At 61.1% G+C, this 56,804-nt stretch carries 53 protein-coding genes, 3 tRNA genes, 1 other RNA gene and 1 riboswitch (1 of these 58 running past the window's edge); of the genes, 29 read left to right on the forward strand and 28 right to left on the reverse strand.

Annotated elements, in window-relative coordinates; all coding sequences use genetic code 11:
• On the reverse strand, positions 1-1,309 hold a 1,309-nt coding region (dnaX, locus tag GJ695_RS20430), incomplete at its 3' end, for a DNA polymerase III subunit gamma/tau (RefSeq protein ID WP_154367971.1).
• 116 nt (positions 1,310-1,425) lie between these two features.
• Here dnaX and GJ695_RS20435 point away from each other — a divergent pair.
• On the forward strand, positions 1,426-2,076 hold the full coding sequence (locus GJ695_RS20435) for a hypothetical protein (protein ID WP_154367973.1): 651 nt from the start codon (positions 1,426-1,428) through the stop codon (positions 2,074-2,076).
• A 64-nt stretch (positions 2,077-2,140) separates the two neighbouring features.
• Here the strand turns inward: GJ695_RS20435 and ffs are convergent.
• An RNA gene (ffs, locus tag GJ695_RS20440) (signal recognition particle sRNA small type) lies at positions 2,141-2,239 on the reverse strand.
• 15 nt (positions 2,240-2,254) lie between these two features.
• Entirely contained in the window at positions 2,255-3,739 is a 1,485-nt protein-coding gene (ubiD, locus tag GJ695_RS20445) for a 4-hydroxy-3-polyprenylbenzoate decarboxylase (protein ID WP_154367975.1), read from the reverse strand.
• A gap of 528 nt (positions 3,740-4,267) precedes the next feature.
• Here ubiD and GJ695_RS20450 point away from each other — a divergent pair.
• Positions 4,268-5,119 carry a transglycosylase SLT domain-containing protein gene (locus GJ695_RS20450; RefSeq protein ID WP_229260601.1) on the forward strand — a complete coding sequence of 284 codons (852 nt, stop codon included), beginning with the start codon at positions 4,268-4,270 and terminating at the stop codon, positions 5,117-5,119.
• Positions 5,120-5,196: 77 nt separating this feature from the next.
• Here the strand turns inward: GJ695_RS20450 and GJ695_RS20455 are convergent, their stop codons facing one another.
• From GJ695_RS20455 to ribBA, 4 genes are all read right to left on the reverse strand, one after another.
• Positions 5,197-5,754, reverse strand: coding sequence for a hypothetical protein (locus GJ695_RS20455; protein ID WP_154367978.1), 558 nt, complete (start codon positions 5,752-5,754; stop codon positions 5,197-5,199).
• A gap of 236 nt (positions 5,755-5,990) precedes the next feature.
• Positions 5,991-6,461 (reverse strand): transcription antitermination factor NusB, encoded by a 471-nt coding sequence (gene nusB, locus GJ695_RS20460; protein ID WP_154367980.1) that lies wholly within the window; start codon positions 6,459-6,461, stop codon positions 5,991-5,993.
• A 23-nt stretch (positions 6,462-6,484) separates the two neighbouring features.
• Positions 6,485-6,973, reverse strand: a complete 489-nt coding sequence (ribH, locus tag GJ695_RS20465; protein WP_154367982.1) for a 6,7-dimethyl-8-ribityllumazine synthase — start codon at positions 6,971-6,973, stop codon at positions 6,485-6,487.
• A gap of 27 nt (positions 6,974-7,000) precedes the next feature.
• Complete coding sequence (gene ribBA / locus GJ695_RS20470; protein ID WP_154367985.1) at positions 7,001-8,110, reverse strand: bifunctional 3,4-dihydroxy-2-butanone-4-phosphate synthase/GTP cyclohydrolase II; 1,110 nt, start codon at positions 8,108-8,110, stop codon at positions 7,001-7,003.
• A 242-nt stretch (positions 8,111-8,352) separates the two neighbouring features.
• On the opposite strand from ribBA, the gene GJ695_RS20475 reads away from it, so the two are divergent.
• The gene (locus GJ695_RS20475) at positions 8,353-8,736 is read left to right on the forward strand and encodes a c-type cytochrome (RefSeq protein WP_154367986.1); all 384 of its coding nucleotides are present in this window, start codon (positions 8,353-8,355) and stop codon (positions 8,734-8,736) included.
• Here the strand turns inward: GJ695_RS20475 and GJ695_RS20480 are convergent.
• Positions 8,711-9,865 (reverse strand): ROK family transcriptional regulator, encoded by a 1,155-nt coding sequence (locus GJ695_RS20480; RefSeq protein ID WP_154367988.1) that lies wholly within the window; start codon positions 9,863-9,865, stop codon positions 8,711-8,713. The two genes, GJ695_RS20475 and GJ695_RS20480, sit on opposite strands and share 26 nt — an antisense overlap.
• Before the next feature lie 92 nt (positions 9,866-9,957).
• Here GJ695_RS20480 and GJ695_RS20485 point away from each other — a divergent pair, with 92 nt between their 5' ends.
• Both GJ695_RS20485 and GJ695_RS20490 read left to right on the forward strand, forming a co-directional pair.
• The gene (locus GJ695_RS20485; protein ID WP_154360655.1) at positions 9,958-10,215 is read left to right on the forward strand and encodes a SemiSWEET transporter; all 258 of its coding nucleotides are present in this window, start codon (positions 9,958-9,960) and stop codon (positions 10,213-10,215) included.
• Positions 10,212-11,705 (forward strand): mannitol dehydrogenase family protein, encoded by a 1,494-nt coding sequence (locus GJ695_RS20490; protein ID WP_229260600.1) that lies wholly within the window; start codon positions 10,212-10,214, stop codon positions 11,703-11,705. The genes GJ695_RS20485 and GJ695_RS20490 overlap by 4 nt, the downstream gene beginning before the upstream one ends.
• On the opposite strand, the gene GJ695_RS20495 is transcribed toward GJ695_RS20490, so the two are convergent.
• From GJ695_RS20495 to glyA, 10 genes are all read right to left on the reverse strand, one after another.
• Positions 11,706-12,341: a riboflavin synthase gene (locus tag GJ695_RS20495; RefSeq protein WP_154367993.1), complete on the reverse strand. Its 636-nt coding sequence runs from the start codon at positions 12,339-12,341 to the stop codon at positions 11,706-11,708.
• An 8-nt stretch (positions 12,342-12,349) separates the two neighbouring features.
• Positions 12,350-13,444 (reverse strand): bifunctional diaminohydroxyphosphoribosylaminopyrimidine deaminase/5-amino-6-(5-phosphoribosylamino)uracil reductase RibD, encoded by a 1,095-nt coding sequence (ribD, locus tag GJ695_RS20500; RefSeq protein ID WP_166455294.1) that lies wholly within the window; start codon positions 13,442-13,444, stop codon positions 12,350-12,352.
• Between the two features lie 44 nt (positions 13,445-13,488).
• Positions 13,489-14,076: a GspH/FimT family pseudopilin gene (locus GJ695_RS20505; RefSeq protein ID WP_154367994.1), complete on the reverse strand. Its 588-nt coding sequence runs from the start codon at positions 14,074-14,076 to the stop codon at positions 13,489-13,491.
• A complete protein-coding gene (locus GJ695_RS20510; RefSeq protein ID WP_154367996.1) occupies positions 14,073-14,519 on the reverse strand; it encodes a type IV pilin protein in 447 nt (148 codons plus the stop codon). The genes GJ695_RS20505 and GJ695_RS20510 overlap by 4 nt, the downstream gene beginning before the upstream one ends.
• Positions 14,516-16,552, reverse strand: coding sequence for a pilus assembly protein (locus tag GJ695_RS20515; RefSeq protein ID WP_154367998.1), 2,037 nt, complete (start codon positions 16,550-16,552; stop codon positions 14,516-14,518). Before GJ695_RS20515 ends, GJ695_RS20510 begins: the two co-directional genes overlap by 4 nt.
• A complete protein-coding gene (locus GJ695_RS20520) occupies positions 16,549-17,133 on the reverse strand; it encodes a pilus assembly PilX family protein (RefSeq protein ID WP_154368000.1) in 585 nt (194 codons plus the stop codon). Before GJ695_RS20520 ends, GJ695_RS20515 begins: the two co-directional genes overlap by 4 nt.
• 3 nt (positions 17,134-17,136) lie before the next feature.
• The gene (locus GJ695_RS20525) at positions 17,137-18,042 is read right to left on the reverse strand and encodes a PilW family protein (protein ID WP_154368002.1); all 906 of its coding nucleotides are present in this window, start codon (positions 18,040-18,042) and stop codon (positions 17,137-17,139) included.
• Complete coding sequence (pilV, locus tag GJ695_RS20530; RefSeq protein ID WP_166455293.1) at positions 18,039-18,575, reverse strand: type IV pilus modification protein PilV; 537 nt, start codon at positions 18,573-18,575, stop codon at positions 18,039-18,041. Before pilV ends, GJ695_RS20525 begins: the two co-directional genes overlap by 4 nt.
• Positions 18,576-18,669: 94 nt before the next feature.
• The gene (nrdR, locus tag GJ695_RS20535) at positions 18,670-19,131 is read right to left on the reverse strand and encodes a transcriptional regulator NrdR (protein ID WP_154368006.1); all 462 of its coding nucleotides are present in this window, start codon (positions 19,129-19,131) and stop codon (positions 18,670-18,672) included.
• 53 nt (positions 19,132-19,184) lie between these two features.
• The gene (gene glyA, locus GJ695_RS20540) at positions 19,185-20,432 is read right to left on the reverse strand and encodes a serine hydroxymethyltransferase (protein WP_154368008.1); all 1,248 of its coding nucleotides are present in this window, start codon (positions 20,430-20,432) and stop codon (positions 19,185-19,187) included.
• Between the two features lie 94 nt (positions 20,433-20,526).
• A riboswitch (ZMP/ZTP riboswitch) is annotated at positions 20,527-20,663 on the reverse strand.
• Positions 20,664-20,794: 131 nt separating this feature from the next.
• On the opposite strand from glyA, the gene GJ695_RS20545 reads away from it, so the two are divergent.
• The 10 genes from GJ695_RS20545 (at position 20,795) to GJ695_RS20590 (ending at position 27,226) form a co-directional block, all read left to right on the forward strand.
• A complete protein-coding gene (locus GJ695_RS20545) occupies positions 20,795-21,538 on the forward strand; it encodes an SDR family NAD(P)-dependent oxidoreductase (RefSeq protein ID WP_154368010.1) in 744 nt (247 codons plus the stop codon).
• Between the two features lie 248 nt (positions 21,539-21,786).
• Positions 21,787-22,209: a tol-pal system-associated acyl-CoA thioesterase gene (ybgC, locus tag GJ695_RS20550; RefSeq protein ID WP_154368012.1), complete on the forward strand. Its 423-nt coding sequence runs from the start codon at positions 21,787-21,789 to the stop codon at positions 22,207-22,209.
• 6 nt (positions 22,210-22,215) lie between these two features.
• A complete protein-coding gene (gene tolQ / locus GJ695_RS20555) occupies positions 22,216-22,908 on the forward strand; it encodes a protein TolQ (protein ID WP_154368014.1) in 693 nt (230 codons plus the stop codon).
• Between the two features lie 5 nt (positions 22,909-22,913).
• Positions 22,914-23,351, forward strand: a complete 438-nt coding sequence (locus tag GJ695_RS20560; protein ID WP_154360641.1) for an ExbD/TolR family protein — start codon at positions 22,914-22,916, stop codon at positions 23,349-23,351.
• Positions 23,352-23,366: 15 nt separating this feature from the next.
• A complete protein-coding gene (gene tolA, locus GJ695_RS20565; RefSeq protein ID WP_154368016.1) occupies positions 23,367-24,296 on the forward strand; it encodes a cell envelope integrity protein TolA in 930 nt (309 codons plus the stop codon).
• A 1-nt stretch (position 24,297) separates the two neighbouring features.
• On the forward strand, positions 24,298-25,563 hold the full coding sequence (tolB, locus tag GJ695_RS20570; protein WP_154368018.1) for a Tol-Pal system beta propeller repeat protein TolB: 1,266 nt from the start codon (positions 24,298-24,300) through the stop codon (positions 25,561-25,563).
• Positions 25,564-25,590: 27 nt separating this feature from the next.
• A complete protein-coding gene (pal, locus tag GJ695_RS20575) occupies positions 25,591-26,121 on the forward strand; it encodes a peptidoglycan-associated lipoprotein Pal (protein ID WP_154360638.1) in 531 nt (176 codons plus the stop codon).
• 107 nt (positions 26,122-26,228) lie between these two features.
• A complete protein-coding gene (ybgF, locus tag GJ695_RS20580; protein ID WP_154368019.1) occupies positions 26,229-26,984 on the forward strand; it encodes a tol-pal system protein YbgF in 756 nt (251 codons plus the stop codon).
• A 59-nt stretch (positions 26,985-27,043) separates the two neighbouring features.
• Positions 27,044-27,119 (forward strand) — tRNA-Lys (locus tag GJ695_RS20585).
• 31 nt (positions 27,120-27,150) lie between these two features.
• Positions 27,151-27,226, forward strand: a tRNA-Lys gene (locus GJ695_RS20590).
• A gap of 115 nt (positions 27,227-27,341) precedes the next feature.
• Here GJ695_RS20590 and GJ695_RS20595 read toward each other — a convergent pair.
• Positions 27,342-31,211, reverse strand: a complete 3,870-nt coding sequence (locus GJ695_RS20595; protein WP_154368021.1) for an NACHT domain-containing protein — start codon at positions 31,209-31,211, stop codon at positions 27,342-27,344.
• A gap of 1,143 nt (positions 31,212-32,354) precedes the next feature.
• Between GJ695_RS20595 and GJ695_RS20600 the strand changes: the two genes are divergently transcribed.
• The gene (locus tag GJ695_RS20600) at positions 32,355-32,612 is read left to right on the forward strand and encodes a hypothetical protein (RefSeq protein ID WP_154368023.1); all 258 of its coding nucleotides are present in this window, start codon (positions 32,355-32,357) and stop codon (positions 32,610-32,612) included.
• Positions 32,613-32,618: 6 nt separating this feature from the next.
• On the opposite strand, the gene GJ695_RS20605 is transcribed toward GJ695_RS20600, so the two are convergent.
• On the reverse strand, positions 32,619-33,059 hold the full coding sequence (locus GJ695_RS20605) for an STY0301 family protein (protein WP_154368025.1): 441 nt from the start codon (positions 33,057-33,059) through the stop codon (positions 32,619-32,621).
• 9 nt (positions 33,060-33,068) lie between these two features.
• Positions 33,069-33,455, reverse strand: coding sequence for a BPSL0067 family protein (locus tag GJ695_RS20610; protein WP_154368027.1), 387 nt, complete (start codon positions 33,453-33,455; stop codon positions 33,069-33,071).
• Between the two features lie 125 nt (positions 33,456-33,580).
• On the opposite strand from GJ695_RS20610, the gene GJ695_RS20615 reads away from it, so the two are divergent.
• Positions 33,581-34,051 carry a hypothetical protein gene (locus GJ695_RS20615; protein WP_154368028.1) on the forward strand — a complete coding sequence of 157 codons (471 nt, stop codon included), beginning with the start codon at positions 33,581-33,583 and terminating at the stop codon, positions 34,049-34,051.
• Here GJ695_RS20615 and GJ695_RS20620 read toward each other — a convergent pair.
• Both GJ695_RS20620 and GJ695_RS20625 read right to left on the reverse strand, forming a co-directional pair.
• Positions 34,048-36,816 (reverse strand): TonB-dependent receptor, encoded by a 2,769-nt coding sequence (locus GJ695_RS20620; RefSeq protein ID WP_154368030.1) that lies wholly within the window; start codon positions 36,814-36,816, stop codon positions 34,048-34,050. The genes GJ695_RS20615 and GJ695_RS20620 overlap by 4 nt on opposite strands.
• A 137-nt stretch (positions 36,817-36,953) precedes the next feature.
• Entirely contained in the window at positions 36,954-38,123 is a 1,170-nt protein-coding gene (locus tag GJ695_RS20625) for an acyltransferase family protein (RefSeq protein WP_154368032.1), read from the reverse strand.
• A gap of 158 nt (positions 38,124-38,281) precedes the next feature.
• Between GJ695_RS20625 and GJ695_RS20630 the strand changes: the two genes are divergently transcribed.
• The 3 genes from GJ695_RS20630 (at position 38,282) to GJ695_RS20635 (ending at position 38,994) form a co-directional block, all read left to right on the forward strand.
• Entirely contained in the window at positions 38,282-38,722 is a 441-nt protein-coding gene (locus GJ695_RS20630) for a hypothetical protein (protein WP_154368034.1), read from the forward strand.
• Between the two features lie 30 nt (positions 38,723-38,752).
• Entirely contained in the window at positions 38,753-38,875 is a 123-nt protein-coding gene (locus GJ695_RS30400) for a hypothetical protein (protein WP_267874274.1), read from the forward strand.
• Positions 38,876-38,918: 43 nt separating this feature from the next.
• Positions 38,919-38,994, forward strand: a tRNA-Lys gene (locus GJ695_RS20635).
• A 147-nt stretch (positions 38,995-39,141) separates the two neighbouring features.
• Here the strand turns inward: GJ695_RS20635 and GJ695_RS20640 are convergent.
• The gene (locus GJ695_RS20640) at positions 39,142-41,112 is read right to left on the reverse strand and encodes a helicase-related protein (RefSeq protein ID WP_154368036.1); all 1,971 of its coding nucleotides are present in this window, start codon (positions 41,110-41,112) and stop codon (positions 39,142-39,144) included.
• Between the two features lie 139 nt (positions 41,113-41,251).
• Here GJ695_RS20640 and GJ695_RS20645 point away from each other — a divergent pair, with 139 nt between their 5' ends.
• Positions 41,252-41,860, forward strand: a complete 609-nt coding sequence (locus GJ695_RS20645) for an IMPACT family protein (RefSeq protein WP_154368136.1) — start codon at positions 41,252-41,254, stop codon at positions 41,858-41,860.
• 17 nt (positions 41,861-41,877) lie between these two features.
• Here the strand turns inward: GJ695_RS20645 and GJ695_RS20650 are convergent, their stop codons facing one another.
• Positions 41,878-43,035 carry a DUF418 domain-containing protein gene (locus tag GJ695_RS20650; protein ID WP_154368037.1) on the reverse strand — a complete coding sequence of 386 codons (1,158 nt, stop codon included), beginning with the start codon at positions 43,033-43,035 and terminating at the stop codon, positions 41,878-41,880.
• Between the two features lie 244 nt (positions 43,036-43,279).
• Here GJ695_RS20650 and GJ695_RS30520 point away from each other — a divergent pair, with 244 nt between their 5' ends.
• Positions 43,280-44,935, forward strand: coding sequence for a methyl-accepting chemotaxis protein (locus GJ695_RS30520; RefSeq protein ID WP_154368039.1), 1,656 nt, complete (start codon positions 43,280-43,282; stop codon positions 44,933-44,935).
• 63 nt (positions 44,936-44,998) lie between these two features.
• Here GJ695_RS30520 and GJ695_RS20660 read toward each other — a convergent pair whose 3' ends face one another.
• A complete protein-coding gene (locus GJ695_RS20660) occupies positions 44,999-46,540 on the reverse strand; it encodes a methyl-accepting chemotaxis protein (RefSeq protein WP_154368041.1) in 1,542 nt (513 codons plus the stop codon).
• A 12-nt stretch (positions 46,541-46,552) separates the two neighbouring features.
• Complete coding sequence (locus GJ695_RS20665; RefSeq protein WP_154368043.1) at positions 46,553-47,344, reverse strand: transporter; 792 nt, start codon at positions 47,342-47,344, stop codon at positions 46,553-46,555.
• A 236-nt stretch (positions 47,345-47,580) separates the two neighbouring features.
• Here GJ695_RS20665 and GJ695_RS20670 point away from each other — a divergent pair, with 236 nt between their 5' ends.
• From GJ695_RS20670 to GJ695_RS20695, 6 genes are read left to right on the forward strand one after another with little or no spacing between them, the layout of a single operon-like run.
• Entirely contained in the window at positions 47,581-48,828 is a 1,248-nt protein-coding gene (locus GJ695_RS20670) for an efflux RND transporter periplasmic adaptor subunit (RefSeq protein ID WP_154368045.1), read from the forward strand.
• Positions 48,829-48,840: 12 nt separating this feature from the next.
• A complete protein-coding gene (locus GJ695_RS20675; protein ID WP_154368047.1) occupies positions 48,841-49,503 on the forward strand; it encodes an ABC transporter ATP-binding protein in 663 nt (220 codons plus the stop codon).
• A gap of 9 nt (positions 49,504-49,512) precedes the next feature.
• Complete coding sequence (locus tag GJ695_RS20680) at positions 49,513-50,751, forward strand: ABC transporter permease (RefSeq protein ID WP_154368049.1); 1,239 nt, start codon at positions 49,513-49,515, stop codon at positions 50,749-50,751.
• Positions 50,751-51,947 carry an ABC transporter permease gene (locus tag GJ695_RS20685; RefSeq protein ID WP_154368052.1) on the forward strand — a complete coding sequence of 399 codons (1,197 nt, stop codon included), beginning with the start codon at positions 50,751-50,753 and terminating at the stop codon, positions 51,945-51,947. Before GJ695_RS20680 ends, GJ695_RS20685 begins: the two co-directional genes overlap by 1 nt.
• A 3-nt stretch (positions 51,948-51,950) precedes the next feature.
• Positions 51,951-53,351: a sigma-54-dependent transcriptional regulator gene (locus tag GJ695_RS20690; protein WP_154368054.1), complete on the forward strand. Its 1,401-nt coding sequence runs from the start codon at positions 51,951-51,953 to the stop codon at positions 53,349-53,351.
• Entirely contained in the window at positions 53,348-54,679 is a 1,332-nt protein-coding gene (locus GJ695_RS20695; RefSeq protein WP_154368055.1) for a sensor histidine kinase, read from the forward strand. Before GJ695_RS20690 ends, GJ695_RS20695 begins: the two co-directional genes overlap by 4 nt.
• Positions 54,680-54,685: 6 nt before the next feature.
• On the opposite strand, the gene GJ695_RS20700 is transcribed toward GJ695_RS20695, so the two are convergent.
• The gene (locus tag GJ695_RS20700; RefSeq protein WP_229260599.1) at positions 54,686-56,407 is read right to left on the reverse strand and encodes a methyl-accepting chemotaxis protein; all 1,722 of its coding nucleotides are present in this window, start codon (positions 56,405-56,407) and stop codon (positions 54,686-54,688) included.
• Between the two features lie 197 nt (positions 56,408-56,604).
• On the opposite strand from GJ695_RS20700, the gene GJ695_RS20705 reads away from it, so the two are divergent.
• Positions 56,605-56,804, forward strand: the 5' portion of a protein-coding gene (locus GJ695_RS20705; RefSeq protein WP_154368057.1) for an L-cystine transporter. It continues 1,201 nt past the right edge of the window; the window shows 200 of its 1,401 coding nt (coding positions 1-200); its start codon is at positions 56,605-56,607; its stop codon lies off the right edge, out of view.

Raw genomic sequence — 56,804 nt, forward strand, 5'->3', positions numbered from 1 at the left:
CCGGCGACGGCGCTGCGACAGGCGACGCATCGTTGCGCGCCATGGCGGCCGCGCCGGCGATGACTGATGGCGGCACCACGCTGGCGTGATTGGCCTGCACGTTGGCCGCTGCGCGCGCTGGCGGCGCACCGGCAGCGGCACGGGCCGAAGCCATCGCCGCCTGGCGCGACACCGCTGGCGCGGCGGCCGGTTGTCCCTCTGCCCCGCCTACGCCGGGGCGAAAGGCCAACATCCGTAGCAAGGTCATCGAGAAACCGGCATATTCATCCGGCGCCAGGCCCAGCTCATTGCGGCCGTGCACGGCGATCTGGTAGTACAGTTGCACCTCTTCCGCGTCAAACGCGGCAGCCAGGCGCACGATGTCCGCATACTCCGGCAAATCGTCCGGCAGCGCGGCCGGCACCGTCTGCGCCAGCGCGATCCGGTGCAGCAAGGTGCCCAGATCCTGCAACGCGCCGTTGTACGACAGGCTGCGCGTCGCCATCTCATCGGCCACGGCCAGCAGATCGGCGCCATCCTGCGCCGCCAGCGCATCGAGCACGCGGATCAGATACGACTGGTCCAGCGCACCCAGCATGCCCTGCACCGCATCCAGCGTCACCGCGCCGGCCGCGTAGGCAATCGCCTGATCAGTCAGCGACAACGCATCGCGCATCGAACCGTGGGCGCCGGTGGCCAGCAAACGCAGCGCCGGATGTTCAAAGGTGATGCCCTCCTGCCCCAGAATATTCTCCAGGTGGCCAATGATATGGCCCGGCGGCATCTGCTTCAGATTGAATTGCAGGCAGCGCGACAGCACCGTCACCGGAATCTTCTGCGGATCGGTGGTCGCCAGAATGAATTTGACGTGCTCCGGCGGTTCCTCCAGCGTCTTCAGCATCGAGTTGAAGGCGTGGTTGGTCAGCATGTGCACCTCATCGATCATATAGACCTTGAAGCGCGCATTGCTCGGCGCGTATACCGCCTGTTCCAGCAACTGTGCCATCTCGTCAACGCCGCGGTTGGACGCCGCATCCATCTCGATATAGTCGACAAAGCGGCCGGCATCGATGGCCGTACACGCCTCGCACACGCCGCACGGCGTGGCGGTGATGCCGCCATTGCCATCCGGGCCGATGCAGTTGAGCGACTTGGCCAGAATCCGCGACAAGGTGGTTTTACCCACGCCGCGCGTGCCGGTGAACAGGTAGGCGTGGTGCAGCCGGCCGCTATGCAACGCATGCGTCAGCGCGCGAACCACGTGCTCCTGGCCGACGAGCGTTTCGAAGTTCCGGGGGCGGTATTTACGGGCGAGGACTTGATAGGACATGCTGGGATTTTACCGTAGATAGCGGGTGCCAAAGCGGCAATTGTAACAAGTCGAGAGTGGATTAGGTAAGTCTGCCATTCCGCCTTACAATTTGTTTTTCTTTTAACATGCTAAAAATGAAAAAACTTGCCCTGCTCCCCGTCCTGTTGCTGTCCCTCACCGCCCACGCCGACGAACGCGAATGGGTGCCGTACAAAAAACTGGTGGAAGAACTGCGCTTCGACAAGTTCTACGCCATTCCGGCCGCCGAGCGCGACAAGATCAACCTCTTCGTCACCATCAAGCCAAATAACAAAAGCTACAAGCCGTCCGACGTGGTGCTGACCGTGGTGCAAGGCAGCGAGCGCCAGCCGTTGCCGCCGCTGTCGCCGGACTACCGCCTGGCGCTTGTGCCCAACGCCAAGTGGATGACCGAGGACACCAAGATCATGACCAGCCTGCCGAAAGGCGAAAAGTCGGCGGTCAGCTACCTGGCCACCACGCCGCTGCCGGAAGGCCTGCAATGGAATTACACGCCGCTGATGAGCAGCGTGGCGCAGATGAACCAGGCGATCAAGAAAATGGCCGGCGCGCTGAGCATGTTCGCGCCCAGCGCCAAGGCGGTGATTTTCAAGTTCGGCCACCCGGCGCAGCTGAAGGTCGGCGGCACGGTCTACAACACCGACGCCGGCAACCAGATCAAGCTGAAGCCGGAAGCGGCCTTGCTGAAAGAGAATCCGCTGATGGTGGCATCGGAACGGCCTATCGAAGCGCAGGTCGATGAATAAAAAAAAGCCATGTGGCCGTGAGACGATCTTGAGCGTCTCAGCACACATGGCTTTTTTAGAATAAGGAGGCGAGCCTGATCTGCGGCACTTATGGTGAATAGCTGTGGCTGCTTCGTTCCCGACCTGACCAGGTTGGCCATGCCACAATGCGCAGGGGCCCGCCAGCAGTCATTATACCTTACAGCCCCAACTCCTGCCAAATTTGATCCACCCGTGTTTTCACCTCGGGCGACATGGTGATCACCGTACCCCACTCGCGCGTGGTTTCGCCCGGCCACTTGTTGGTGGCGTCGATGCCCATCTTGCTGCCCAGGCCGCTTACCGGCGAGGCGAAGTCCAGGTAATCGATTGGCGTGTGGTCCACCAGCGTGGTGTCGCGGGTCGGATCGACGCGGGTCGTGATGGCCCAGATCACCTCGTTCCAGTCGCGGATGTTCACGTCCTCATCCACCACCACGATGAACTTGGTGTACATGAACTGGCGCAGGAAGCTCCACACGCCGAACATCACGCGCTTGGCGTGGCCGGCGTACTGCTTCTTGATCTGCACCACCGCCATGCGGTAGCTGCAGCCTTCGGCCGGCAAATGGAAATCGGTGATCTCGCTGAATTGCTTTTGCAGCAGCGGGATGAAGACCTCGTTCAGCGCCAGGCCCAGCACGGCCGGCTCGTCCGGCGGCTTGCCCGTATAAGTAGAGTGATAGATCGGATCGCGGCGCATGGTGATGCGGTCGATGGTGAACACCGGGAACGAGTCCTGCTCATTATAGTAACCCGTGTGGTCGCCATACGGCCCTTCCAGCGCATGCTCGTAGCCGCTCGGATGATTCTCATCAGGATAGATATGGCCTTCCAGCACAATCTCGGCCGATGCCGGCACGCGCAGCTCGCTGCCGATGGCCTTGACCAGCTCGGTGCGGCTGCCGCGCAGCAGGCCGGCGAACTGGTATTCGGACAGGCTGTCCGGCACCGGCGTCACCGCACCTAATATAGTAGCGGGATCGGCGCCCAGCGCGACGCACACCGGATACGGTTTGCCCTTGCTCTGTATGGCGTGCTCGCGGAAGTCCAGCGCGCCGCCGCGATGCGCCAGCCAGCGCATGATGACCTTGTTCGGACCCAGCACCTGCTGGCGGTAGATGCCCAGATTCTGGCGCTTCTTATTAGGACCCTTGGTAATCACCAGACCCCAGGTAATCAAAGGCGCCACGTCGCCCGGCCAGCAGTGCTGAATCGGCAATTTCGACAAATCGACATCGGCGCCTTCCCACACGATTTCCTGGCACGGCGCGCCGCGCAATTCCTTGGGCGCCATATCCCATACGGCTTTCACCAGCGAGCCGAGGCCCAGCAGGTCCTTGAAATCCTTCGGCGGCTCCGGCTCTTTCAGGCGCGACAGCACGTGGCCGATCTTGCGCAATTCGCTGACATCGCTGGCGCCCATGCCGAGCGCCACGCGGCGCGGCGTGCCGAACAAATTGGTCAGCACCGGCATGCTGTGGCCGGTCGGATTCTGGAACAGCAATGCCGGTCCGCCGGCCCGCAACGTGCGGTCGGATACCTCGGTCATCTCTAAATGCGGCGAAACTGGGGTCAAAATGGGTTTAAGTTCACCCATTCCTTGCAGTTGAGAAATAAAATCTCGCAGATCGGAATATTTCATCGGTTTTTAATATTTTCTTACATTAAAGCGTACTGTTTAAAAATACAGGTCAAGTGGTTGATTTTATTGGTTTTCCACCGAACACAAGGCAAAATTCTAGATTTAAAAGTTATAAAGACGGTTCGCGTTAGTATTGACTTGATATAAAACGCCTCATACAATCCACCCTACTTGAAGAGAGCAGGTCTCCGGACCTCATGCGGACCACACAAAGTCGCGCTCATTCATTCACGGAGTCGGGGCTCCACATGACATTTTAAGGAGTGTTTTCGAAAGGCGTCTGCCTTCCTCCCCGAAAGTAGTTGTATTGCATTCTGGTTGACTCCTGCGGGAGAGATCAGCAATAAGCAAGCAATGATGGCGTTCTCGCGCGCTCTTCTACAGCGGCGACGAACGAGATATTTCTGATGCACGGCATTAGCACCTGTTGAGCTGCGTTTTGACGCTGGCAGGGACCCGCTTTTACGGACATTTCAGGGGAACTTTATGATTAATAGCAATACCGGTGCAATGTTGTTTGCCCGTCTCATGGCTCGCCAGCCAGCCGCGTGGTTCTCCACGACGCGCATTTCGGCAAAGGGTGTGTTGACCACCGCCCAGCATACGTTGACCGTCGTTGGCGTCAGCGCTTTAGTAGTAATGGCAGTAATGTTTGTTCGTCCGGATCTGGCCAAAGCCTTGAGCGACAGCCTGAACCGCACGCCGGAAGCGGAAGTGGCGGTCGTGACCGCGCCGCCGCTGTCGGCCCTGATGGAGGCGCCAGCCGCCAACGCGGCAGCCGCAGCAGCAGCGCCGCTGACGGCCGAAGAAAAGGCCTTGTTGGGCACGCAGAAGCAGCAGCAATGGGTTACCACCTGGCTGTCCAAGCGTTACCGCGTTGCCGGTGACGCCGCCAACATGCTGGTGTCCACCGCCTACCTGACGGCACGTGAGATCAAGCTCGATCCGCTGCTGATCCTGGCGGTGATGTCGATCGAGTCCGGCCTGAATCCGTTCGCGGAAAGCCCGATGGGCGCGCAAGGCCTGATGCAGGTGATGTCGAAAGTGCACCACGAGAAGTTCCAGGACATGGGCGGCCTGCAAGCCGCGCTGAATCCGGTCGCCAACATCCGCGTCGGTTCGCTGATCCTGAAAGATTATGTGACCCGTGGCGGTTCGGTGGAAGCCGGCCTGAAGAGCTATGTGGGCGCCGCTGCCTTTGAAACCGATGAAGGCTACGGTTCGAAGGTGCTGGCCGAGTACAATCGCCTGAAACAGGTTTCGGCTGGCAAGAAAGTGCCTACCATTACTCCGGTGATGGTCGCTTCGCAGCCTAAACCAGCAGCGCCAGTCGCTGTTGCCGAGAAATCGGTGAGCGGTACGCAGATCGCCGGTCTCTGATCCGTTTTCTGCGCCGCAAATAAAAAGCCATGTGGCCGTGCAGCGATCTTGAGCGCTGCAGCACACATGGCTTTTTTTCATTTTGGGCAGTTGCTGACGACGATGCGGCCGTTGTCGCGGAATGGATCTCGGCCACCACTAAAATTGTTCGAGGCGGCGGTATAGCAGACTTCCCGGCCGCCCGGCATGATGAACTTGGTGATGCGACTGCCATCGGCAGCGATCATTTCCACCGTGCGCATTCCGCCGCCGCGATAGGCCTTGCCGATGGCGGTGGCCAGCGCGGTTTCGTCGTTGACCAGCTTGCGGTCGCGCTGGGTCCAGGATTCCTTCAGCGCCAGCTTGTCGGCCGCCGCCGCGCCGGCGATGGCGCGCTGCTTGAGGTCCGGCTCCGGCTTGACCGGCAAAGCGAAGGGATCGGGCGGCAAGGTCGGCGCGGTGATGGCTTGTACCGGCGCAGACTCCGGCGGCGGCAGCGTGATCGGTTTCGGCTCGCTCTGCTGCGGGGACCGTTCCGGCGGCACGGCCTTCGCTACCGTGCGCGCCGGCCGCTCAACGGAGCGCACAACCGGCGCCGGCGGCGGTAAGCGCTTGTGTGGCGCAAGAAGGTAGGTGATGGCCTGGTGCGGCGTCACAGGAGCCGCCAGGGGCCGCTCAGGCGGCCGCCAACACAGAAATGCCAGCACGTGCGCGCCGGCGATCAGTGCCAGCCAGCCGCGCCGACGCCAGCGTGGAGGTTGCAGTTCGATGATGCCGCTCCAAAATTACCTGAAAGGCAATTCTGTGCGGCACTCCCCTGCCCGGTCAATCCACAAATAAAAAAAGCCACCGCACGCTACCGTGGGTGGCTTTTGACAATACCGAACGCGGCTTAGCGCTTCTTCTCGGCAGCCACTTCTTCCGGGCGCAACTGGCCAGCCAGCTTGTCCAGCACGCCGTTGACGTACTTGTGGCCATCGATACCGCCAAACGACTTGGTCAGCTCCACCGCTTCGTTGATGACGACGCGGTAAGGAATTTCCAGATTGTTCTTCAGTTCGTAAGCACCGATCAACAGCACCGCGTGCTCGATCGGCGACAGCTCGTTGATGCCACGGTCCACCAGCGGCGCGAACATCTCGCGCAGCTCGACCGACGAACCGATGGCGCCATTCAGCAGCACGGTGAAGTGCTCGGCGTCGGCCTTGTCGAAGCCGTGCGCGCCGCGGATGTGGTTGACCACCGTGGAGGCGGATTCATTGTTCAGCAGCCACTGGTACAACCCTTGCAGCGCGAACTCGCGGGCGCGATGACGCGGCGTGCGGTTCTTGCTGGGGTTGGCGTGCAAAGTCTTCTCGTTCATTTTCTACCTTCGTGTGTTAATTCTTACTCGTCGTCGCCTTGATCCTGGTTCAGCTCTTCCAGGGCGATGGTCAGATTGGCCATCTCAACGGCCACGCGCGCCGCGTCGGCGCCTTTGACGGCCATGCGCACTTCGGCTTGCTCGTCGTTCTCGGTGGTCAGGATCGCGTTGGCGATCGGGATGCCGTAGTCCAGGCCGATGCGGGTGATGCCCGCGCCCGACTCGTTCGACACCAGCTCGAAGTGGTAGGTTTCGCCACGGATGACGGCGCCCAGCGCGATCAGCGCGTCGAACTGCTGCGACTCGGCCATCTTCTGCAGCACCAGCGGCACTTCCAGCGCGCCCGGCACGGTCACGTGCAGCACGTCTTCATCCGCCACGCCCAGGTGCTTCAGCTCGGCCAGGCAGGCCGACAGCAGGCCGTGGCAGATGTCTTCGTTAAAACGCGCTTGTACCACGCCAATGCGCAGATCTTCGCCGTTCAGATTGGTTTCGTAGCTTCCTACCGTCATGATGGCCTCTTATATATGTTGGTTGAATTAGTTCGGTTTGGCGACGTAGCCGGTCACTTCGAGATCGAAGCCGGTCATCGACGGCATTTTGCGCGGGCTGGCCAGCAGCTGCATCTTGCAGACGCCGACTTCGCGCAGGATTTGCGCGCCGATACCGTAGCTGCGCAGGTCCATGCTGGCGGCGCGGCCTTTCGGACGCGTTTCCGGCTTGCCCAGCGCTTCAAATTGCGAGAAGAACTGCTCGGCGGTCTCTTCGCAGTTCAGCAGCACGATCACGCCGCTGTCGGCAGCCTTGACGGCGGCCAGCGACGACGACAGGTTCCACGAGTGGGTGGTGGCTTCCGACTCCAGCACGTCCAGGATCGATACCGGCTGGTGCACGCGCACCAGGGTTTCCTTGCCCTTCTCGATTTCGCCGTGCACCAGCGCCAGGTGCGCCGAGCCGCTCGGCTTGTCGCGGTAGGCGATCATGCGGAACTCGCCCTGCGCGGTCTTCAGCGGACGCTCGCCCACTTTTTCCACCAGCGATTCGTTGCGGCTGCGGTAGTGGATCAGGTCGGCGATGGTGCCGATCTTCAGGCCGTGTTCCTTGGCGAATTCCAGCAGGTCCGGCAGGCGCGCCATGGTGCCGTCGTCCTTCATGATTTCGCAGATCACCGAGGCCGGCGTCAGGCCGGCCATGGCGGTCAGGTCGCAACCGGCTTCGGTATGGCCTGCGCGCATCAGCACGCCGCCCTTTTGCGCCTTCAGCGGGAAGATGTGGCCCGGCTGGACGATGTCCGATGGCTGCGCATCCTTGGCCACGGCCACCTGGATGGTCTTGGCGCGGTCGGCGGCGGAAATGCCGGTGGTCACGCCTTCAGCCGCTTCGATCGAGACGGTGAAGTTGGTGCCGAACGCGGTGCCGTTCTTGGTCGACATCATCGACAGTTCCAGCTGGTTGCAGCGCTCTTCGGTCAGCGTCAGGCACACCAGGCCGCGCGCGTACTTGACCATGAAATTGATGGCTTCCGGCGTGACGAAGTCCGCCGCGAGCACCAGGTCACCTTCGTTTTCCCGGTCTTCTTCATCGACCAGGATCACCATGCGGCCAGCGCGCAATTCGGCGACGATTTCTTCGGTGCTGGAAATTGACATTTTTAATCCTTCAAGACTATGCGAGAGTATTTCTTAACCCGCTATTTTAAAGGATTTACGCCCGGCCTACCGCAAAAGCCCGCTTTTATCCGCCAAATGACGGACTTTTCGGCCGGGGCACTGGTTTTCTTGCAAATATTTTATTGAAGTCAGCTAAGATGTGCGCCAGCAACGGATTGAATCCAGTTGCTACTTCCTTGCGTATAAGAAATAAAACGCAAGTCAGATAACGGGGATTCACCATGTTCACATATGTACTGCCATGCTGCCTGGCGCTCCTGCTGGCAGGAACGGCGCAGGCGCAAAGCACCCAGCAGATCGCGCAAGGCCAGCGTGTCTGGCAAAAACGCTGCACGGAGTGCCACGCGCTCGACACCGACGAAACCGGCCCGCACCATCGCGGCGTGTTCGGCCGCCGCTCGGGCAGCGTCAAGGGCTACGACTACTCGCGCGCGCTGCGCAAGGCCGACCTGGTCTGGGACGAAACCTCGCTCGACCGCTGGCTGACCGATCCTGAAAAATTCCTGCCCGGCCAAAACATGGACTTCCGCGTGCGCAGCAAGCAGGAGCGCGCCGCGCTGATCGCCTATCTGAAAAGCCTCAGCCCTGCAGCGGCGCAAAACTAGCGTGCAACGACAGGTAGGCCGCGCCGATCACCTTGGCGTCGTCGCCCACTTCGCCGGTCAATAAAGCCGGACGCGCGGCGCCGGCCCAGTTGTAGCGGCCCAGCTCGCTATCTACCAGGTCCAGCAGGGCCGCCAGCAGCGTGCGGTCGCAACGGCCGTCCACCACCACCCCGTCCAGATCGATGAAGCAGGCCGCGCTGCAGATGGCGTAGGCGATGGCGTTGGCCGCTTGCGCCAGCCACGCCTGCGTCAGCGGCAGCCACGGCGTTTGCATGGCGCGGCCGTCGGCCATGGCATCTTCCGCCAGACCGGCGGCGGCGTAGCGCTGCTCCAGCGTCACCAGCGACGCCACGTTCAGCAACTGATCCGGCATGCCGCCGCCGGATGCCGGACGCATCGGCATCGAGCCGACCGCACCGGAATTGCCATGCACGCCGGCATGCGGCCAGCCGTTGATGACCAGGCTGCCGCCGGCCAGCGTATCGACGTAGATGTAGAGGTAGCTGGCAATGCCGCGTCCGCTACCAACCATCAGTTCCGCCACGCAGGCGGCGGCGGTGTCCTTGGCCACGCTGACGGGCAGCGTCGTCAACGCCTGCACGCGCTGGCCGATATCCATGCCGCCCCACTCCGCCGCGTCGACCGGCGGCATGCGCAACAGTTCTTCCCACTCGCCGAAATTGCGCGGCGCCGAAACGCCCACGCCGCACAACCGGCCGGCGGCCTCCGGCCCGAGCGCCGACAGCAGGCGCGCCAGCTGCTGCTCGATCGCACCAAACACCTGGTCGGCGTCCGGACTGGCATAGGCCAGCTCCCAGCGCTCGCGCACCGCGCCCAGCAGATCGACCAGCACCACCTTCAAGGTGCGGCGCCCGATCTGGATACCGATGGCGTAGGCGCCGTCCGGATTCAGCGCGATCGGCTGCGACGGCTGCCCCACCCGGCCGCGCTGCACCTCCAGCTTGCGCACCAGCTGTTCTTCCAGCAAGCGGTTGATGATGACCGACGCGGTTTGCGTGCTCAGTTCCGTCACCCGCGCCAGATCCGCCTTGGCCATGCTGCCATGGCGGCGGACCTCGTGCAGCATGCGGCGTTCATTGGCGCCGAGGCGGCGCAGTGTTGAGATCATGGCAAGAAATGGGAGATGGTTTATTTATGTAGTATAATTCCGCCTTAATTGATAAATCAAGTTGATTTATTAATGCAAACGAAAGGAGAACCATGCAAATTGATTCCAACCTTCTCGGCTTGATTGCCGCTTTCTGCACCACCTTCGCCTTTGTGCCGCAGGTGGTCCTCATCTGGCGCCGCCGCTCCGCGGAAGGCGTGTCGACCGGCATGTACTGCGTCTTTTGCTTCGGCGTCCTGCTGTGGCTGATCTACGGCATCAGCATCCAGGCCTGGCCGATTGCCATCAATAACGGCATCACCCTCGTGCTGGCATGCGCGGTGCTGGTGATGAAATGGAGGTTCCGATGATGAACACGACCCCGCTGTCCAGCGCCACGCTGGACGCCCTGCAACACCATAATCCCGAACTGGCCCTGCCCGGCTATGACCGCAACAAGCTCAAGGCCGGCATCGCCCACATCGGCGTCGGCAATTTCCACCGCGTGCATCAGGCCGCATACATCGACCAGTGCCTGCACATGCCGGGCCATGAAGAATGGGCCATCGTCGGCATCGGCCTGGGCGACAGCGAACAGGCACAGGCCAAAGCGGCCGCCTTTGCCGAGCAGGATGGTTTGTACACGGTGACCGAAACCGGTTCCGACGGCAGCGCCAATGCGCGCGTCATCGGCGCCATGATCGACTACCTGCACGCGCCCGCCGATCCGGAAGCGGTGCTGGAACGCCTGAGCGATCCCGCCATCCGCATCGTCACGCTGACGATTACCGAAGGCGGCTACAACATCAACGAAGCCAATGGCGAGTTCCGCCTGACCGCGCCCGACGTCGCCGCCGAACTGGCCGGCGGCACGCCACGCACCGCGTTTGCCTACATCGTCGAATCGCTGCGCCGCCGGCGCGCCAGCGGCGTGGGCGGCTACACCGTGGTCTCCTGCGACAACCTGCGCCACAACGGCGACACCGCGCGCCTGGCCGTGTTGAGCTACGCGCAGGCCGTGGACGACGAGCTGGCCGACTGGATCGCCGCCGAGGTCACCTTCCCCAACAGCATGGTGGACCGCATCGCGCCCGGTATTCCGGCCGAACAGGCGGAAGCGCTGAACAGCGCCAGCGGCGTTAACGACCAGTTGCCGGCGCTGGCCGAGCCTTACACCCAATGGGTGATCGAAGACCGCTTCAGCGCCGGCCGTCCCGATCTGGCCGCCGCTGGCGTCGAATTGCTGGACGATGTGACGCAGCACGAAGCCATCAAAGGCCGCATGCTGAACGCCTCGCACATGATGCTGGCCTATCCCGGCCTGCTGCTGGGCTACCGCACAGTGCCGGAAGCGATGGCTGACGAAGAACTGCACACGCTGCTGCACAACTTCATGGAACACGACGCCATGCCGTTGCTGGACGTGCCGGAAGGCGTGGTGCTGGACGACTACAAGAACAGTGTGCTGGAACGCTTCAACAATCCGGCCATCGCCGACCAGCTGACGCGCGTGGCGCACGACGGCGCCGCCAAGATTCCGGTGTTCTACACGGCCACCGTCAAGGCGATGCTGAGCCGCGGCTTCAACTGCCGCCGCGTGGCCTTCCTGCTGGCCTGCTTCCGTTTGTATCTGAATGGACTGGATGCGCGCGGCAACCGTTACGAGGTGAACGAGCCGCGCCTGAGCAATGCGGACTGGTCGCTGGTGCGCAACGGACCGCCGTCGGCGATCCTCGACATCAGCGCCTTCCGCGGGCTGAAGCTGACGCAGCACGCCCGCATGGTCACCACCTACAACAGCGTGTGGATGGCGATCACGCGCAGCGGCGTGCGCGCGACCTTGCAGTCGCTGGTGAAGTAATTACTTGCCTGCGGCGCCGACCGACACCATGCGCTCGACGTAGCGGGCGATCAGGTCGATCTCCAGATTGACCTGGGCGCCCACCGTCAGATGCTTGAGGGTGGTCATGGCGATGGTGTGCGGAATCAGGTTGATCGAGAACTGGCACACCAGGTCGGCGCCGGCGCCGATATCGGTCACACGGTTGACGGTCAGCGACACGCCGTTGACCACGATCGAGCCTTTGTAGGCCAGGAACTTGGCCAGGTCGTGCGGCGCTTCCACCACCAGCTCCCACGATTCGCCGACCGGTTCGAACTTGCGCACCACGCCCAGGCCATCGACGTGGCCGGACACCAGGTGGCCGCCGAGGCGCTCGTTGAGCGTCAGCGCTTTTTCCAGGTTCACTTCGGTGGTCGTGTCCAGGCCGACGGTCTTGTTCAGGCTTTCGCGCGAGACGTCGACGCGGAAGTTGGTGGCGTCCTTCTCCACCACCGTCATGCAGGCGCCGTTGATGGCGATCGAGTCGCCCAGGCCGACGTCGGCCAGCGGCAGGCCGCCGGCGTTGATGTCCAGGCGCACGCCTGCGAACGAACCGCCTTCCAGCGGCTTGACGGATTCAATTTTGCCGACAGCGGCGACGATACCAGTAAACATAGCTTTTCCTAATGAGTGAATCGGGCAAGGATACGCAAATCTTCGCCGATCTGCTTAACCTCGTGAAATTTCAAATGCTTCTTGCCGGACAGGTCGGTCAGCGCCGGCAGCGAAAACATGCCTTGCGCGTCACCGATCAGCGTCGGCGCCAGGTACACCAGCAGCTCATCGACACAGCCTTCACGGATCAGCGAGCCGTTCAGCTTGCCGCCGGCTTCGACGTGCAATTCGTTGATCTGACGGCGGCCCAGCTCGCGCATCAGCTCCGGCAGGTCAACCTTGCCGGAGGCGTTGGGCAACATGATGACCTCATGGCCGGCGGCGGCCAGCGCGGCTTCCTTCTCGGGATGAGCGACGGCGGCGGCGATCCATGTTCCGCCTCCCTCCAATATCTTGGCGGAAAGGTCAATATCAAGCCTGCTGTCGACCACGATGCGGCGCGGCTGGCGCGGCGTCTCGACGGCGCGCACGTTCAGTTGCGGATTATCGGCCTTGACGGTGCCGATGCCGGTCAGGATGGCATCCGCGCGGGCGCGCCAGTGGTGGCCGTCGGCGCGCGCTTCCGGGCCGGTGATCCACTGGCTGACACCGTTGTGCAGCGCCGTCATGCCGTCCAGGCTGGCGGCGGTTTTCATGCGCACCCACGGCAGGCCGCGCGTCATGCGCGAGAAAAAGCCGATATTCAATTCATAAGCCTGCTCGGCCAGCAAGCCGACGCTGGTCTCGATGCCATTGGCGGCCAGCTTGGCCAGGCCTTGTCCGGCGACCAACGGATTCGGATCTTCCATCGCCGCCACCACGCGGCCCAGACCGGCGCGCACCAGCGCATCCGAGCACGGCGGCGTGCGGCCATGGTGGTTGCACGGCTCCAGCGTGACATAGGCGGTGGCGCCGCGCACATCATGGCCGCGCGCCTGGGCGTCTTTCAACGCCTGGATTTCAGCGTGGTCGCTGCCTGCCTGCTGCGTGACGCCGGCGCCGATGACCTGTCCGTCACGCACGATCACGCAACCGATATGCGGATTCGGCGCGGTCGAATACAGCCCCTTGGCCGCCCACTCCAGCGCCAGCGCCATGCCTTCAAGATCGTTACTGATATCCACGTTGTCCCTGCCGAAATAGATTTCGCGTCATTATAAAGGCTTGTTCAATCGGCGGCTCCCGAGCAGTCGTCAGAGGTTGCCGGATCGCAGACGCGCACGCGGCCGAGCATGTTGATTTTGAGGTTGCGGGTGTTGTTGCCCTGGGTGAGCGAGATGGTGCCCCAGCGGGCGGTCAGGCTGCTGGCGGCGTTGCAGGTGCGGCCGGCGGCGTTGTAGGCCAGGTAGGCGGGCGTATTGCCGGAGGTGAATTTGGAGGTGATGTGGATGTCGGAACGTAGCGGATCGTGGCGGTACAGCAGCGGCTCGCCGGAATCGGGACGGCGGTTGCCGTTGTGATCGAGGAAAACGGCCCAGCCGCTTTGCCACTCGTCGCCCAGCGGCGCCATCAGCACTTTGCCGCCGCGCGCGATGGCTTGCGAACGCGTCAGGTCGATGGCGGCCTGCAGGTCGTTGGTGGCGGCTTGCAGGCGCATGCGTTGCAGCGATTGATGGAAGGATGGCGCGGCGACGCCGAGCAGCACGCCGGCGATGGCCAGGATGGTCAATAGCTCGATCAGTGTGATGCCTGCGCTGCGGCAGCCTGCCGCGCAGGCAGACGACTGCGGCCCGGTGCTGGATGGGCGGCGCCTCATGGCCAACATCCTGTGGCCTGGCCACTGGCGAGGCGCAGGCCGGTGCTGGTCAGCGTCAGGGCGCCGCAATCTTCATCGTGGAAGTGCGGATCGACCAGGTCGGTGCCGGGCTTGGCGATGATTTGCACGCATTGCTTTATCTCTTCGCCATCGCAGGCCTTGCCTTCGATTTCATACGCGCTGCGCTGCGGACTGGCGCCACTCCACCATTGGAAGTGTTTGGCCTCCGGCTCCGTGCTGGCGGACGAAAAGGCGACATAGGTATTGTTCTGCGTGTAAAACCGCTCCTGCTGCATCATCAGCTTCAGCAAGGCTGATTGTGCTTCGCCGCGCCGGGTGCGGATCACGTGGTTCTGATAAGCCGGCATGGCTTGCGACATCACCACGGCGAGAATCACCAGCACCACCAGCAACTCGATCAAGCTGAACCCGGCGCGCTTCATTTCGCGGCCTCGTGCAATTCGCGCCAGTTGGCGATTTCGCGCCAGCTCAGGCGGCCCGCGCGGCGCGTCGCCTTCACGCTGCCGATGGTGGTGATCTTCCCTGCTTCGCCAGCCTGCACCAGCGCGGCGTCTTTGCTCTGCACGATGCGGCCGGTCGCGTCACGCGGACCAGGCGTGGCGGATTGCGGCAGCACCAAGGGCATTGGTATGTAGTCAGGCAGCATCAGACCGACAATCGCATCCTTGGTGGGCAGGATGGCGGTGAACCTGTCGCTGTCCGGCAGTCCGGTCAGCGCGTTGAGCGCATAGCTGCGACTGCGCGTCGCGCTGCACACATCCGCGCCCGGCTGCACGGTGTTGAACAGGACCGCGCCATCGGACAACACGCCGGCGTTGATGCTGCGCTCAGTGCCCTGCACGAAGTCAACGTACCAGCCCTTGCTTTCCGACGCCATCGGCGCGCCCGTGATGCTTAACAGCGCGCCACTGCCATCAAGGAAACGCGGCGTCAGCTGGCTTCTGCCGGTGATGACCTCTTGCGGCGTTTGCAGGCTGTCGATGATGCCGTAGTAGGACTGCGTGATCGCCGAAATGCTGCGATCCGCCTTTTCGATCAATCGTCCCGTGCCGAACAGCACGACATAGCCGCGCACCTTGGCATAAGCCAGCAAAGGCTGCTCCGTGATTGGCTGGCGATGGCCCTTGGCATCCTTCGCGACGAACAAGGGACTGCCGACGGCCCCGCTCCACGGCGCGCTGCCGCTGAAATCGAAGCGCCAGAGATTGCCTTGCAGGTCGCCGGCATACGCGTATTGCAAAGCGCCATCGCGATCATTCAGCAGTACTGGTGCGCTCAGTGCGTTGGCGAGCGTTGCGTCTGCAACTGGCGTCGCGATGCGGTAGTAGTTGCTGTTGATTTTCCAGCCTTCGTCACGCGGCTTGTCGAGGGCCAGCAGGAACAGCGCGCCTTTGCCCTCGCCGTCGCCATTGATGCCGCTGGCGACGACGGCAAAGCTTCGCACCGCGCCAGCCGACACACGAACTTGCGCGATCTGCGGCATGGTGATGACGTTGCCCATCAAAGGATCGTCGCGGCCGGTGAATTCCCACAGCACGCCGAGACCGCCCGCAAAGTGCGCAGGATCGGTCACGTCGAGCGCAAACAGGCCGCGCGCGCCACCGCCCATGGCGGAAAGCAGCACGGTCTTCTTGTCGACGCCGATCCGTGCTTCGCCGACACTGGCCGGGCCGTCAACATAAGCGCGATGCACATAGGCGGGATCGGAGAGGTGATGCAATGTGGGGATCAAGGCGTCCGGCACATAAGCAAATAGCTCGACGCCGCTGATGGCGTCAAAGGCATGCAGCATGCCATCGTTGGCGCCAAGGTAGACAGCCTCGCGGTGATCGACGGCGCCGACGTAGACGGGCGTGCTGTGCACCGAGTCGCCCAGCACGCTGCTGCGGCTGCGAAATTGCTTGCCTTCCAGCGAGCGGTCACCGCGCAGGTAGGCCAGCCGCTGCTCGCCGACGCCGTCCTCAAGATTAAGCAGCGCTTGCTGGGCGGCAGACAACGCGAGCCATGCAAACGGCGCCATCGCCAGCGCGCCGCTCGGCTGGACGACGGCGGTGTAGATGTTGCGCTGCTCCGCTGCCGGCTCCGGCGGGCGTGCGGCGCTGCCGGTGAGGACTCCACCAGCGTCCCAGACCAAAGTGGAGACCGTACCCGCGCCCGCCGTACCGGCCGCCAGCACGTAGCGCGAGAAATGCCCGCTCCAGTCACCGATATCCGTCGTTGACTGGTACAGATCGCCTACGGTGGCCGTCGGCACGGCGGGCGGCACAGCAGGCGGCATAGTGAGCGGCGCAACGGCCGTCGACGTGGGTCGCAGCAACATCGGCCCATTCGCCTGCCCCGCTGGCGCCTTGCCCGGCTTGCACGCAGCCGCCACCGGCAAGCTATCGATATCCAGCACCGGCGATGCCGCCTGCGCGCTCGCCGCCAGCAACAACATCAACTGAAGCGCTTTCATGGTTTCTCCTCCGGCTTGCTGAAGACGCTTTGCAACACCACCTCCATCTCCGGATTCGCGCCGAAGCCAATGGCGGTAACGCGATAACAGTACTGCGGCGGCGCGCCGGCCGACGCATCATCGCCCGGCTGATGACATGCCATCCGCTCAATCAGATAGCGCGGCTTCTTGAACGGCAGGAAGCCTTCGCCGGTCGGCATCGCGGCGGCGGTATAAGCACCGTGCGTCACCGTGCAAGAACCGCCATCCTCCTTGCCGGACAAATCCACCACTTGCCACACCGCCGACTCGCCGGCCGACGCCCGCGCGCGCAAGCCCACGCCGCCAGTACCGCATGCCTTGCCAAACGCATCGGCGCCTTCAAACGCCGCGCGCCGCGAAGGATCGCTGCTGTTCTGAATGTCCCGCTCCGCATCCTTCAAGGCATCCTCCGCCGTCAGAAACGCCACATCCCGATCACGCTCGCCGCGCGCGGCCTTCTCGCCTTGCAGGCATAGCAGCGCCGCCGACACGCTCAAGAGCATCACCATGATCAGCAACATCAGGCTGACCAACAACGCGATCCCACGCTGACGCTGCATGATTCATCCATCCCGGTTACGCAATGCCACGGTCATGTTGAACTGCCGCCGCGCGCGCAGACGCTGTGACGGCGGCAAATGCTCCTCCACCACGCGCACGCCGATGTCATCCGGATGCGCATCGGAGTACGCTGCGTCAAACAGATCGAAGCGGGTATTGACCGTATCCGCGCGCGAGTTGCCGTCGCCATGCAGCAGCAGTGCAAGCCGGATACTGCACACGCGCTTCCAGTAAGTTTTTTGATTGAAGTCCGCCGCGGAGGGATCATCCAGCGCCCGCAAGGCCGTCGCGTTCAGATAGAGATTCGGCACGCCGTCCAGCGGCGTATCCGTATCGACGCCATACAGCACCTGGAACGAATCGACGCCGCGCACCACCGCATCCGCGCCCCAGCCGGACGCGCTACGGTACTTGCAGCGCAACTCCGGCTCGCCGCCGGCGTCGGCGCCGACATAGAAAATATTCCAGCCGCGCGTTTCTGCGGCCACGCCAAAGCCGGCGCAGTTGACGCTGGAACCATCGCCGGTAGCGCCATCACCGGAACCGGTGAAACGCAGCGCCAGCACATCGCTGCCGTTCGCCACCGCTGGCAAAGGCGCGCTGATGCCATCGCTGCTGCGCGTAATGGTTGCCGCATCGAGTCCGGCAACCGACGCCGGCGCATTCGGGTCCAGTTCCGGCGGCGCCACGTCCTGGTCCCAGTTGATGTAAGCGCTCTGGCGTATCGACTGCGCCATCACCTGCAAGGCATAGCGCCCGCCATCGCCAAGCCACATATTGTCGCTGTGATTGCGGTAATTGCTGCCGGACGCCACCAGCAGCCCGCTGGCCAGCAACGTCACCAGCAAGCCGAGCGCAATCGCCACCAGGAATTCGATCACGCCCCAGCCGTCAGCGACGCGCTTCATGGCGACACTCCCACCGCCAGCGCCACGCCCGGCACGTAGTCGCCGGCGACATCCTTCAACGGCGTACCGTCCGGATTCTTGCCGCGCCAGCCTACCTTGATCACCACCGGCGCGGCCGAGCCGCCATCGCAAACCCAGCGCAGTTTGCCGCCGCTCCACAGCCCCGCATCGCGGCAGATCACCACGCGCCCGGCCGGCAGCTGCAATCGCACCTGCTGCTTGGCCTCGTACAAATCGGACAGCGCCAGCTGCGCCGCCGCGCAGGCGCCGGCATGGCATAGCACCGCCGGCGCCACAGGCGACGGCTCGGCATACGCGTCGTAATCAAGAGTGAGATAGGTATCGGCCTGCGAAGGATTGATGCGCATGCGCTCTGCCAGCGCGCTTGCCATCTGCGTGGCCTGCGACACCAGCGCCGCCTGATGGCGCGCCCGCAGCGACGCCAATTGCAAGGCCACGCCGCCGACGATGCCCAGCGCGAGCACCAGCACGGCGATCAGGATTTCCAGCAGCGTAAAGCCACGGGCGCGCACGGCACACCTCCGCAAGTCGTAAAGACTACGTCAGAAGTTAGCAGTGCTTATTGATGAGAATATGAGGTGTATCAAACGTGTGCCAGCAGTGGCATCATTTGCGCGCCGGCTTGCCGACTTCGGCGATGGCGTTCTGGAACTCGGCCAGATCCTCGAAATTTTTATACACGGAAGCAAAGCGGATGTACGCCACGTTGTCGAGGCGCTGCAACTCCTGCATCACCAGCTCGCCGATGTAGCCGGTTTCCACTTCGCGTTTGCCGCTGGTCAGCAGCTTTTCCTCGATCGATGCGATGGCCGCATCCACCGCAGGCGCCGCCACCGGGCGCTTGCGCAAGGCCAGCTCCAGGCTGCCGCGCAGCTTGGCCGCCGTGTACTCGGTACGGCTGCCGTTCTTCTTGACCACATACGGCATCACCAGTTCGATGCGTTCATACGTGGTAAATCGTTTATCACATTTGCCGCAGCGCCGGCGCCGGCGAATAGCATCCCCCTCCTCCGATACACGCGTATCGAGGACCTGGGTTTCTTCATGCTGGCAGAACGGACATTTCATATAGGCGCTTTGGTCAAGTGACGCCGGCACAGGCCGGCGTCACGGTACTGCAATTACTTGGCGTAGACCGGGAACTTGTCAGCCAGAACCTTCACCGCCGCTTTCACGCGCTCGATGGTGGCCGCGTCGTGTGGATTATCCAGCACGTCCGCGATCAGGTTGCCGACTTGTTCCGCTTCCGCTTCCTTGAAGCCGCGGGTGGTCATCGCTGGCGAACCCAGACGAATGCCCGAAGTCACGAATGGCTTCTGCGGATCGTTGGGAATGCCGTTCTTGTTGGTGGTGATGTGGGCCGAACCCAGGATCGCTTCCGCTTCCTTGCCGGTCAGGTTTTTCGGACGCAGGTCCACCAGCATCACGTGCGACTCGGTGCCGCCCGACACAATGCGCAGGCCGCGCTTGATCAGGGTCTTGGCCAGCACGTCGGCGTTCTTCACCACTTGCTGCTGGTATTCCTTGAATTCCGGCTGCAGCGCTTCCTGGAACGCCACCGCTTTACCAGCGATCACGTGCATCAGCGGGCCGCCCTGGATGCCAGGGAAGATCGCCGAGTTGATGGCTTTCTCGTGCTCGGCCTTCATCAGGATGATGCCGCCGCGTGGACCGCGCAGCGATTTATGCGTGGTCGAGGTGACGAAGTCGGCGTGCGGCACTGGATTCGGATACAGGCCGGCGGCGATCAGGCCGGCGTAGTGCGCCATGTCGACCATGAAGTAGGCGCCAACCGCCTTGGCGACTGCGGCGAAGCGCTCGAAGTCGATCTTTTTCGAGAACGCCGAGGCGCCGGCGATGATCAGCTTGGGCTTGTGTTCCTTGGCCAGCGCTTCCATGGCGTCGTAGTCGATGTCTTCCGCGGCGGTCAGGCCGTAGGAGACGACGTTGAACCATTTGCCGGACATGTTCAGCGGCATGCCGTGGGTCAGGTGACCGCCTTCGGCCAGCGACATTCCCATGATGGTGTCGCCTGGTTTCAGCACGGCGAAGAACACGCCCTGGTTGGCTTGCGAACCCGAGTTAGGCTGCACGTTGGCGGCTTCCGCGCCGAACAGCTTCTTCACGCGGTCGATCGCCAGTTGCTCGACGACGTCGACGTATTCGCAGCCGCCGTAGTAGCGCTTGCCTGGATAACCTTCGGCGTACTTGTTGGTCAGCTGCGAGCCTTGCGCTTCCATCACGGCTGGCGAGGTGTAGTTCTCCGACGCGATCAGTTCAATGTGATCGTGCTGGCGGGTGTTTTCGTTTTGAATGGCGCCGAACAGTTCCGGGTCAACGCTGGCGAGGGTGTGATCTTTTGCGAACATGAAAAAACTCCAATCGAATGAGTAACTTGTTTCTGGCAGTTGGATCGAAAGAGAGAAGCCATAGCGGACCGGCAGCCTCTTCGTGCTTTCCATCGAGGGCTGCCCAGGCGAACGGCTGTTGAAATCTCACGTTTCCCGGTGGATGCCCACCTTTCGCCGACTGACCAAAACGCACCATATTGAGGCAGTTTTGAAGATCACACCAGCTTTTCGCCAGTTACGTGAGACGTAATGGAACCCAAATTGTAAGTTATGCGCCAGATTTGAGCAAGAATATGAATTGCCACAAATGCAAGACAACCGCGTGAGTCATTTGCGGCTACAATTTTGTCCACCTCTCCACTCACCTTTAAGGACAGATCATGATCGTCTTCATCACCGGCGCCACCGCCGGCTTCGGCGCCGCGATGGCCCGCGTTTTTGCCGCCAACGGCCACAAGGTACTGATCAGCGGCCGCCGCGAAGACCGCCTGCAGGCGCTGACGGCCGAACTGGGCGACGCCGTGCGCCCGGTGGTGCTGGACGTCACCGACAAGGCCTCGATCAAGGCCGCACTGGACGGTCTGCCGCCGGAATGGCGCGCCATCGACGTGCTGGTCAACAATGCCGGCCTGGCGCTGGGCGTCACGCCTGCGCACACCTCGTCGCTGGAAGACTGGGACACCATGATCGCCACCAACGTCAGCGGCCTGGTGGCCATGACCCGCGCGATTTTGCCTGGCATGGTGGAGCGCAATAGCGGCACCATCATCAACCTGGGTTCGATCGCCGGTTCAACGCCCTACCCTGGCGGTAACGTGTACGGCGCGACCAAGGCGTTTGTCGACCAGTTCACGCAGAACCTGCGCGCCGACCTGGTGGGCACCGGCGTGCGCGCCACCAATCTGGCGCCGGGCCTGTGCGGCGGCACCGAGTTCTCCAACGTGCGGCTGAAGGATGATGCGGCGGCGGCCAAGGTGTATGAAGGCACGCAGCCGCTGACGGCGGAAGATATCGCCAATACGGCGTACTGGATTGCCACGCTCCCTCCGCATGTCAACATCAACCGCATTGACATGATGCCAACGTGCCAGGGTTACGGCCCGCTGAACATCAAGCGCAGCTGACCCGCACTACGACAGAGGGGTCTGACCCCGTACGGGGTCAGACCCCGCGACGGACCGAAGTGCGGGGTAAAAGCAAGCGCTACCTATCCAGTCCCTGGCTTAAGGGAAGCTTATAACCCAGTTCATTCATGAAATAATTGGTAAAGGGTTGTTACAATACTTGGCAGGTTGTAAGTAGTTGATAAAATTCAACCAAAACGCCAATTTCGCGTAGAATGTTGCTCACTCTTATAAGTAGTCAAAACAGCATGTCAGCAGATTTCATCTGGAACGTCCGGGTCTATTACGAGGACACCGACGCCGGCGGTATCGTCTATTACGCAAACTACCTCAAATTCTTCGAGCGGGCCCGTACCGAGTGGCTGCGCGCGCTTGATGTTAACCAGCACACACTTCTCGAACAGCACGATACCTTGTTCGTCGTCAAAAGCGTCAACGCGGAGTATCATGCGCCTGCAAAGCTGGACGATGAACTAAGATTAACAGTTAGCATCGAAAAATTTGGCCGCGCCTCCCTCGTTTTCCTCCAGGAAGCGTGGTGCGGCGACCAACTGCTGAACACGGCGCGCGTGAAGGTTGGCTGCGTCGATTCAGCGCTGCGTCCGCGCGCCGTGCCGGCCATCGTCGCCGACAAAATGCGCAACACCAGTGTCACCACCCAAACCGACTGATAAACAATGAACGTCACTCAAGACCTTTCTTTCCTGTCCCTCATCCTCCATGCGCACGTGATCGTGCAATTGATCATGGCGTTGCTGTTCATTATCTCGCTGACCAGCTGGACCTATATCTTCAGCAAGCTGTTCGCGATCAAGTCGGCACGCCGGCTGACGGTGGAATTTGAAAAAACCTTCTGGGCCGGCGGCAACCTGCACGCGCTGTACCAGAACGCCGGCAAGGACCGCGCCAACAGCGGCCCGCTGGCGCGCATCTTCGAAGCCGGCATGGGCGAGTTCATCAAGTCCAAGGCCACCTACACCGCCAGCCGCGAAACCGTCGACACCGGCGCCCTGCTCGACAGCGCCCGCCGCGCCATGCGCGCCGCCTTCCAGCGCGAGATGGATGCGCTGGAATCGCACCTGGCCTTCCTGGCCTCGGTCGGCTCCGTGTCGCCATACATCGGCCTGCTGGGCACCGTGTGGGGCATCATGAACGCCTTCCGCGGTCTGGCCAACGTGCAGCAGGCCACGCTGGCCGCCGTCGCGCCCGGCATCGCCGAAGCGCTGATCGCCACCGCCATCGGCCTGTTCGCGGCGATTCCGGCCTTCGTCGCCTACAACCGTTTCTCGTACGACGTGGACCGCCTGGCGATCCGTTTTGAGAGCTTTGTTGAAGAGTTCTCCAACATTCTGCAACGTCAATCGCGTTAATCATCATGGCTTCCTCCTTCTCCGGCGGCATGCGCAGCGGCCGCACCCGCAAACTCAAGTCCGAGATCAACGTCGTGCCGTACATCGACGTCATGCTGGTGCTGCTGATTATTTTCATGGTCATGCCGTCGGCTAACGACCCGAGCGTGGTCGACCTGCCGCGCGCGGAAAAATCGACCAAGCCGCCAAGCGACTACGTGCAGATCGTGCTCAAGCCGAACGGCGCGCTGTCGATCGGCGTCAAGGGCAAGGACGAGGATGCGCCGGAAACCGCGCCCAACCGCGACGCCCTGGTCAAGAAGCTGCGCACCATCCACAACGACCATCCTGACTATCCGGTGCTGATCGCCGGCGACAAGGAAAGCAAGTACGACGACGTGATCCAGCTGATTTCGGAAGCGAAGAAAATGGGCATTACCCGCGTAGGCCTGTCCACGAAATAAACCACTGTGCAAACGATGAAACCCGCAACCGCAGGCGGTCCGTACAAGGTTCCGCGACAACACAATGGCTTCCGCTCCGGCCTGCTGGCCGTGGCGATGCACGCGCTGTTGTTGCTGTTCCTGTGGGTGGGCGTAAGCTGGCAAAACAATGAACCGACCGAAGTCCAGGCCGAAATCTGGGACATGAAGGTACAGGACGCCGCGCCGCCGGCGCCAACGCCGGACCCGGCGCCTGAACCGGAGCCGGAACCGCCGCAGCCGGTCGAGAAAGCCCCGCCACCACCGGTGGAAGCGCCGCCGGTGCCGAAGATCGATCCGGAAATCGCCCTGGAGCGCATCAAGGCCCAGAAGAAAGAAGAAGAGCGTCTTGAGAAGCTGGAACAGGCACGCCTGAAGAAGGAAGCCGACGAGAAGCTGGCCAAGCTGGAAGCCAAGAAAAAGGCCGACCAGAAAGCCAAGGAAGAACAAGCCGCCAAGGACAAGGCCGAGGAAGACGCCAAGGAAAAAGCCCTGGCCGAGAAAGAGAAGAAAAAAGCCGCCGCTGAAAAGCTGGCCAAGGAAAAAGCCGACAAGGCCGCCAAGGACAAGGCCTTCGCCGCCGAGATGAGCCGCATCACCGGTTCCGCCGCCAAGGGCACCAGCGGCACCGCCGCCCAATCGACCGGCGGCCGGGTGGATGGCGGCTACGCGGCCGCGATCAAGGCCAAGATCAAGAGCAACCTGGTGTACGGCTCCGAGGACGACAGCCTGACCGCCAGCTACGTGATTACCCAGTTGCCGACCGGTGAAATCATCGGCACGCGCAAGGTGAAGGGCAGCGGCTCGACCGCCTATGATAATGCGATTGAAAACGCGATTGCCAAATCGTCACCACTACCCAAGAAGAAAGATGGTACGGTAGAGCGCGAAATTAACCTGGACTTCAAGCTGAAGGATATGCACTGATATGAAAAAACTGAACATGCTCTACACCGGCCTGGTCATCGCCGCCACCATGGGCAGCGCGCAGGCCCAGATGCGGATTGAAATTTCCGGCGTCGGCAGCAACCAGATCCCGGTGGCCGTGGCCGGCTTCGCCAACGAAGGCGTGTCGCCGCAGAAAATCTCGGAAATTATCAAGGCCGACCTGGAGCGCAGCGGCGCCTTCAAGGTCATCGACGCCGGCGTGATCACCGACGTCAACAACATCGACTACAGCGGCTGGAAAGCCAAGGGCGCCGACGCGCTGGTGGTCGGCACCGTCGACGCCCTGGCCGATGGCCGCTACGACGTGCGCTACAAGCTGCTCGACACCGTCAAGCAGGCCAAGATCTCCAACCTGGACAAGGCCGTCACCGCCCAGTTCACCCGCCTGTCGGCGCACCTGATCGCCGACGACGTCTACTTCCAGCTGACCGGCATCAAGGGCGCGTTCTCGACCCGCATCGCCTACGTCAAACAGGAAGGCCGCAACTACCAACTGATGGTGGCCGACGCCGACGGCGAGAGCGAACAGCTGGCGCTGCGCTCGAACGAGCCGATCATCTCGCCGTCGTGGTCGCCGGACGGCACCAAGGTGGCCTACGTGTCGTTTGAACAGAAAAAGCCGGTGGTCTACGTGCAGAACCTGATCACCCGCGCGCGCACCGTGGTGGCCAACGAAAAAGGCAGCAACTCGGCGCCGGCCTGGGCGCCGGGCGGCAACAAGCTGGCGGTGGCGCTGTCGAAGGACGGCCACACCCAGATCTACACCGTCAACGCCGACGGCAGCGGCCTGCGCCGCGCGTCCAACAGCGCCGGCATCGACACCGAACCGCAATGGTCGGCCGACGGCCAGAGCATCTACTTCACCAGCGACCGCAGCGGCGGCCCGCAAATCTACCGCATGAACCCGGACGGCGGCGACGCCAAGCGCGTCACCTTCGGCGGCAGCTACAACATCAGCCCGCGCATTTCGGCCGACGGCAAGACCCTGGCCTACATCTCGCGCCGCGACGGCAACTTCCAGCTGTTCGTGCTGGACCTGGCCAGCGGCCAGGAGCAGCGCCTGTCCGACACCACCAGCGATGAATCACCAAGCTTTGCCCCCAACGGCAAATACATCATGTACGCCACCCAATCAGGCAGCCGCAAGTCGCTGGCCGTGGTTTCGGTCGACGGACGTGTAAAGCAACGCCTGACAACTCAGGCGGGCAATATCAAGGAGCCCACCTGGGGTCCGTTCATGCAGTAATTGCGTTTCACTACTAGGAGAATCACTATGCGTAAACTCAGCAGCTTAGCTTTTGCCGTTACCACCGCCGCCATCCTGTCCGCCTGCTCGACCCCAGTCAAAGTGTCGGAGCCAGCACCAGTGGTGGAGCGTCCAGTTGAAAAAGCCGTCACCCCGCAAGCCGACACCCGTACCGTCGCCCCAGTGGAAACCAAATCGCTGGATCCGCTGGACGATCCAAAAGGCGTGCTGGCCCAGCGCAGCGTGTACTTTGACTTCGACAGCTACGCCGTGCGCGCCGATGGCAAATCGGTAGTGGAAAACCACTCGGCCTACCTGGTCAAGAACAAAGCCCGCTCGATCCTGATCCAAGGTAACACCGACGAACGCGGTGGCGCCGAGTACAACCTGGCCCTGGGCCAGAAGCGCGCCGAAGCCGTGCGCAAGTCGATGACCGCCCTGGGCGTGCCGGAATCGCAGATCGAAGCCGTGTCGCTGGGCAAAGAAAAACCAAAGGCCACCGGTTCGAACGAAGAAGCATGGGCACAAAACCGTCGTGCTGACATCGTCTACAAGTAATCAAAAGCACTACCCTTTTGCCGGGTCACAGGCATAATACGGGGCGGCGCGCGGAGTATTCCGCGCCCTGCCCCGTTTCCATTTAGATTTGTGTGAAAGCGCCCGACATGAAGAAACTGACCAAAACCGGCCTGAGCGCCGCCCTGCTGGCCGCGACGATCTGGCTGCCGCTGCAAGCCCATGCCGGCCTGTTCGACGACGACGAAGCCCGTAAAGCCCTGCTCGACCTGCGCGCCAAGGTCGAAGCCATGCGTACCGAACTGAACGCCCGCATCGACACCAAATCCGACAAGACCAGCACGCTGGACATGATCGCCCAGAACGAGCAGCTGCAACAGCAGATCTCGCAGCTGCGCGGCCAGATCGAAGTGCTGGCCAACGACATCGCCAACACCCAGAAGCGCCAGAAGGACTTCTACGTCGACCTGGACGCGCGCCTGCGCAAGCTGGAACCGCGTGAAGTGACCATCGACGGCAAGACCTCGCAGGTCGACCCGGGCGAGCAGCGCAGCTATGAAGCGGCCACCAAGCTGTTCACCGGCGGCGACTACAAGGCCGCCGCCACCGCCCTGCAGGAGTTCGTGCAGCGCTACCCAGGCTCCAGCTACGCGCCAAACGCGCAGTACTGGCTCGGCAACTCCTACTTCGCCCAGCGCGACTGCAAGAGCGCCATCGCGGCCCAGCTGGTGGTGCTGAAGAACTACGCCGACAGCCCGAAAGCCCCGGACGCCATGCTGAACATCGCCAGCTGCCAGACCGAGCTGAAGGACAAGGCCGCCAAGAAGACGCTGCAGGACCTGATCAAGCAATATCCGGACTCGACGGCCGCCGAGACCGCCAAGCAGCGCCTGAGCGCCAAATAATTACCGGTGGGTATTTGACAGCTGGGCCATAGATCCCCTATAATCTCGCTTCTTTCGAGGGGTCGTTAGCTCAGCTGGTAGAGCAGCGGACTTTTAATCCGTTGGTCGCAGGTTCGAATCCCGCACGGCCTACCACTTGAAAGAGTACCAAGGTTTCACAACCTATGGGTCGTTAGCTCAGCTGGTAGAGCAGCGGACTTTTAATCCGTTGGTCGCAGGTTCGAATCCCGCACGGCCTACCAAGAATAATCAAGGAAGCCCACGAATTTACGTTCGTGGGCTTTTTTGTTTCTGGTCCATTTCTGGTCCCATGCTTCCGCTCAAGGGACACCCGGGGCCCCGGAGTCCCTCCATTGCCTATTTCGAAAAAGCAGACAGCAGCTCATGTGCCTTGTCTCGAATCTGCTGGTAAGGATCGGCTACTAACTTTTCGCACAAATGCCTGATTTCATCCGACGGTAAGTATGGTGGGGCTAGCACACCCAATGCCGCATGTCGGACTTCAACCTTTGAGGACTCTAGGAATTGCGTAATCACACGGACATGATCGTCACTATAAGGTACTGTCGAGCGCAGACTTCCGGCCAAGAGCTTATACAGCTGCTCCCCCTTATCAATTCGCTCCAAAAGCTCTGCTCTCGCAGCCTCCGAAGATAGGAGCAACTTTTCAATTGCTTTGCTTGAGGGAATCGATACTTCGGATCGGCGCTCCTGCGCAGCTAAATATAATTCATCGATTGTCAGACTGTCATACTCAATCAAGAACTCAAGTATTGCACCACGGGGGCTGTGTGGAATGATGCCGGAGCCAACTGGATACGCTCCCTCCGCGCTCACCCAATACTTAAACACCTCTTTTAGCAGGGGGAGCATACTTCGCTGCTGTTGTGGGCTACAAGCCAATACGAGCTCAAGACAGGCATCCGCCGTATAGGGGCCATAAAAAAACCCTTGACGGACAAGGTTAGAAACTTCGCTATCGAGTTCAAGATCCCAAACAGTGCTCAAGTAAGCGTATAAATACTTACAACCGTCAACAAGAGGAGCGCGAAGCCGCTCCATGACCAATTCACGAGCCCTCTCCTGACCTAGAAACGAATTCGCCAAATACGCTGTCGCCGCCAGCCCATCTCCACTTGCAGTCTGTAACGCCAAAGGTATTAATCGCGACATAGTCTCGGGGGAACAATGATGCTCCGCAAGATTTGCAGCAAGCTGAACAATCCATCTCGATGGATGCTGAATGCAAAGCGCAACTAAGTCACCAATATCGTCCACCTTGCCGTTTTCCCACTGCACAGCAGTATCAACATCGACAATGCCGGAATAGACGCTAAAAGAATCACCAGTTTTCAACTCTTCGATCTTCGCCTGCACCTCAGCTATCAGTAAGCTATGGTCTTGTGCAAGCACCTGCCCAGCCAGCGCAAGAATTTTTTGCGTCGCCTCGCTTGCTGAAGCATCAACAGCTGCCACAGCGGAAATCTCCATGTTTAAGAAATCCGTACTTTGAAAGAAAGCACTCAAATGAAGTAGCGGCGGATCAACCAAGATAGTAGATTCCGGCAGATTTCCTGCGACTGCCTCAAGCAAAGAGAGCATATTCAGACGAGTCTTATCAAGATAGTCCACATCGAATAGCTTTGACACCATGCTTTCTTGCATAGGAGATTTTAGATTGATCCCCGCGTCTGAAAGTATGTAACTCAATTTGCCAAAAAAACCCATACCCTGAGTGCTAACCGAATCGGATATTCTGTCTATGAGCTTTTGCTCCTGCGCCCCCATACCTCTTCGAACAGCTTCACGCGCCGCTGCCAGTAGGAGCTGCTCCCACAATTGCCTAACCGGACTATTTAATTCGATACCACCGTTGATCCTTCGCGTATCAGCAATACGCAAGTAAGAATCCCAGAAAGTTAAAAGCTCAGAAAAATCCAAAGCCGCCGGCCGAGAGCGTGCCAGACATGCCCAAGCGACAAGAGCAGTCCACCATTGCAAATGATTAGAGTTACGCAGCGCGATATCCGTTCCTCCGGCTAGCTTGCTCGATGCGTTGAGAAGCTCAACACCCACTTTTAGCGCCTGCCCGCTGTGAGGCCCCTCGATAATAGGCCAGCTTCTTTGCAACAGTGTCTGCTCAATAGCCGGATCAAATCCATCCCGACTGTAACTAGCCCATCGAAGCGCCTGTATCGTTTCACCGAGGCCATAAGAAGAACTATCCAAAGCGCAGCTCACCAGCTCCGCCGCAATTCCTAAGGATGACGCAAATATTGCTACCTCATCCCACTCTTCTGAATTCACAATTTCGGCGAGATGCCCCCGTCGTTCTTGAGGCTTAAGCGAAAGCAGATACTGAGCTCCTGCAAACTCACCAAACGTTTTATGAACGAAGGTAAGAGCCTCGCTCGCCTTAAAGCGCACACGCTCAACGAAGCCTGTTGCCTCCCAGAACTCCAATGCCTGATCGCACATTGATCTTGCTTTTAGCGTGCGCTCCCCTAGTTCTTCCGCAAGATACTTCGAGCACGCAAATAGCGTTTGCTCAATGTCCGCGTAGGGATGGGCGGTTAGCTCCCAACCAAGACGCTCAAGAAATGCGTTTAGGACCGTTTGAGGCAATGAGTTGCTATCAGACTGTCGGGCAGACAGACGAGTAATTAGCTTAAACATCTGCCCATAAAGTCCCTCCCGAGTGTCTTCTGCAACCACCTTATTAAGCGCTAATGACGCAAGCAATGCGATTAACAAAGGACTTCGGGCTGCAAACCGATTCTCCCCATAACCCCTGAGGTGTGCAGTTGCAGCCGAACACGCCTTTTTCACATCATCATCGCTGGACTCAGGAGATGCGGCAATTAAACAGGTTACGTGCTCACTCGCTTGAGATGATTCGAGAGGGACTAACTCGTAATGTTTCCAGTTGGATAGCATGGCAGTTTCGTATCCGATCGGCCGCGTCGCGATAACTATCCGGCATCGCGGGAAGGATGCAGCTAAGGAGACCGCGCCTCGCGCTATTACCTCTTGTTCAGCACCCGATTCATCCAAACCATCGAGTAAGAAAGTAAGATTTTGCAACCCAAGGGATAAAACGTCGGACTGACTCATCGAAAAAGCATCGAGCCCGATACTCATTACACCCTCAACAAAGGTGTCTCCGATGCGCATACGTTCTGCCAGCTGTCTCAATCGAACGATCAATACAGGCTCTCTTTTTTTGGCCAACAGCCTTGCAATCTTCCGTAACAGCAGCGTTTTACCCATACCCGGGCCGGCGACCACGACACATTGCCGCACAAAGTATCCCAGTGCTTCTGCGTTGTATTTCTTATCCTGCCTATTCCCGTTCCTACGATGCTGTTCATCATGGTAACTAGATAGCGCATCTTCTATACTACCCATCCCGTCGTAGGGCTTATCTCGGGCAATAGCTGCCATTTCTAGCCAGTCATCATCTAGCGAAAACACCGATGGCACAGCCGGTATTGTAAATTCTCGTGTCGTATTTAACGTCCATTCGAGCAGTTTACTTGCGATGATCGCTGGCCCAGCCGAATCAACTTTTAAACCGGGAATAATGCCAGATAGAGTAGATGCATCACAGCGACCACGAAGGCGAATCAAACGCAAACTTTCCTCGCCAAGACGTGACCAGGCAGCATCAGGAGAGGTTGTGATATGAGACAAATGAGCTAGGGCAGCTTGGGTGGATGCACCATCTTGCTCAAGCACATGGATTGTTTGGATTCGTATGCGGGAGCAAACATTCAGTGAAATTCGAGCCGCGTTGAGTTTGCTTTCGAGCGTTTGACCAAGATTAGATAGATCGTCATTGCGACCTTGGCCTAATCGAATGACATCTCTAGCAAGATGCTCGCGAATTTTGCCGCTTGTGCTTGGGCCGACGGCTAAAACGCCATAAAAAGAGCCTTTATCATTAGCCCTATGACAAAGTTTTAGTATTGAATCCCAAAGCTCATCGTTTGCGCGGAGTTTTTGCTTTGCTTGAATCTCTAGCTCGCCACCAGCAATCAGCTGAAGACCAATATCGTCCCCTGCGCCTGCCGTCTCGGCCGATAGACTTACCGGGACATCACTGACGGAATCACACCAACCTAGTGGAGCCGCTCGGGCTATATGCACCATGCAAAGGGCCGATACCTTCGCCTGAAAACTAACCCCGCCACCCGCAGCACTTCCGCCCCAGTTACCAATCGCCATTGTCGCAAAATCCTATACACCGAGTCATCATCACTGTAAAAATCTTATGCCATGGTATCTGATCAGCAACCGAAAAACTGGTACTCGAAATTAAATTTCGACAATATCTATGAAATTGCAGACCTAGTTCAGTGAAATTTTGTTAATACCCCCCCTTCGGAAAGGTGCAATGTAAGGTCCGGTTCATCTCCGGTCTAGATGGCTAAAATGACGCATCTGGTCCACATCTGGTCCACAAGAATCTTGGCAATTTTTTAGGATGTAGCGTTGAATCAAGCATCTCGCGTAACCACGCCACCCCGATTAATCGGCGCTCAACGCCCTTTTAATCCGTTGGTCGCAGGTTCGAATCCCGCACGGCCTACCAAGATTTCATCAGAAAAGCCCACGAATTTCGGTTCGTGGGCTTTTTTGTTTCTGGTCGCTCTCTGGTCGCATCGAAAAATCCCGCGCCCTATTTTGCTTTAACAATAGCTTTCCGCGCTACTCTCTTCCGTCGACATCTCGAATCGAAGTATCTTAAAACATCCATTAAGGGCATGCGGAGTCTGGTCGCTCTCTGGTATATTCCAACGAGGACTCCCAAATCGTTCCAACGATCCAAATTCAGAGGCAAGTGAGTTAAGTGACTCCTAAAGTGCTTCTAACTATTACTTCTTAGTTGGCGGTTTATGCACTGGGAGGCTTGGATGCTTGGGCTTGTTGACCGGATTCACGTGGTGACGTCGATCATCTTTACCATCTTCTCGCTTAGGTTTTGGACCTGGATTGATGTGGGTTGACATGATTTTCCTATTCATAAGTTTAACTTCTGGAGGATTGCCCATAACCAACTACATATAGCAGCAGTGTTGTCTGCTACACATCACAAACTTGGGATCGTTCATGGAAGTTCAACACCCAAAGCAAAAAATATTGTCGATAAGATATCAAAATGAAAGTTATTGACTAACTGATGGCACTCATCCTCTCCCGGCCCACCCCTGAGATACATCTTTACCAACTCTTTGAAAACCGTGAGTAGCTCTATGTAATGACGTCAGCAGCTGGGTCTTGATTTGTTTTTTTTTCTGCTTGAACGGATACAATGACGCCTGCGGCGCTCGCTTCCGAGATGCCGACATCCACAAAGAAAGCAGCACCATGACTTACGAAGAATTCCTTGATGAGGTAACGACGCTCCTCACCGAAATGTACGATCTTGAAGACGAAGCCGCTATCAAGCTGGTGGTTGACGCCCAGGCGGCCGACTACTTTGTCGTGCACGACGATAAAGAAGAAATGCGCACTGTCGCCCAGGCCAAGCTGGACGCCGCCGCGATCTATCAAGCCAAGCAAAACAAGAACGAGACCCAGCGCAAGCAGCAACAGCGCCAGGTGCAAAAGAAAAAAGCTCCCTGAGCGGAGCTAGCGACAGGTGATTTGCACGGATCGTTGTCCGGCTTTTTCACCTTTGCTGAAGTGAACGGTGCATGATTTGATTTTATCTTGCAGTCGGGTTGAAAGCAGAACCTGGCCGTATTCGCCGTAGCGGCACTCCATCCACTTTCCGGCTGCGAAGCCGTCATCGCTTAAATCGTATGATGTCGTCCACTCGTTCTGTCCTTTCTTCCAGGTAGAGTCGCCCATCAGCGTTGCAGTTTGCTCCGGCGGTCCTGCGGCAGCGCCCGCAGATGAGAGATAGAGCGGCGAAGCTACATAGGGCGTCCACTGCGAAGGCAGGTCTGTCAGCTTTATTGAGGCTGCTGGAATTTCCGTCGGACAGATAATCCTCTGCTCGACAGCGCACGCTGGTGACATGGGCAGCAGCAGGGTAGTGACGTAAATGATTTTTGCGTATCGCGGCATACCGCCCACCTATTCAATTACCCAAAAAGCATCTGCATTGTCGCTCGGATTGGCGTAAGTGCCATCAGGATTTTGGCGCTGCTTTCGAATGAAGCGAATCGAAATTTTCGCCTTCTCCGGGCTAGGCCACTGATCGATGACGTAAATACCGTCTGAAACTTGCCCGAGGTAGAAGGCTGCATGACTCCCCCTACTCCGGCCGGGCCAACGGCCATTCTCAAAATTCGCGATCGCTGTGCCTGGCGAGAGATCCTTATTCCCAAGCACCTTTGCTCCTTGTCGCCACATGTTGGCTGGCGGCGCGTTGGTGTAATGGCGAATTAAGGTAACGCACTCGAAATCGCCAACTTTCGGCTGTTTATCGAGCGAGCGCGCTGCGGGATAGCGGTATGGCATAGTGATCTCCTGGGGACGGGAGATCATCTTGCCGCTGCGCCGCTGATGCCTTATTGCTGCGGCTCACGCTCCAATAGCTAGCGGTGTGTTAAAAATCAAAGCATGAGCGATCAACAGAGGCTGCCATGAAATTGATCAGCACTTCAGACTACACCGTTCGACTTGTCACGCCACCGAACGACAAGACAAATCCACAGTGTGAAGTCATGCTGAATGGAGCGCCAACAGGAACAATCGTCGACGGCGCCATTCTGGAAGCGGCGTTGAAGTGGCACGAGTACACACTGCTTTTTCTCACCGACGACATCCCATTTGAAGATGCCCTGAGAATTTATCTGCTCGACGAAAAATTCAACGTGATGGACTCCGCGCAAATAATGTGGATCTACGCAACCGGCATATTTTCACATCTTGATTTAAGCCAACCGGACGCGGTGAGCTTTCGCTTCTTCGCAGATCTCAATTGGACGCTCACGCTGCTTCCCGAGCGGGCCTTTGCACTGCCCATCATCTCAGATCCGCTGTCCGTGAGCCGTCCATTCAAGTTTTATCGCAGATTTCGAATATCCAACAAGCAGTCGCCGGACACCGATTAGAACGCCGCCCGCAAGCCGAGACTCACGCGCCGTCCCACATCCTCCAGCGTCAGGAACTGGCTCTCGTTCAGCGCATACTCATGCGTGCGCGAGTTGGTGAGGTTGATGGCGTCGGCATACAGGGCCAGCGTTGGCGTCAGGTTGTAGCGCAGGCTGGCGTCGGTCTGGCCGTAGGCGGCGCGGGTGCGCGGTTGGGTGCTGCCGCCGCCGCAGTCCACCGAGAAGTGGTTGCGCCAGTTGTAACTCACGCGCGCCTGAAACGCGTTGTTCTCGTAGAACGCCGACGCGTTGTACGACTGCTTCGACAAGCCCGGATAGCCGCACGCCGGCGTGCTGCTGTCGACCTCGCGGCTGGCGGTCGCGTCGACGTAGGTGTAGTTGGCCGTCACGCCAAAGCCGCGCAGCCAGGCCACCGAGGTGTCGAACGCGTACTGCCCGGCGATCTCCAGGCCTTTGATCTTGCCCTTCTGCCCGTTGCGCACGCGGGTATCGTGGACGATTTCGTCGAACTGCGGAATCTTCATGTCCACCAGCCGCGTCTCCAGAAAGTCGGAGACGTTTTTCTGGAACACCGCCGCGCTGACGTAGTTGGTCTTCGACAGATACCATTCCCACGACAGGTCGTAGTTGTTGGACTTCATAGGCTTCAGGTAGGGATTGCCGCCGCCGGTCTGCACGTCGCCGTAGCGGCCGCCGTAGTAGTTGTCCACGCCCATCTGGTTCAGCGTCGGCCGCGTTTCGGTCTTGGATGCGGCCAGGCGCAGCAGCATGTCCGACGTCAGATCAAACTTCACGTTGGCCGACGGCAGCACGCTGTTGTAGCTGTTGCTGACCGAGGTGGTGGTCATCGGTCCCCAATTGGAGATGAAGGTCGTGTCGTTCGGACTCTTGGTCGCCGACAGCAGCACGCGGCTGATGCCGGTGGAGGTCGACTGTACATGCACCACGCGCACGCCGGCATTGGCCGACCAGCCGCCGCCCTCCCATTTGCTGTCGACGAAGAAGCTCGATACCTTCTCCTTCACGCCCCACATCGACGGCAAGGTGTAGTCGATGGCCATCGGGCCGTTCGGGTACTTGCTGGTATCCAGGTACAGCGCGGGATCGTTGGATTGCGCCAGTGTCGAACGCTGGTTCAGATAGTTCATGTAGGCATACGGATCGAAGCTCAGATACGCACTCGGCACCTGCGCGCCGCCGCCCATGAAGTTGTCCATCGGCGTCACCGTGAACAGCGACGATGGCAGCGGCAGGTGGTAGCCGCTGTAGGTATTCCACGCATCGTTTTTCCACTCGGTGCGATCGACGCTGCGCTGCGAGTAGCTCAAGCCGGTGTCAACGCCCTTGAAGTAGCCGATGTCGTGGCCCCAGCCCAGTTGCAGGCGGCCTTCGGACAGCTTGTCGTGGTTGCGGATGTCGCCGTTGGAGACGGCATGCGCGCGCACCTTGTTGGGATCATCAATGCCATCGCCAAACACCAGCGACGGCGTACCGCCGAAGCTGAGGATGTCGCCGTTGGTCGGCACCATGCCGGCCACCACCCACATGTCCGGCGAGTACGAGGTGGTGCGCGAGGTCGAGACGTCGCCCTCCAGCTTCCACTCCGGCGCCAGCGCCCATTTCGAGTTCAGGCCGAACGCGCGCGTGATCGACAGCCGGTCGCCGCCCTTGACGATCATGTCGTTGGAGTTGGCCTCGCCGAGCAGGCTGCCGGGACCGGACAGCGCCGGATTGTTGGCGTAGAACGCCGCGCCGGGACGCAGGAAGCTGGTCACCTGATTGTTCGAGTCATACTTCGCGCCCAGCAGTTGCGGATTGATCCAGTCGCTGAAGGCGATGACGTTGTTGCGCTGATCCAGCCGCGAATACAGGGCATCGGCGCTCAACTTCCACGTCGGCGACGGGTTGTATTGCACCGTCAAGTTGCCGACCAGCCGCTTGCGGCTTTCGTCCTCCTGCTGGTAGCCGAAGCTTTGCGGGATGTACAGCTTCCTGGTGGTGACGTCGGCCATGGTCAGGCCCCTGGAATTGAGGTCGCCGTTAATCAGCGACACGTCGCGGTAATTCCAGGCGTCGGTGATGGCCTTGTTCTGCTTGGAGTCGCGGTCGGTGTACGACATCGACGCCATCACGCCGAAGTTGCGCTGTTCGTTGGCGAACGAGTACATGCCGCTGATGTTGGGCGTCTTCTTCTCCGAATTGGAATCATACGATTCCGAGACGTTGACCACCGAGGTATGCCCCACCTTGCCCGACAGCGGCCGCGCGGTCTGGATATCCACCGTCGAACCGATGCCGCCCTCCGGCAGGAACGGCTGCGAGGTCTTGTACACCAGCGCTTTCGAGATCAGGTCGGACGACAGCAGGTCGAAGGAAAACTCGCGTCCGCCGGTGTCGCTGGTCAGCGTGCGGCCGTTGACCAGCACGTTGTTGAATTCCGGTCCCAGGCCGCGCACCGAGATGTAGCGCCCTTCGCCGCCATTGCGCTGAATCTGCACGCCGGTCACGCGTTGCAGCGATTCGGCGATGTTGGTGTCGGGGAACTTGCCGGCATCCTCGGCGGAGACGGCGTCGACCACACCATCCTGCAAACGCTTGGTGTTCAGCGACGAACTCAGCGATGCACGGATGCCGCTGACCACCACGGTGGGGCCAACTTCAAGCGGTTGATCTGGTGTTTGCGCCTGGGCGCCAAGGGCAAGCAGCAGGTCGGCGATGAGCGCCGCCAATATTTTTTGACGCGGTGAGGCCTGAGGTATAGCCATGATGTTGTCTCCATTTTGTAAGTTTTATGAATGACATCGGTGCAGCCGGGTTCGATCTTACGCCCGGGATAACGATGTCAATCTATTACTTCTTTACGAAATGGCATTCCAAAATGGTATAACTCGACCGCCTCCTGTTAGCGCAACGACACCGCGCTAGTGCGCACAGGCAACGGTCGTGGCATGTGTACATCGCGCACCGCGAGGCGCTCGCCGACGAAATGGATCATGCGGCCCAGCGGCATTTCCACCCAGCGGTGGAAGGCGGCGCCAGCGACCAAGCTGGCGGACCAGGCGACCAGCATGCCCAGCAATTGCCACTCAGGTTCGGCCGGCGCAAAGCGGGTAAAGCCGGCGTTCACCAGCAGACACACCGGGAAGTGAATCAGGAACACGGAGTACGAAATCTTGCCCATGCCGTGGATCGCGCTCCACGCGCGGCCGTCGGAGGTGGTCTTGATGCGGCCGAACAGGAACAGCGCACACGCCACCACCGCCGCCAGCGCGATACGGCTGCGGAATTCCAGTAGCAGGCCGGCCACCGCCGGCAGCAGCGCCATCATCATCAGCATCACGGCAACGCCCTGCTTGCGGCGCGGATCGCTGGCCCACCAGGCCATCAGGCCTAGGCCGTAGCTGCCGAAGAAGTATGGCGCCCAGTTGTCCCAGTCCGCATCGAGATTGAAGTACAACACCGACAGCGTGATGCCGGCCGCGATCACCACCGGCATCAGCCACGACACCTGGCGGTTGCCGGCAAAGCGGCCCACCGTCCACAGCAGCGCAACCATCAGCACGTACAGTTGGAAGTCGATGGCGACATACCAGGCGCCGGCCGACACCGAGGCATAGCCCAGCACGCCGTGCAGCAGCAGCGCGTGCGCGCTCAGCTGGCTCAAGGTGACAGGGGCGGAAATCGAATCGTGGGTCATCCACTCGGCGGCCCAGGAAGAAGCGACGGCGGCGATCAGGGTGGCAGCGAAGAATGGCGGCGCCAGCTTGGCGTAGCGGCGCCAGACGGCGCGCAGCGGATTGTCGTAGCCGGCGTGGCCCGACGGCGCCAGCGACTTGGCCGCCAGGAAGCCGCCGATCACCAGGAACACCTGGACGGCGATGCGCGCGCTGTTGCTGAGCCAATCGATCAGCGACGGGAACACCGTTCGCACGTGATCGGACATCGGGCCATAGAAGGCCAGATGGTGCAAGACGATCAGCTGCGCTGCGCCTGCTTTCAACAGATTAATCAAACCAAACTGCGACGGGGCCGGTTTTTCCGTGCCATGCGTCGGGCCTGTAACTACTTTCATTACTCTTCCTTGCTCGCAATTTCCGCTTTAAAACGGCTTATTTTTATGGCAGGCCGATATGATAGCTGAGGTTGCTTGTTTAGTGTCGCACTAAACAAATGATTACGCGATTGATCTAGCCCGTATAGCACGCAAAATGGCCGTGCTAGCTTGGTGGCATGCTCACTTCCTACCTCGCCCAATTACAAAGCAACCCCGGCTGGGTCGCCATCAATGTGTTGGTGCCCGTGCTGTTGCCGTTCGTCGTTATCGTCGCAGTGGCGGTCGCCACTGGCGGGTGGCGCGACTTCGTGCAGATGTTCACGAAATCAATCGACGGCGGTCAGCTGTTCTGGGTTGCGCTGGGCTTACTGGCATCGACAGGATATGAGGCGTTTACAGCTTATGGATGCGATACGGAACAGCAGGAATACCTGTCCTGGGTGCTTGGACTTTGCGTGGTTGGGGCTTTTTTCTGCTCGATATACATCGCTTTGAACACAATTCAGACCGCGCAAAAACAAAAGATCCGGAAAACCGTCATATTAATTTCTGTGCTGATGACGGCGACTATGTGCTACTGCTATCCGTTCATTCATTTCAAACTACCCCGGTGCTAAACTGGACTATGCAGTTACAGGAGGTTTCTCATGAAGAAGTTTCTCAAAAAACTCATCCTGAGCGACAAGTTCAACGACACCCTGGCCTATATTGTCGGCGCGGTGATGCTGATAGGCTTTCTTGGCCTGATTATTCTTGCTCCGCGTTCCTGATGACTTGAATTCTGTCGCGGCAACCAGTACAATTCCGGCCCTTGGGTCGTTAGCTCAGCTGGTAGAGCAGCGGACTTTTAATCCGTTGGTCGCAGGTTCGAATCCCGCACGGCCTACCAAGATTTGTCAAAAAGCCACCTTCGGGTGGCTTTTTTGTTGGTCCAATCAACGGAATTTCTTGCGCGCCGAGGTGTCCAGGTGATGCCGGTCAATATTGACCGCACCCAGCACCCGGTCGCACAAGGGGCAGTGTTCCTCGTCCATGGCTAGCGGCGGAACTTGCGCGGCTGGCGTTTGCGCGCCGCCGAGTTCTGCTCCTGCAGGATCGCATCCACGCGCTCCGACGCTTCGCGCGACAGGCGCTGCGCCAGTTCGGTGTCAGGGAAGAATTCCGGCTGGCGGTAGGCCAGCCAGGCGTAGGCCGAGTACAGCCGGCACGCATCCTCCACCTCCTGCAGGTTCATGTAGTGCAGTGGCCGGTCGCTGGACTTCAGCTGCGTGACCTTCTTGTGCGCCAGCGATTTGGCCCAGCTTTCCCACGCATGCTGCAGCGACGGCACCTTGGACGAAATCGGCACCAGCGACAGTGCAAACTTCTCCGCCACCGTCAGTTCCAGCGTATCGAGCCAGGCCGCGCGCTCGAACTGGTCCTCGGTAATGCGCGGATAGAAGAAACCATCCGGCACGTCAATATTGTGGACGAAACGCTTCAACAGCTTGGCCAGCGCGTGCTCATGCGTCACCGACGAAATGCGGTGCAGATGCTCCAATGTCGGCGCCACGGCAAAGCCGGTGGTCTTCAGCGGCACCGGTTTCTCGCGCAGCAGCGAGCGCATCACATTGTGCGTCTCGTTGTCGTAGCCGGCCACCAGGCCTTCCTCGTGCACGCCAAAGCGCCCTGCCCGGCCGGCGATCTGGCGCGCCAGCGCGGCCGGAATCTCTTCCTCTTCGTAGCCGTTGTACTTGACGGTGGTGGTCATCACCACGCGCGCGATCGGCATGTTCAGGCCCATGGCGATGGCGTCGGTGCCCACCACCACATCGGCCGCGCCTTCGCGGAAACGCTGGGCCTGCGCGCGCCGCACCTCCGGCGACAGATTGCCATAGACAGTGGCCACAGACAGGCCCATCTCGGTCACCATGTCGCGCCACATCAGCACTTCGCGGCGCGAGAAGCAGATCACCGCGTCGCCGCGCCGCAGATTGCTCAACTTGCGCACGGCGGTCGGTTCCACCGACAGCGGCCCCTTGCGCTTGAGGATGTGCACTTCCAGCTCGCACTCCAGGCGCGCCGCCAGCACCTCGATGGCGCGCCGCGCTTCCGGCGCACCGACCAGGTAGACGATGCGCGCCGGCGCGCCGCACACGGCGGCGGTCCAGGCGGCGCCACGGTCGCGGTCCGCCAGCATCTGGATTTCATCGATCACGGCCACATCGACCGGCGTGCGGGTATCCAGCATCTCCACCGTGCTGGCGACGTGGGTCGCGCCCGCCACCAGACGGCGCTCCTCGCCGGTGACCAGGCTGACCTTCAGCGGCTGGCCGTGCTGTTCCATGTCCTGCAAGCGCTCATAGTTCTCCCGCGCCAGCAGGCGCAGCGGCGCCAGGTAGACGCCGCTTGGCGCCTTGGCCAGCGCCTCGATCGCCTGGTGGGTCTTGCCGGAATTGGTTGGCCCCAGCACCGCGATGAACTTGCGCTTGATGCGACGCGCAACGTCGAACGAGGCCGGATACTCGGCCAGGTTAATGCTCTGGCGCGTGCGTTCGGCGTGCTGCTCCTCCATGTCGCGCTCGACGGCGTGTTCCAGCCGCTGGCGGATGCGGTCGAACACCATGCCGGCCGGCTCGGCGATCTGCATCTCGTTCAGGGCCAGCAGGAACGGCTCGGCGTCCATGTCGCAATCGTCGCAGGCATCGATCAGTTCCTGCGCGAAGGCGTCGACGTAGCCGTGCAGCTCGGCCGCCACCGCCTCGCTGGCGCGCTCGCGCAGCAGGGCGGAACGGGCGTCATCATCCATTTTGCGCCACTTGGACGACTTGGCCAGAATGCCCTGCGCCGGCACCAGGTCATACGGCACGCTCCGGCCGCCGTACTCGACCTCGCCGCTGATGCGTAGGAACACCCGGCCCTCGGCCTTGGCCAGCACGATGCCGCGCGCCGTCAGACCGAGTTGACGCATCAGGTCGTCGTCTTCGGCCGGATCGCCGTCGGCAGCAGGATGGGATGGTAGTGTCATGGGACGTGTCAGATAGGTGGACTCGGCCCGGATTATAACGCGCCGGGCAGTATGTTCCGGGTCGCCGGCGTGGCGTTCGCGTATGATTTCTGGCACCATATGCCGGTTTTATATCGCGGTATCACCAGAAATTTCCCTCATGCCCCAAACCATCGATACAGCCGTTCATCACGAACTGCTAATTAAAAAAAGCCGCTTTATTGCCTGCATCCAGCCGATGACCGATCGCGCCAGTGCGCAGAAAATCGTGGCGGAATTATGGGAACAGCATCCCGGCGCCGCCCACGTCTGCTGGGCATTATTAGCCGGCGGCCAATCCGCCGCAGTCGATGACGGTGAACCGAGCGGCACCGCCGGCCGTCCCATGCTCGATGTATTACGTCACCAGGATCTGGAAGGCGTATTAGCCACCGTGGTACGTTATTTCGGCGGCGTTAAATTAGGCGCCGGTGGCCTGGTGCGCGCATATACCGACAGCGTGGCGCAGGCATTATTAAAGGCCGATAAAATCGCCATTATCAAGCAGCGCTTCCTGATTTGCCGCGCGCCTTATTCCATGGAAGGCCTGATCCGGCGTGAAATTGAAATCGCTGGCGCCAGCCTGAATAGTGTCCTGCACACGGATGAAGTACAGTTCGAATTCAACCTGCCCAATAATATCGCCGACGCGCTGATAACCCACCTCAGCGAATCCGGCAGCGGCCGCATCGCCTGGGTCGATCCGGACGAGGCAGCCGAAGCAAGCTGATTTTTGGTGTTTTCGTGCTAATTTCTGGCACGCGCTCCCAGCCATGTCAATCTGTGCCACACGGTTTCAAGCGGTCCCTGCGGGTGATGCGCCAGCCACCACACGCTGAACTGCCGCTGCAGCACCGCCAGCGTGACGCCAATCGCCAAGGCGAAGCTGGCGCCGGTGTATTGATACATGCCGAGTCCAAAGCCATAATAAATCGTTGTGCCGACGATCGACTGGATAACATAGCTGGTTAAACTCATCCGCCCCAATGGCGAAAACACCGACAGCCAGCGCTGCGAATAAAACAGCAGCACAAATACCGATACCAGCACCACCATAAACGCCACATTCGACCACGAAGTAATAATCACCAGCAGCGGTCGACTGACAGCTTCGCCCAGCCCCATTATTTCTGGCCAGGTCTTCAGCATATAAAACGGAATAAAGGCCAGTACGGCACACACCAAAGCCCGGCGCCAGAATGCCTGATCTTTAAATAAGCCTTGACGACCGGCCAGCATGCCCAACATGAATAATGCTGGAATCTGGAATATCCGCCCATTTTCCCAACTCCAGCGTATCACGCCGATTTTTCCATTCGTCAGATTCCCGCTCCAAACCTGCGAGGCCGAACCATGCGCAAAATACTCATTGGCGCGGCCAAAATATGCCCACGAAGCCGGGTCAGGCAGTTTCTGATTTGGATTGGGCAAAGCCTGGAATACTTCTATCCACGCATACGGTTGAAGCAATAACACCGCCGCAATCGCCAGCACCCAGCGGTCCTTGAGACGCGCAACAGGAATCAGCGCCAATCCCAGCACGGCATAAATACTCAGAATATCGCCGTGATAAAACATGGAATTAAACACGCCAAACGCCAGCAGCAACGCCAGTCGCCAGGCGAACCGCGCGCGGAAGTCCTCTCCCCGCACTTCGCGGTTGTGGTACTGGATGTAGAACGTCACGCCAAACAGCAGCGCAAAGATCGCATACGACTTGCCGCCGAACAGGAAAAACAGGCTGTCCCAGATCAGCTTGTCCACGATCTTGAGCCAGGCCGGCAGACCCGCCGGCGAAAAATAGAAATCGAAATGCTCAATGTTATGCAGCAGCATGATCGAGACGATGGCAAAGCCACGCAGTGCATCGATCACATCCAGCCGGGAAGTATTTGTTGTTGTCATGCGTCTCCACCCACCGTGAACAAAATGCCAAGTTTATATGGAATCGTTCCCAAACAGCGTGAATGTGGTTTAACGGCTGCATAAACGCCAATTAAATTGCCACACGGGAATTTTGCGCGTATATTGGTGACTATTCAACGCACTATTGGTCGCCTAACTTCCTGCGATCGCCTTCCCTCTCCGGCCTTATTCCCGCCAACGTTCCGCACGGAACGCGAGTCATCTTCGACGAACGGAATACATCATGGAAATCAAGAACCTCAAGGTCGGCAGCCGCCTGGCGCTGGGATTTGGCGCGGTGTTGCTGATGCTGGCGATTATGAGCGGCCTGAGCATCTATAGCCTGGGCCAGCTGGCCAATAATACCGACGACATCGTCACCGTCAGCTATCCGAAGGTGCTGCAGGCGCAGTTGATCATGAACCACAACAACAAGATCGCCCGCTCGCTGCGCAACGCGCTGCTGATCCGCGACGAGAAAAAGGCCGCCAAGGAAATGGCGGTGGTGGCGGACAAGCGCAAAGAGATCGACGAAGCGATGGTCAAGCTGGACGGCATGGTCAAGTCCGGCAAGGGCCGCGACCTGTTCATGGCCGTGCAAGCGGCGAACGCGCCGTTCAACGCCTCGCTGGACGACGTGCTGCGCCTGCGCCGCGAAGGCAATGTCGATGGCGCCGTCGATGAAATGCTGGGCAAGATGCGCGCCCTGCAACTGACCTACATGGACGCCATCGACGCGCTGATCGCGCACCAGAGCGCCAACATGGAAAACGCGCGCCTGGACGCGGAAAACACTTTCACGCAATCACGCAACCTGGCGATCGCGCTGGGCCTGGTGTCGCTGGCGCTGGGCGCGGCCCTGGCCTGGCTGATTTCGCGCCAGCTGCTGCGCCAACTGGGCGGCGAGCCGACCGACGTCGCCAGCATCGCCGGCCAGATCGCCAGCGGCGACCTGGCGGTGCCGATCACCCTGCGCGGCGGCGACCAGACCAGCCTGCTGTTTGCGATCCAGGGCATGCGCGACAGCCTGGCGGACATCGTCGGGCAAGTGCGCAGCGGCGCCGACTCCATCGTCACGGCCGCGACCGAAATCGCCTCGGGCAATATGGACCTGTCCTCGCGCACCGAGCAGCAAGCCGGCTCGCTGGAAGAAACCGCCTCGTCGATGGAAGAACTGACCGCCACCGTCAAGCAGAACACCGAAAACACCCGCCAGGCCAACATGCTGGCGCGCAGCGCCTCGGACATCGCCGTGCAAGGCGGCGTGGTGGTGGCGGACGTGGTGCACACCATGGAAGCGATCAACGAATCGGCGAAGAAAATCGTCGACATCATCAGCGTCATTGACGGTATCGCCTTCCAGACCAATATCCTCGCGCTGAACGCGGCGGTGGAAGCGGCCCGCGCCGGCGAACAAGGCCGCGGCTTTGCCGTGGTGGCGCAGGAAGTGCGGGTACTGGCGCACCGTTCGGCCTCGGCGGCCAAGGAAATCAAGGCGCTGATCGACGACTCCGTCAGCAAGGTCGGCGCCGGCACCCAGCTGGTCGGCGAAGCCGGCGCAACGATGGAAAAAATCGTCGCCGCCGTGCAATCGGTCACCGCCATCATGGGCGAGATCAGCACCGCCAACAACGAACAGGAAGCCGGCATCGAGCAGATCAACCACGCGATTGCCGAGATGGACACCGTCACGCAGCAAAACGCCGCGCTGGTCGAAGAAGCCGCCGCAGCAGCCGAAGCGCAGCAAGACCAGGCGAATCAGCTGGTGCAGCTGGTAGGCGTCTTCAAACTCGCCTCCGACACCAGCCACCCAGCCATCGCCGCCCCGGTCAGCCAGCGCAAGCCGCAGCGCCTGGCGCTGGTCGCACCACGCCACGCCCCCCACCTCGCCGCCGCATAATCCGGGGTCAGGTCCCCCAATTCAGCATGAGCTCGTGTAGAAATGGGGGACCTGACCCCGGATTTAGGTGAGGCGGAATACTTTGACTGCTTCCGCCAGCCGGCCGGCCTGCTCTTGCAGCGCGCCGGCGGCGGCGGCGGCTTGTTCCACTAGTGCGGCGTTCTGCTGCGTGGCGCTGTCGATGGTGCCGATGGCCTGGTTGACTTGGTCGATGCCCATTTCCTGCTCGCGGCTGGCGGCGGCGATTTCGCCGACGATGGCCGTCACGCGCTGGATGCTGGTGACGATTTCTTCCATCGTCCCGCCGGCCTGGCCAACCAGCGCGCTGCCCTCGCCCACCTGCGCGGCGGAGGCTTCGATCAGTTGCCGCACTTCCTTGGCCGCCGCGTCCGAGCGATGGGCCAGGCTGCGTACTTCGGATGCCACCACCGCAAAGCCGCGGCCTTGTTCGCCGGCACGCGCGGCTTCCACCGCCGCGTTCAGGGCCAGGATGTTGGTCTGGAACGCAATCCCTTCTATCACCGCGATGATGTCGACAATTTTCTGCGACGAGGCGTTGATGCCGCCCATGGTCGCCACCACTTGCGTCATCACTTCGCCGCCGCGCGTGGCCACCTGCGCCGCCGACGAGGCCAATTGGTTGGCCTCGCCCGCGTTCGCGGAGTTCTGGCGCACGGCCGAGGTCATCTCTTCCATCGATGACGCGGTCTCTTCCAATGAACTGGCCTGCGATTCCGTGCGCGATGACAGGTCCAGGTTGCCCGCCGCGATTTCGCCCGACGCCAGCGCGATCGCATCCGTTCCGGTCCTCACCTGGCTGACAATACCATGCAGGCTGCCATTCATCTCGCGCAAGGCGCGCTTGAGGCGGCCGGTTTCGGTGACGTCTTCATCCTCCACCGCAATCTGCGACGACAGGTCGCCATGCGCCACGCGCGATGCAAAGCCGACGGCCTCGTCCAGCGGACGCAGGATGGAGCGCGAAATCATCTGCCCCACCACCAGCGACACCACCACCGCCAGCACGCCGAAACCAATAATGTGGATGCGCGACTTGACCACCGCCTCATCGCCCACTTCCTTGGTCGATGCCGAGTTCTTCTCGATCAGATCGCTCAGCGCCGCCATGCTCTTTTCCAGCACGCGGAACGTATCCATAAACGCCGGAAACTTCGCCTGCGCGGCCGGTGGATTACTCAGCGATAGCTCCACCATTTCCTCGGCGCTTTTCAGGTAGCGCTCGACATCGGGCCGCACCTGCTCCATGGCGCGATGGACTTCGGCGTCGGTGGCGGCCGCGTCCATTTCCTTGATCAGCTTGCGGAACAGCGCGATGTGTTCGGTCGTATCCTGGCGCACTTCCTTGATCTCGGCCGGCTCGTTCTTCTCCGCCGCCAGGCGGGCGGCCAGCACGTCGGCGCGCAGGGCATCGTGGGCCTGGTCGGCTTGCAGCTGGTCCTTCATCGCCGAACTGTTGGTGCTGATCGCATCCATCGACGCATCCAGCACATGCACCGCGTAGTAGCCGACGCCGCCCACCAGGCCGACAAACACCAGCGTCAACAGGTTAATCAGTAACAGGCGCTGCTTGATCGTCAATCGCATGAAGTCTCCTGCTTAGAATTTGATGGACAGGCCGGCGGTCCAGCTCCAGTCCGGCGTGTTTTTGTTGAGGCCGCGCGACAGGGCGGTGTCGATCTGCATCAGGTCGGTCAGCAGGTAGGAGATGCCGACATCGAAGGTGGTCTGCGAGCCGCCGTGGCGGCCGCGCGCGATCTGCGGCGCCGAATATTCGACAAACACGCGGCTGCGCTCGCTCAACTCCTTGCCCAGCACGATGCCAAAGATGCCGCTGGTGTAGCGCTCGCCATTGTCGTCATGCTGCCAGGCGATGCCGGGCATGACGCCAAGGCCGAAGTCGTCCGGCAAGTCCCATTCGGCGGCCAGGCGCAGCGAGCCGCCCTTGCCCTTGGCGCGGAAGGCGCTGGAGCCGCTGTCGAGGTCGACGTGGGCCAGCACGCCCATCGACGGCCGCGCGCCTTGCGCATCGGCCACATGCCATTTCACGCCGAGCGAGACGTCGGCGTAGCCGTTTTCGGTGGTGCGCGTGCCGGCGCCGAGGTCGTCGGTGACGACGCGCATGCGGCCGTCGGTTTCAATGCGGGCTTCGACCGTATCGCTGATGCCGAAGCGCAGCAAGGTCGGCGTGGAGTAGCTGCGTTCCTTGATGCCGTTGGCCTGGTTGCGGTCCAGCGCGACGCTGGTCTCGATCTGGAAGCGGCCGGCGCCGACCACGTTGCTCGATTCGACAAAGTCGGGACGGTCGGTGGCGATCTGGTCTTTTTCTTCGCCGGCCTGGGCCAGCAGGGGCAATCCCAGCAGCAGTGCGACAATTGTTTTAATAGGCATGTCTCCACCATCACGGAAGCAACTGTGGACACCACCCTATCACATTGGTATAACTCAATTGTTGGTAATTTCCCACATCAAGTTCTGATGGCCAGCTGTCCGGTTACGGACGGTGGTGGGCGGAGGCGGGCAATGGGGCGAGCCGGGTGGCGGCGGTCATTTCAGCTTAGCGCCTTGATTTACCTGGCTTTGTCCTTTTATCAAGCATGTGGCACGGGGCTTGCACTAGGACGGGCATGGATACCATCATCACTCCCGACATCATCGCCCGCCGCAAGCGCAAGACCTTGCTGGTGGTCGCCGCCCTGCTCGCTTCGTTGAGCGTCGCCGCGTGGGCCATCAACCGCGCCGTCAGCCCCAGCGTGGGTGTGGACGACGTCAGCATCGCCACGGTCCGCCTCGGCAATATCGCCAACACCATCAACGCTTCCGGCATCGTGATTCCGGTGCATGAGGAACTGGTGTCGAGTCCGATCCAGACGCGCGTCGCCAAGGTTCACGCCAAGCTGGGCCAGGAGGTGCAGGCCGGCGAGCTGCTGCTGGAACTCGACAGCCGCACCATCCTGCTGGCCATCGACTCGCTCAAGGAACAGCTGGCGCAACAGGAAAACCGCATCGTCGCGCTGACCTTGGAGATGGAGCAGAAACGCAAGCAGCTCACCAGCGCCATCGAACTGCTGCAGCTCGACCTGGAAGCCACCCGCGTCCGCCTCGGCCGCTACCAGACGCTGCGCAAGGCCGGCGGCGCCTCGGCCGAAGACTTGCTGACCGCCGAGCTGAACGTCAAGCGCAACGAGATCCAGCTACGCCAGCACCACGAACAGCTGGCCGACAACAAGCTGGTCACCAACAGCAATATCGAAGGCGCGCGGCTGCAGAAAAGCATCCTGCAAAAGCAGATGCAGGAACAGCAGCAACTGCTGGCGCAAACCCAGGTGCGCGCGCCGTTCGCCGGCATGCTGACCTGGCTGATGGCCGAGGAAGGCGCCAGCGTGGCCGTCGGTCAGCTGGTCGCCAAGGTCTCCGAGTTGAACAACTACAAGGTCGAAGCCTCGCTGTCCGACTTCCATGCGCGCGCGCTCAACGCCGGCCAGAAGGTGCTGGTCGAACAGGGCAACGTCAAGCTCCACGGCGAAGTGCAGACCGTGCTGCCGGAAATCCAGAACGGCACCGTCAAGCTGCTGATCACGCTGGCCGAGCCGCACCACGCCATGCTGCGCAACAAGCTGCGGGTGGAAGTCAACATCGTCACCGAGCAGAAACAGAACGCCCTGCTGGCCGACAGCGGCCCCGCCTTCAACGGCCGCGGCCCGCAGGACATCTTCGTGGTGCGCGACGGCGTCGCCCGCAAGACCACGCTCAACATCGGCGCCAGCGATGGCAAGGCCGTCGAAATCCTTTCCGGTGCGCGCGCCGGAGACCGTCTCATCATTTCAGATACCAGCCGCTACAAGGACCGCGACAGCGTCCGCGTGGCCCAATAAAAGGGGAAAACCATGATACGCCTGAACAAAGTCAGCAAAACCTACCAGACCGACAAGGTTGAAACGCTGGCGCTGAAAGACATCGACCTGCACGTCGCCAAAGCCGAATTCGTCAGCATCATGGGCCCCAGCGGCTGCGGCAAGAGCACGCTGCTGAACCTGATCGGCCTGCTCGACAAGCCCGGCAGCGGCGCCATCGAGGTGGCCGGCACGCCGGTGGCCTCGTACAAGGACAAGCATGTGGCCAAGCTGCGCAACGCCACTTTCGGCTTCATCTTCCAGAGCTTCCACCTGATTAACGACCTGCGCGTGATCGACAACGTCGAGCTGCCGCTGCTGTACCGTCCGATGTCGGCCAAGAAGCGCCAGCGCCTGGCGCGCGAGGCGCTGGAAAAAGTCGGTCTCGGCGCGCGCATGGACCACTATCCGAACCAGTTGTCCGGCGGCCAGCAGCAGCGCGTGGCGATCGCCCGCGCGATTGTCGGCCAGCCGCAGGTGCTGCTGGCCGACGAGCCGACCGGCAACTTGGACAGCAAGATGGGCCAGGAAGTGATGGACATCCTGCTCAAGCTGCACAGCGAAGGCACGACCGTGGTCATGGTCACCCACAACGAGCAGGAGGCCAGGATGGCCTCGCGCATCGTGCGCGTGTTCGACGGCCAGCTGGTCGCCTAAGGAGCGCATATGTTCAGGAATTATCTGCTGACCGCATGGAAAGTCTTCATGCGCCGCAAGCTGTTCACCGCCATCAACCTGCTGTGCATCGTGCTGACGCTGACGGTGCTGCTGGTGGTTACCGCCCTGCTGCAAAATGCCTTCTTCCCCACCGGCGTGGAAGGCAAGAGCGATCGCTTCGTGCAGATCCCGATGGCGGAATCGACGCATTCGACCAAACCAATCCGACGCACCAGCCCGCTGGGCTACCAGATCATCGACAAGTATCTGAAGCCGCTGCCCGGCGTGGAAGCCGTGGCCGCCAGCGCGCTGGCGGAATCGGTGTCGGTCTACCAGGACGGCCGCGTCAGCACCGTCGACCTGCGCTACACCGACGCGGAATACTGGAAGATCCTCGACTTCAAGCTGCTGGCCGGCCGCCTGTACAACCAGGACGATGTGGCCCAGGGCCGCTATGTCGCCGTGCTCAACCAGTCCACCGCGCGCAAGCTGTTTCCGGGCCAGCCCTACCTGGGCCAGAAATTCAGCGCTGGCGGCCAGCTGCTGACCGTCATCGGCGTGGTGGAAGACGCGGTGCAATTGAACGCCTATGCCGACGTCTGGGTGCCGCTGACCGCGCAACCGTCGAGCGACTACAAGACCAGGCAGTCCGGCGACTTCAGCGTCATGGTACTCGCCCACAGCGCCGCCGACGTGCCGGCAGTCAAGCAGGCGATTCTGCGCGCCGCCAAATCCGTGCAGTTTGACGACCCGGAAAGATTCAACATCATGAAATTCTGGGGCGACACCAAGCTGGAATTCTTCTCGCGCGCGCTGCTGAACAGCGATACCGAGGATGCCGGCGCACCCAAGCTGATCGCCATCATCATCGGCCTGATGTTGCTGTTCATGGCGCTGCCGGCGCTGAACCTGGTCAACCTGAACGTCGGCCGCATCATGGAACGCAGCAGCGAGATCGGCGTGCGCCGCGCATTCGGCGCCACCACCGGCCAGCTGGTGGCCCAGCTGGTGCTGGAAAACGTGCTGCTGTGCCTGGTAGGCGGCGTCTGCGGCCTGCTGTGCGCCACCGGCGTCATCTGGTGGCTGGAAGGCTCGGGCCTGATCCCCTACCTGCACATCGATATCAATCTGCCGGTGTTTGGCTACAGCCTGCTGATCACGCTGGTGTTCGGCATCCTGTCCGGCCTGATCCCGGCCCTCAAAATGTCGCGCCTGGACCCGGTGCAAGCGCTGAAAGGAACCGCATAATGCTGCGCCATCTGATGAAACTGATCTGGAAACGCAAGACGCGCAACATCATGCTGACGCTGGAAATCCTGCTGGCTTTCCTGGTGCTGTTCGCGATTGCCGCCTTTGGCGTGCGCAGCTACGAACTGTACAACCTGCCCACCGGCTTCGCATGGCGCGATCAATGGGCGGTGCGCATCCGCGCCACCGACCTGAAGAACGATGCCGCGCTGTTCGACCAGTACAAGCGCGCGCTGCTGGCGCTGCCCGAGGTGGAAAAGGTCGCCTTCACCTCCTTTCCCAACTACACCATGTCGCGCTGGAGCGGCGACTACGCACTGCCCGATGGCAGCCACCGCCTGCAGGTGGACATCCTGAGCGTCACCGACGACTATTTCGCGACGATGGATATGCATCTGCTGGCCGGCCGCTGGTTCTCCAGCATGGACGACGGCGCCGAGACCACGCCGGTGGTCATCAACCGGCGCCTGGCGGAAAAGCTGTTCCCCGGCAAATCCGCCGTCGACCAGGTGTATGTCGAGTCCAACGATCTGAGCAAGACCGCACCGCAGCGCTACCGCGTCACCGGCGTGATCGACGCCTTCCGTTCGCAGGGCGAATACATGGACCCGCATCCCTTCATGCTGCCGCGCACGGTGCCCGGCGTCGGCGCCGAAGCGCTGCCCACCATCGTGCTGAAGTTGAAGCCCGGCACGCCGCGCGCCTTTGAAAGCCGCCTCAGCGCCACGCTCAAGCAGGTGCGCGGCGACTGGGCCTACACCATCACGCCGCAGGCGGAGTCGCGCAAGGCGCTGCTGCGCCAGCAACTGCTGCCGCTGATTATCCTGTCGGTGATCGCCGCCTTCCTGCTGGTAATGGTGGCGTTTGGCCTGTTCGGCGTGCTGTGGCAAAACACCACGCAGCGCATTCCGGAAATCGGCCTGCGCCGCGCGCTGGGCGCCAGCGCCACGCATATCTACCGCCAGATCATCGCCGAGCAGCTGCTGCTGAGTTCCGGCGCGATGCTGATCGCGCTGGTGCTGCTGATCCAGCTGCCGCTGACCGGCGTCTTCGGCGAGAGCCTGAACTGGCCGGTGTTTGTCACCGCCATGGCGCTATCGGCGGCTGTGATCTATCTGCTATCCTTGCTATGTTCGCTGTACCCCGGCTGGCGCGCCGCGCGCCTGAGTCCGACGCAAGCGCTGCACTATGAATAAATAATGGACTCTACTCGCAAGCAACGCATTCTCATTGTCGACGACGACAGCGCGGTCCAGGTGTCGCTGGCCATGCTGCTGAAGCAGGCCGGCTACGACGCCGTGTGCGCCGACGGCCCCAAACAGGCCCTGGCCGCGCTGGCGCAGCAGCCCATCGACCTGGTCTTGCAGGACATGAACTTCTCGCTGCACACCAGCGGCGAGGAAGGCTTGCAGCTGCTGGCCGAACTGCGCCAGGCCCAGCCGGAGCTGCCGGTGCTGCTGATGACGGCCTGGGGCTCGATCGCGCTGGCGGTGCGCGGCATGCAGGCCGGCGCCGCCAACTTCTTCACCAAGCCGTGGGACAACACTCAACTGGCGGAATTGATACGCACCACGCTGGAGGCGGCCACGCCGGCGGAACGTGCGTCACGTCAGGCGCTCGATGCGCAGTTCGATTTCAGCGGCATCGTCGGCGAGCATCCGCGCCTGTTGAAGGTGCTGACCACCATCGGCCAGGTCGCCAACACGCGCGCGCCGGTATTGGTCCTCGGCGAAAGCGGCAGCGGCAAGGAGCTGATCGCCGACGCCCTGCACCGCAACAGCCAGCGCGCCGGCAAGGCCATCGTCAAGATCAACATGGGCGCGATCACGCCGACCTTGTTTGAAAGCGAGATGTTCGGCCACGTGCGCGGCGCCTTCACCGATGCCAGGACCGACCGCAAGGGCCACGTCGCCAGCGCCAACGAGGGCACGCTGTTCCTGGACGAGATCGGCGAACTGAATCGCTCCGACCAGGTCAAGCTGCTGCGCGTGCTGCAAGACCAGACTTATCAGCCGGTCGGCGCCAGCCGCAGCGAGAAGGCCGATGTGCGCGTGGTGTCGGCCACCAACCGCGAACTGGCCGAACTGGTCGCCAGCGGCGAGTTCCGCGAAGACCTGTTCTACCGCCTGAACCTGATCACCATCCGTTTGCCGCCATTGCGCGAGCGGCGCAGCGACATTCCGCTGCTGGCGCGGCACATCATCAGCGATGTGGCAGCCGGCTACGGCCTGCCGACGACCACAATTGCGCCGCAGGCGCTGGAGTGGCTCAGCGCGCAGCCATGGCCGGGCAATATCCGCCAGCTCAAGCAAACGCTGGAGCGCACCCTGCTGCTGGTCGGCCGCAGCGAATTGCGTCAGGCCGACTTTGTCGCCGCCGAACAGCATGAACACGGCGGCGCGCTGGGCACGCAGCGGCTCGGCGTCGACGGCATGACGCTGGAACAGGTGGAGCGCCACATGATCGCCCACGCGCTGGAGCAGCACCAAGGCAATATCTCGCGCGTGGCCAAGGCGCTGGGACTGAGCCGCACCGCGCTGTACCGCCGTCTTGAGCGGCACGGCCTCGGCGCGGCGCCGGACAGCGAAACGCCGCCATGAGCCTGCGCTGGCGCCTGTACGCCTACCTGATCGTCGCGCACCTGCTGTTCCTCGGCGTCACGGTCGTGCTGTTCCGCACCGAGCCGGCGCTGATGCTGGGCCTGGAAGCGCTGGTGCTGTTGAGCCTCGCGCTGGGCGTGCACCTGATCCGCCGCGCGCTGGAGCCGCTGGGCTACACGCGCCACTTCCACGATCTGCTGCAAGACCAGCACTACGCCGCCCGCCTGCAACACAGCAAGGACAAGGAATTGAACGAACTGGTCAAGCTGTTCAACACCATGCTGAACGCGCTGTACCAGGAGCGATTGCAGATCGGCGAGCAGCAAGGCTTTCTCGATCGCCTGCTGGAAGCGACACCCAGCGCCGTCATCGTGTTCGACTTCGACGGCCGCGTCAGCCTGCTGAACGCCAGCGCACAGGCGCTGCGCGGCCTGGCCGACGCCAAAGGCAAGGCGCTGCGCGACTGCCTGCCGGACGATAGCGGCCTGAGCCTGCTGGCGCAACTGGAAGCACTGCCGCTCGGCGATTCGCAGCTGCTGACCGACGCCGACGGCCGCCGCTATCGTGGCCAGCGCGGCCACTTCTACGACCGCGGCTTCGCCCGCCACTTCCTGCTGGTCGAGGAGCTGACCGAAGAGCTGGAAAGCTCGGAAAAAGCCACCTACGAAAAGCTGATCCGCGTGCTTGCGCACGAGGTCAACAACACCGTCGCCGCCACCGGTTCGGTGCTCGATTCGTTGCTGTACTACCGCAGCCAGCTGGCCGAGCGCGACAGCGACGACTTCAGCACCGCCATCCTGGCCGTGCAGCGCCGCAATGCCAGCCTCGGCGAGTTCATCGAGCGCTTCACGCGGGTGGTCAAGATGCCGGCGCCGGAACTGCGTCCCAACGCCGTGCGCGACATCATGGACGACATCCTCTATCTGTACCGCGAGCAGTGCCGCAGCCGCGGCATCAGCATCGCCTGGCAGCGCTGCGACGAGGTGCCGGCCATCGCCATGGACCGCCACCTGATGGAACAGGCGCTGCTCAATGTGGTCAAGAATGCGATGGAGGCGGCGGAAGCCGGCCACGGCGACGAGCGCAGCATCGGCTTCGTGCTGGCCAAAGAGGAAAGCGGCGTGCGGCTGTCGGTGATCGACAGCGGCAACCTGCTGGGAGATGTGCCGGCGCGGCAGCTGTTCACGCCCTTTTTCACCACCAAGAAAGGCGGCCAGGGCATCGGCCTGCTATTCGTGCGCGAAGTGCTGAACCGGCACGGTTTCGCCTACCGGCTGGCGGCCACCGGCGATGGCGCGACCAGCTTCGACATCTGGCTGGCCGCGTAGACGCGCTTAGAACTCTTCCCAGTCATCGCTGCCGGCGGAGGCCGTCAGCCGTTTCTGCGGCGCGGCGCTGGCGGCGGCGCGCGGCGCGGTGGGCTTGAGGGGCTTCTGCGCCGGCTTGGCGGCCGCCGCCTTGCTGGGCGGCTTGGCGGACACCGGCGCCGTCGTGCGCTGCATGGCGTCCAGCCGGAACACGCTGACCACGCGTTCCAGATTGGCGGCCTGCTGCTGCATGGCTTCGGCGGCCGCAGCGGCCTCCTCCACCAGCGCCGCGTTCTGCTGCGTCACCGTGTCCATTTCGCTGACGGCCTGGTTGATCTGTTCGATGCCGGCGCTTTGCTCGTCGCCGGCGGTGGAAATCTCGGACATGATGTCGGTCACGCGGCGCACGCTGGTCACCACCTGCTCCATGGTCTGGCCGGCCTGCTCGACGAGCTTGCTGCCGATCTCCACCTTCTCCACCGAATCGCCGATCAGTTCCTTGATCTCCTTGGCGGCCGATGCCGAGCGCTGCGCCAGTGTGCGCACCTCGGACGCCACCACGGCAAAGCCACGGCCCTGCTCGCCGGCGCGCGCCGCCTCCACCGCCGCATTCAGCGCCAGGATATTGGTCTGGAACGCAATGCCGTCGATGACCGCGATGATGTCGACAATCTTGCGTGACGAATCGTTGATCGCGCCCATGGTGTCGACCACCTGCGACACCACCTGCCCGCCCTGCTGCGCCACCGCCGACGCCGACTGCGCCAGCTGGTTGGCCTGGCGCGCGTTGTCGTTGTTGGCGCGCACCGCGCTGGTCAGCTCCTCCATCGACGACGCCGTCTCTTCGAGCGAGCTGGCCTGCTGCTCGGTGCGGGCCGACAGATCCTGGTTGCCGCTGGCGATCTCGGTCGATGCCGAGGCGATGGTCTCGGTGCCGACGCGCACTTCCGCCACGATCCTGGCCAGCGCATCGCGCATCATCTTCATCGCATGCAGCATGCTGTGGCTGTCGTTGCCCTTGGTATCGACCACCACCGTCAGGTCGCCGGCGGCGATGCGGCCTGCGATCTCGGCCGCGTAATCCGGCTCGCCGCCCAGCTGGCGCAGCAGGCTGCGGGCGATGCGCGCCGCCGCCACCGCGCCGACCACGATCGCCAGGCCGCTCAGGACCAGCATCAGCGTGCGCGCGCGCTGGTAGGCGGTGCTGGCTTCGGCCGCGTCGCTCTGGTTGGTCGCCTTTTGCAGGGCCGCGTATTCGTCCATGGCCTCCTGCCAGCGCTGGGTGGCCGGACCGGCCTGCTTCATCAGGATATTGGTGGCCTCCTCGTCCTTGTTGGCCAGCGCCAGCTCAAACACCTGGTCGTTGAGCGGCCGGGCGATCTTTTGCAGCCCGACGATGCGCTCGCGGATTTCCAGCCCCTTTTGCGTGGCCGGCATCCTGGCCAGTTGTTTGAGCGCGGCGTTGTAGCTGGCGCGCTCCTTGGTGACTTTTTCCAGTTCCGTGCGGATGGCGGCGTCATCGCTCAACAGCACCACCGAGCGCGATACCCGCGCCACGACATGCACCGCGTTCGACATCTGGCCCACCATCTCGGTCTTGACCGCGTTTTCGTTGACGATGCGGCCCAGCTTGGCATGGATCGTGCTCATGTTGAACACGCCGAGTATCGCGACCAGCAGCAACAGTACCAGCACCAGGCCGAAGCCCAAGCCAAGCCGGGTACCGACTTTCATATTTGCGGATGCCATGCGTAATCTCCCTCTGAATAATTAAATAAATTGTACGTTACACGCTTCATGTAGTTTTATTTAATTTCCGATGGAAAACAATTTACAACAGCCTATATACAGAATTCGAATAGTTATATAGCCAAATATTCGCTAACCGAGTTTTAAGCGCATATAAAATGCACGATCGGTGACAACAATGTAGCAAAGGGTAAGCAATGGCGATAAACGTGATCCTCAATCTGCTGGCGGCGCTGGCTCTGATCGGCCTGCTGTACGCGCAACAGCGCAAACATGGTTCCTTTTCGGTGCGCGTCTTCACCGGCATGGGGCTGGGCGTGCTGCTGGGCGCGGCCCTGCAAGCGATCTATGGCGCCGGCTCGGCCGAACTGAAGACCACCAGCGACTATCTGGACAT

Origin of the sequence: Duganella alba (assembly GCF_009674495.1) — a bacterium.
Lineage (GTDB): Bacteria > Pseudomonadota > Gammaproteobacteria > Burkholderiales > Burkholderiaceae_D > Rugamonas > Rugamonas alba.

Coding starts and splice junctions, on each gene's coding strand:
- GJ695_RS20435 (WP_154367973.1), top strand. CDS start 1,426: ATGAAAAAACTTGCCCTGCTCCCCGTCCTGTTGCTGTCCCTCACCGCC.
- ubiD (WP_154367975.1), bottom strand. CDS start 3,739: ATGAAATATTCCGATCTGCGAGATTTTATTTCTCAACTGCAAGGAATG.
- GJ695_RS20450 (WP_229260601.1), top strand. CDS start 4,268: ATGGCTCGCCAGCCAGCCGCGTGGTTCTCCACGACGCGCATTTCGGCA.
- nusB (WP_154367980.1), bottom strand. CDS start 6,461: ATGAACGAGAAGACTTTGCACGCCAACCCCAGCAAGAACCGCACGCCG.
- ribH (WP_154367982.1), bottom strand. CDS start 6,973: ATGACGGTAGGAAGCTACGAAACCAATCTGAACGGCGAAGATCTGCGC.
- ribBA (WP_154367985.1), bottom strand. CDS start 8,110: ATGTCAATTTCCAGCACCGAAGAAATCGTCGCCGAATTGCGCGCTGGC.
- GJ695_RS20475 (WP_154367986.1), top strand. CDS start 8,353: ATGTTCACATATGTACTGCCATGCTGCCTGGCGCTCCTGCTGGCAGGA.
- GJ695_RS20480 (WP_154367988.1), bottom strand. CDS start 9,865: ATGATCTCAACACTGCGCCGCCTCGGCGCCAATGAACGCCGCATGCTG.
- GJ695_RS20485 (WP_154360655.1), top strand. CDS start 9,958: ATGCAAATTGATTCCAACCTTCTCGGCTTGATTGCCGCTTTCTGCACC.
- GJ695_RS20490 (WP_229260600.1), top strand. CDS start 10,212: ATGATGAACACGACCCCGCTGTCCAGCGCCACGCTGGACGCCCTGCAA.
- GJ695_RS20495 (WP_154367993.1), bottom strand. CDS start 12,341: ATGTTTACTGGTATCGTCGCCGCTGTCGGCAAAATTGAATCCGTCAAG.
- GJ695_RS20505 (WP_154367994.1), bottom strand. CDS start 14,076: ATGAGGCGCCGCCCATCCAGCACCGGGCCGCAGTCGTCTGCCTGCGCG.
- GJ695_RS20510 (WP_154367996.1), bottom strand. CDS start 14,519: ATGAAGCGCGCCGGGTTCAGCTTGATCGAGTTGCTGGTGGTGCTGGTG.
- GJ695_RS20515 (WP_154367998.1), bottom strand. CDS start 16,552: ATGAAAGCGCTTCAGTTGATGTTGTTGCTGGCGGCGAGCGCGCAGGCG.
- GJ695_RS20520 (WP_154368000.1), bottom strand. CDS start 17,133: ATGCAGCGTCAGCGTGGGATCGCGTTGTTGGTCAGCCTGATGTTGCTG.
- GJ695_RS20525 (WP_154368002.1), bottom strand. CDS start 18,042: ATGAAGCGCGTCGCTGACGGCTGGGGCGTGATCGAATTCCTGGTGGCG.
- nrdR (WP_154368006.1), bottom strand. CDS start 19,131: ATGAAATGTCCGTTCTGCCAGCATGAAGAAACCCAGGTCCTCGATACG.
- glyA (WP_154368008.1), bottom strand. CDS start 20,432: ATGTTCGCAAAAGATCACACCCTCGCCAGCGTTGACCCGGAACTGTTC.
- GJ695_RS20545 (WP_154368010.1), top strand. CDS start 20,795: ATGATCGTCTTCATCACCGGCGCCACCGCCGGCTTCGGCGCCGCGATG.
- ybgC (WP_154368012.1), top strand. CDS start 21,787: ATGTCAGCAGATTTCATCTGGAACGTCCGGGTCTATTACGAGGACACC.
- tolQ (WP_154368014.1), top strand. CDS start 22,216: ATGAACGTCACTCAAGACCTTTCTTTCCTGTCCCTCATCCTCCATGCG.
- GJ695_RS20560 (WP_154360641.1), top strand. CDS start 22,914: ATGGCTTCCTCCTTCTCCGGCGGCATGCGCAGCGGCCGCACCCGCAAA.
- tolA (WP_154368016.1), top strand. CDS start 23,367: ATGAAACCCGCAACCGCAGGCGGTCCGTACAAGGTTCCGCGACAACAC.
- tolB (WP_154368018.1), top strand. CDS start 24,298: ATGAAAAAACTGAACATGCTCTACACCGGCCTGGTCATCGCCGCCACC.
- pal (WP_154360638.1), top strand. CDS start 25,591: ATGCGTAAACTCAGCAGCTTAGCTTTTGCCGTTACCACCGCCGCCATC.
- ybgF (WP_154368019.1), top strand. CDS start 26,229: ATGAAGAAACTGACCAAAACCGGCCTGAGCGCCGCCCTGCTGGCCGCG.
- GJ695_RS20595 (WP_154368021.1), bottom strand. CDS start 31,211: ATGGCGATTGGTAACTGGGGCGGAAGTGCTGCGGGTGGCGGGGTTAGT.
- GJ695_RS20600 (WP_154368023.1), top strand. CDS start 32,355: ATGACTTACGAAGAATTCCTTGATGAGGTAACGACGCTCCTCACCGAA.
- GJ695_RS20605 (WP_154368025.1), bottom strand. CDS start 33,059: ATGCCGCGATACGCAAAAATCATTTACGTCACTACCCTGCTGCTGCCC.
- GJ695_RS20610 (WP_154368027.1), bottom strand. CDS start 33,455: ATGCCATACCGCTATCCCGCAGCGCGCTCGCTCGATAAACAGCCGAAA.
- GJ695_RS20615 (WP_154368028.1), top strand. CDS start 33,581: ATGAAATTGATCAGCACTTCAGACTACACCGTTCGACTTGTCACGCCA.
- GJ695_RS20620 (WP_154368030.1), bottom strand. CDS start 36,816: ATGGCTATACCTCAGGCCTCACCGCGTCAAAAAATATTGGCGGCGCTC.
- GJ695_RS20625 (WP_154368032.1), bottom strand. CDS start 38,123: ATGAAAGTAGTTACAGGCCCGACGCATGGCACGGAAAAACCGGCCCCG.
- GJ695_RS20630 (WP_154368034.1), top strand. CDS start 38,282: ATGCTCACTTCCTACCTCGCCCAATTACAAAGCAACCCCGGCTGGGTC.
- GJ695_RS30400 (WP_267874274.1), top strand. CDS start 38,753: ATGAAGAAGTTTCTCAAAAAACTCATCCTGAGCGACAAGTTCAACGAC.
- GJ695_RS20640 (WP_154368036.1), bottom strand. CDS start 41,112: ATGACACTACCATCCCATCCTGCTGCCGACGGCGATCCGGCCGAAGAC.
- GJ695_RS20645 (WP_154368136.1), top strand. CDS start 41,252: ATGCCCCAAACCATCGATACAGCCGTTCATCACGAACTGCTAATTAAA.
- GJ695_RS20650 (WP_154368037.1), bottom strand. CDS start 43,035: ATGACAACAACAAATACTTCCCGGCTGGATGTGATCGATGCACTGCGT.
- GJ695_RS30520 (WP_154368039.1), top strand. CDS start 43,280: ATGGAAATCAAGAACCTCAAGGTCGGCAGCCGCCTGGCGCTGGGATTT.
- GJ695_RS20660 (WP_154368041.1), bottom strand. CDS start 46,540: ATGCGATTGACGATCAAGCAGCGCCTGTTACTGATTAACCTGTTGACG.
- GJ695_RS20665 (WP_154368043.1), bottom strand. CDS start 47,344: ATGCCTATTAAAACAATTGTCGCACTGCTGCTGGGATTGCCCCTGCTG.
- GJ695_RS20670 (WP_154368045.1), top strand. CDS start 47,581: ATGGATACCATCATCACTCCCGACATCATCGCCCGCCGCAAGCGCAAG.
- GJ695_RS20675 (WP_154368047.1), top strand. CDS start 48,841: ATGATACGCCTGAACAAAGTCAGCAAAACCTACCAGACCGACAAGGTT.
- GJ695_RS20680 (WP_154368049.1), top strand. CDS start 49,513: ATGTTCAGGAATTATCTGCTGACCGCATGGAAAGTCTTCATGCGCCGC.
- GJ695_RS20685 (WP_154368052.1), top strand. CDS start 50,751: ATGCTGCGCCATCTGATGAAACTGATCTGGAAACGCAAGACGCGCAAC.
- GJ695_RS20690 (WP_154368054.1), top strand. CDS start 51,951: ATGGACTCTACTCGCAAGCAACGCATTCTCATTGTCGACGACGACAGC.
- GJ695_RS20695 (WP_154368055.1), top strand. CDS start 53,348: ATGAGCCTGCGCTGGCGCCTGTACGCCTACCTGATCGTCGCGCACCTG.
- GJ695_RS20700 (WP_229260599.1), bottom strand. CDS start 56,407: ATGGCATCCGCAAATATGAAAGTCGGTACCCGGCTTGGCTTGGGCTTC.